This window comes from Erwinia sp. B116 (assembly GCF_002865965.1).
GTDB lineage: Bacteria > Pseudomonadota > Gammaproteobacteria > Enterobacterales > Enterobacteriaceae > Erwinia.
In genome coordinates, this window is the sequence record NZ_JRZZ01000025.1 from 1 (window position 1) to 56779 (window position 56779).

At 58.2% G+C, this 56779-nt stretch carries 57 protein-coding genes and 1 pseudogene (1 of these 58 cut by a window edge); 22 read left to right on the forward strand and 36 right to left on the reverse strand.

The features are described from left to right. From NV64_RS15895 to NV64_RS15935, 9 genes are all read right to left on the reverse strand, one after another. Positions 1 to 395: MFS transporter (locus NV64_RS15895; RefSeq protein WP_146005504.1), on the reverse strand; the 395-nt coding region annotated here is incomplete at its 3' end. Positions 396 to 704: 309 nt separating this feature from the next. Then, positions 705 to 1700, reverse strand: coding sequence for a glycine betaine/L-proline ABC transporter substrate-binding protein ProX (gene proX, locus NV64_RS15900; protein WP_056238544.1), 996 nt, complete (start codon positions 1698 to 1700; stop codon positions 705 to 707). 66 nt (positions 1701 to 1766) lie between these two features. Further along, on the reverse strand, positions 1767 to 3050 hold the full coding sequence (gene proW / locus NV64_RS15905) for a glycine betaine/L-proline ABC transporter permease ProW (protein ID WP_233209005.1): 1284 nt from the start codon (positions 3048 to 3050) through the stop codon (positions 1767 to 1769). Further along, positions 3047 to 4243: a glycine betaine/L-proline ABC transporter ATP-binding protein ProV gene (proV, locus tag NV64_RS15910; RefSeq protein WP_101506295.1), complete on the reverse strand. Its 1197-nt coding sequence runs from the start codon at positions 4241 to 4243 to the stop codon at positions 3047 to 3049. Before proV ends, proW begins: the two co-directional genes overlap by 4 nt. A 389-nt stretch (positions 4244 to 4632) precedes the next feature. Then, positions 4633 to 5613: a class 1b ribonucleoside-diphosphate reductase subunit beta gene (nrdF, locus tag NV64_RS15915; RefSeq protein ID WP_255354468.1), complete on the reverse strand. Its 981-nt coding sequence runs from the start codon at positions 5611 to 5613 to the stop codon at positions 4633 to 4635. A gap of 134 nt (positions 5614 to 5747) precedes the next feature. After that, complete coding sequence (nrdE, locus tag NV64_RS15920; RefSeq protein ID WP_369878896.1) at positions 5748 to 7874, reverse strand: class 1b ribonucleoside-diphosphate reductase subunit alpha; 2127 nt, start codon at positions 7872 to 7874, stop codon at positions 5748 to 5750. Then, positions 7871 to 8281, reverse strand: a complete 411-nt coding sequence (nrdI, locus tag NV64_RS15925; protein WP_056238564.1) for a class Ib ribonucleoside-diphosphate reductase assembly flavoprotein NrdI — start codon at positions 8279 to 8281, stop codon at positions 7871 to 7873. The genes nrdE and nrdI overlap by 4 nt, the downstream gene beginning before the upstream one ends. Before the next feature lie 4 nt (positions 8282 to 8285). Then, the gene (gene nrdH / locus NV64_RS15930) at positions 8286 to 8528 is read right to left on the reverse strand and encodes a glutaredoxin-like protein NrdH (protein ID WP_056238568.1); all 243 of its coding nucleotides are present in this window, start codon (positions 8526 to 8528) and stop codon (positions 8286 to 8288) included. A 298-nt stretch (positions 8529 to 8826) separates the two neighbouring features. Then, positions 8827 to 9156: a DUF883 family protein gene (locus NV64_RS15935; protein WP_056238571.1), complete on the reverse strand. Its 330-nt coding sequence runs from the start codon at positions 9154 to 9156 to the stop codon at positions 8827 to 8829. Positions 9157 to 9306: 150 nt separating this feature from the next. On the opposite strand from NV64_RS15935, the gene NV64_RS15940 reads away from it, so the two are divergent. After that, positions 9307 to 9642 carry a DUF2002 family protein gene (locus NV64_RS15940; protein WP_056238574.1) on the forward strand — a complete coding sequence of 112 codons (336 nt, stop codon included), beginning with the start codon at positions 9307 to 9309 and terminating at the stop codon, positions 9640 to 9642. A gap of 197 nt (positions 9643 to 9839) precedes the next feature. After that, positions 9840 to 10262, forward strand: coding sequence for a hypothetical protein (locus NV64_RS15945; RefSeq protein WP_056238579.1), 423 nt, complete (start codon positions 9840 to 9842; stop codon positions 10260 to 10262). A 142-nt stretch (positions 10263 to 10404) separates the two neighbouring features. On the opposite strand, the gene speG is transcribed toward NV64_RS15945, so the two are convergent. From speG to NV64_RS15975, 6 genes are all read right to left on the reverse strand, one after another. Continuing rightward, positions 10405 to 10971 (reverse strand): spermidine N1-acetyltransferase, encoded by a 567-nt coding sequence (gene speG, locus NV64_RS15950; RefSeq protein WP_056238584.1) that lies wholly within the window; start codon positions 10969 to 10971, stop codon positions 10405 to 10407. A gap of 108 nt (positions 10972 to 11079) precedes the next feature. Continuing rightward, on the reverse strand, positions 11080 to 11946 hold the full coding sequence (locus NV64_RS15955) for a nucleoside-specific channel-forming protein Tsx (protein ID WP_056238586.1): 867 nt from the start codon (positions 11944 to 11946) through the stop codon (positions 11080 to 11082). A 412-nt stretch (positions 11947 to 12358) separates the two neighbouring features. Further along, positions 12359 to 13501 (reverse strand): DUF4056 domain-containing protein, encoded by a 1143-nt coding sequence (locus NV64_RS15960; RefSeq protein WP_056238589.1) that lies wholly within the window; start codon positions 13499 to 13501, stop codon positions 12359 to 12361. Further along, on the reverse strand, positions 13501 to 14625 hold the full coding sequence (locus tag NV64_RS15965; protein WP_101506297.1) for a BamA/TamA family outer membrane protein: 1125 nt from the start codon (positions 14623 to 14625) through the stop codon (positions 13501 to 13503). Before NV64_RS15965 ends, NV64_RS15960 begins: the two co-directional genes overlap by 1 nt. A 2-nt stretch (positions 14626 to 14627) precedes the next feature. Further along, on the reverse strand, positions 14628 to 15656 hold the full coding sequence (locus NV64_RS15970; protein WP_101506298.1) for a hypothetical protein: 1029 nt from the start codon (positions 15654 to 15656) through the stop codon (positions 14628 to 14630). A gap of 328 nt (positions 15657 to 15984) precedes the next feature. Next, positions 15985 to 17037 (reverse strand): linear amide C-N hydrolase, encoded by a 1053-nt coding sequence (locus NV64_RS15975; RefSeq protein WP_101506299.1) that lies wholly within the window; start codon positions 17035 to 17037, stop codon positions 15985 to 15987. Between the two features lie 261 nt (positions 17038 to 17298). Between NV64_RS15975 and NV64_RS15980 the strand changes: the two genes are divergently transcribed. From NV64_RS15980 to NV64_RS16030, 11 genes are all read left to right on the forward strand, one after another. Continuing rightward, complete coding sequence (locus NV64_RS15980; protein ID WP_056238599.1) at positions 17299 to 18552, forward strand: NAD(P)/FAD-dependent oxidoreductase; 1254 nt, start codon at positions 17299 to 17301, stop codon at positions 18550 to 18552. A gap of 73 nt (positions 18553 to 18625) precedes the next feature. After that, positions 18626 to 19063 (forward strand): RidA family protein, encoded by a 438-nt coding sequence (locus tag NV64_RS15985; RefSeq protein ID WP_056238603.1) that lies wholly within the window; start codon positions 18626 to 18628, stop codon positions 19061 to 19063. Then, entirely contained in the window at positions 19063 to 19737 is a 675-nt protein-coding gene (locus NV64_RS15990; protein ID WP_101506300.1) for a DUF1028 domain-containing protein, read from the forward strand. Before NV64_RS15985 ends, NV64_RS15990 begins: the two co-directional genes overlap by 1 nt. Positions 19738 to 20298: 561 nt before the next feature. Beyond that, on the forward strand, positions 20299 to 20643 hold the full coding sequence (locus NV64_RS15995) for a hypothetical protein (protein ID WP_056238610.1): 345 nt from the start codon (positions 20299 to 20301) through the stop codon (positions 20641 to 20643). A gap of 13 nt (positions 20644 to 20656) precedes the next feature. Beyond that, positions 20657 to 23452, forward strand: a complete 2796-nt coding sequence (locus NV64_RS16000; protein ID WP_101506301.1) for an FtsK/SpoIIIE domain-containing protein — start codon at positions 20657 to 20659, stop codon at positions 23450 to 23452. Positions 23453 to 23465: 13 nt separating this feature from the next. Further along, positions 23466 to 23714, forward strand: a complete 249-nt coding sequence (locus tag NV64_RS16005) for a hypothetical protein (protein ID WP_101506302.1) — start codon at positions 23466 to 23468, stop codon at positions 23712 to 23714. Beyond that, a complete protein-coding gene (locus NV64_RS16010) occupies positions 23714 to 23983 on the forward strand; it encodes a hypothetical protein (protein WP_056238621.1) in 270 nt (89 codons plus the stop codon). The genes NV64_RS16005 and NV64_RS16010 overlap by 1 nt, the downstream gene beginning before the upstream one ends. Before the next feature lie 4 nt (positions 23984 to 23987). Then, positions 23988 to 24986: a hypothetical protein gene (locus tag NV64_RS16015; RefSeq protein ID WP_056238624.1), complete on the forward strand. Its 999-nt coding sequence runs from the start codon at positions 23988 to 23990 to the stop codon at positions 24984 to 24986. Next, positions 24986 to 25420 (forward strand): hypothetical protein, encoded by a 435-nt coding sequence (locus NV64_RS16020; protein WP_056238627.1) that lies wholly within the window; start codon positions 24986 to 24988, stop codon positions 25418 to 25420. Before NV64_RS16015 ends, NV64_RS16020 begins: the two co-directional genes overlap by 1 nt. A gap of 48 nt (positions 25421 to 25468) precedes the next feature. After that, positions 25469 to 26398, forward strand: coding sequence for a hypothetical protein (locus NV64_RS16025; protein WP_101506303.1), 930 nt, complete (start codon positions 25469 to 25471; stop codon positions 26396 to 26398). A gap of 45 nt (positions 26399 to 26443) precedes the next feature. Further along, a complete protein-coding gene (locus NV64_RS16030) occupies positions 26444 to 26764 on the forward strand; it encodes a putative quinol monooxygenase (RefSeq protein WP_056238636.1) in 321 nt (106 codons plus the stop codon). 60 nt (positions 26765 to 26824) lie between these two features. Here NV64_RS16030 and NV64_RS16035 read toward each other — a convergent pair whose 3' ends face one another. The 5 genes from NV64_RS16035 to NV64_RS16055 form a co-directional block, all read right to left on the reverse strand. Continuing rightward, positions 26825 to 27832: a substrate-binding domain-containing protein gene (locus NV64_RS16035; RefSeq protein ID WP_101506304.1), complete on the reverse strand. Its 1008-nt coding sequence runs from the start codon at positions 27830 to 27832 to the stop codon at positions 26825 to 26827. A gap of 32 nt (positions 27833 to 27864) precedes the next feature. Beyond that, a complete protein-coding gene (locus NV64_RS16040) occupies positions 27865 to 28842 on the reverse strand; it encodes an ABC transporter permease (RefSeq protein WP_369814397.1) in 978 nt (325 codons plus the stop codon). A gap of 75 nt (positions 28843 to 28917) precedes the next feature. Next, on the reverse strand, positions 28918 to 30423 hold the full coding sequence (locus NV64_RS16045) for a sugar ABC transporter ATP-binding protein (RefSeq protein WP_101506305.1): 1506 nt from the start codon (positions 30421 to 30423) through the stop codon (positions 28918 to 28920). Beyond that, positions 30420 to 31937, reverse strand: a complete 1518-nt coding sequence (gene xylB / locus NV64_RS16050; protein ID WP_056238647.1) for a xylulokinase — start codon at positions 31935 to 31937, stop codon at positions 30420 to 30422. Before xylB ends, NV64_RS16045 begins: the two co-directional genes overlap by 4 nt. 4 nt (positions 31938 to 31941) lie before the next feature. Next, the gene (locus tag NV64_RS16055; RefSeq protein WP_056238653.1) at positions 31942 to 32976 is read right to left on the reverse strand and encodes an NAD(P)-dependent alcohol dehydrogenase; all 1035 of its coding nucleotides are present in this window, start codon (positions 32974 to 32976) and stop codon (positions 31942 to 31944) included. A 218-nt stretch (positions 32977 to 33194) separates the two neighbouring features. Between NV64_RS16055 and NV64_RS16060 the strand changes: the two genes are divergently transcribed. Next, positions 33195 to 33773 carry a hypothetical protein gene (locus NV64_RS16060; protein WP_056238656.1) on the forward strand — a complete coding sequence of 193 codons (579 nt, stop codon included), beginning with the start codon at positions 33195 to 33197 and terminating at the stop codon, positions 33771 to 33773. A gap of 56 nt (positions 33774 to 33829) precedes the next feature. After that, positions 33830 to 34831: a LacI family DNA-binding transcriptional regulator gene (locus NV64_RS16065; RefSeq protein WP_056238661.1), complete on the forward strand. Its 1002-nt coding sequence runs from the start codon at positions 33830 to 33832 to the stop codon at positions 34829 to 34831. 90 nt (positions 34832 to 34921) lie between these two features. Here the strand turns inward: NV64_RS16065 and NV64_RS16070 are convergent, their stop codons facing one another. The 5 genes from NV64_RS16070 to NV64_RS24145 all read right to left on the reverse strand — a co-directional run bounded on the left by NV64_RS16070 (position 34922) and on the right by NV64_RS24145 (position 39204). Next, on the reverse strand, positions 34922 to 35836 hold the full coding sequence (locus NV64_RS16070) for a nucleotidyl transferase AbiEii/AbiGii toxin family protein (RefSeq protein ID WP_056238664.1): 915 nt from the start codon (positions 35834 to 35836) through the stop codon (positions 34922 to 34924). A 6-nt stretch (positions 35837 to 35842) separates the two neighbouring features. Then, positions 35843 to 36616 carry a type IV toxin-antitoxin system AbiEi family antitoxin domain-containing protein gene (locus NV64_RS16075; RefSeq protein WP_056238666.1) on the reverse strand — a complete coding sequence of 258 codons (774 nt, stop codon included), beginning with the start codon at positions 36614 to 36616 and terminating at the stop codon, positions 35843 to 35845. Between the two features lie 253 nt (positions 36617 to 36869). Further along, positions 36870 to 37949 (reverse strand): LPS export ABC transporter permease LptG, encoded by a 1080-nt coding sequence (lptG, locus tag NV64_RS16080; protein ID WP_101506306.1) that lies wholly within the window; start codon positions 37947 to 37949, stop codon positions 36870 to 36872. After that, positions 37946 to 39013 carry an LPS export ABC transporter permease LptF gene (gene lptF / locus NV64_RS16085; RefSeq protein WP_101506307.1) on the reverse strand — a complete coding sequence of 356 codons (1068 nt, stop codon included), beginning with the start codon at positions 39011 to 39013 and terminating at the stop codon, positions 37946 to 37948. The genes lptG and lptF overlap by 4 nt, the downstream gene beginning before the upstream one ends. Further along, positions 39010 to 39204, reverse strand: coding sequence for a hypothetical protein (locus NV64_RS24145; RefSeq protein ID WP_158239900.1), 195 nt, complete (start codon positions 39202 to 39204; stop codon positions 39010 to 39012). Before NV64_RS24145 ends, lptF begins: the two co-directional genes overlap by 4 nt. 224 nt (positions 39205 to 39428) lie before the next feature. On the opposite strand from NV64_RS24145, the gene NV64_RS16090 reads away from it, so the two are divergent. Genes NV64_RS16090 through NV64_RS16100 form a run of 3 tightly spaced genes read left to right on the forward strand, consistent with a single transcriptional unit; the run spans position 39429 to position 42165 of the window. After that, complete coding sequence (locus NV64_RS16090; protein WP_101506308.1) at positions 39429 to 40766, forward strand: lipopolysaccharide biosynthesis protein; 1338 nt, start codon at positions 39429 to 39431, stop codon at positions 40764 to 40766. Then, positions 40763 to 41614, forward strand: coding sequence for a hypothetical protein (locus NV64_RS16095; RefSeq protein WP_101506309.1), 852 nt, complete (start codon positions 40763 to 40765; stop codon positions 41612 to 41614). The genes NV64_RS16090 and NV64_RS16095 overlap by 4 nt, the downstream gene beginning before the upstream one ends. Next, positions 41611 to 42165 (forward strand): YtfJ family protein, encoded by a 555-nt coding sequence (locus tag NV64_RS16100; RefSeq protein WP_101506310.1) that lies wholly within the window; start codon positions 41611 to 41613, stop codon positions 42163 to 42165. Before NV64_RS16095 ends, NV64_RS16100 begins: the two co-directional genes overlap by 4 nt. Positions 42166 to 42340: 175 nt before the next feature. Here NV64_RS16100 and NV64_RS16105 read toward each other — a convergent pair whose 3' ends face one another. Genes NV64_RS16105 through NV64_RS16120 form a run of 4 tightly spaced genes read right to left on the reverse strand, consistent with a single transcriptional unit; the run spans position 42341 to position 46436 of the window. After that, positions 42341 to 43510 carry an aminotransferase class I/II-fold pyridoxal phosphate-dependent enzyme gene (locus NV64_RS16105; RefSeq protein WP_056238688.1) on the reverse strand — a complete coding sequence of 390 codons (1170 nt, stop codon included), beginning with the start codon at positions 43508 to 43510 and terminating at the stop codon, positions 42341 to 42343. Continuing rightward, positions 43497 to 43757, reverse strand: coding sequence for an acyl carrier protein (locus tag NV64_RS16110; protein ID WP_056239688.1), 261 nt, complete (start codon positions 43755 to 43757; stop codon positions 43497 to 43499). The genes NV64_RS16105 and NV64_RS16110 overlap by 14 nt, the downstream gene beginning before the upstream one ends. A 31-nt stretch (positions 43758 to 43788) precedes the next feature. Further along, entirely contained in the window at positions 43789 to 44703 is a 915-nt protein-coding gene (locus NV64_RS16115) for an NAD(P)-dependent oxidoreductase (protein ID WP_101506311.1), read from the reverse strand. Further along, complete coding sequence (locus NV64_RS16120) at positions 44700 to 46436, reverse strand: fatty acyl-AMP ligase (RefSeq protein WP_101506312.1); 1737 nt, start codon at positions 46434 to 46436, stop codon at positions 44700 to 44702. Before NV64_RS16120 ends, NV64_RS16115 begins: the two co-directional genes overlap by 4 nt. Positions 46437 to 46993: 557 nt before the next feature. On the opposite strand from NV64_RS16120, the gene NV64_RS16130 reads away from it, so the two are divergent. Further along, a complete protein-coding gene (locus tag NV64_RS16130) occupies positions 46994 to 48118 on the forward strand; it encodes an N-acetyltransferase (protein ID WP_056238706.1) in 1125 nt (374 codons plus the stop codon). Here NV64_RS16130 and NV64_RS16135 read toward each other — a convergent pair. Together NV64_RS16135 and NV64_RS16140 are read right to left on the reverse strand one after the other, a co-directional pair. Beyond that, entirely contained in the window at positions 48091 to 48864 is a 774-nt protein-coding gene (locus NV64_RS16135; RefSeq protein ID WP_056238709.1) for a hypothetical protein, read from the reverse strand. The two genes, NV64_RS16130 and NV64_RS16135, sit on opposite strands and share 28 nt — an antisense overlap. A 13-nt stretch (positions 48865 to 48877) precedes the next feature. Then, positions 48878 to 49609, reverse strand: coding sequence for a hypothetical protein (locus NV64_RS16140; protein ID WP_199177675.1), 732 nt, complete (start codon positions 49607 to 49609; stop codon positions 48878 to 48880). Positions 49610 to 50029: 420 nt separating this feature from the next. On the opposite strand from NV64_RS16140, the gene NV64_RS16145 reads away from it, so the two are divergent. Continuing rightward, the gene (locus NV64_RS16145) at positions 50030 to 50770 is read left to right on the forward strand and encodes a hypothetical protein (RefSeq protein ID WP_056238715.1); all 741 of its coding nucleotides are present in this window, start codon (positions 50030 to 50032) and stop codon (positions 50768 to 50770) included. Positions 50771 to 50816: 46 nt separating this feature from the next. Then, positions 50817 to 51569 carry an aspartyl/asparaginyl beta-hydroxylase domain-containing protein gene (locus NV64_RS16150; RefSeq protein WP_101506314.1) on the forward strand — a complete coding sequence of 251 codons (753 nt, stop codon included), beginning with the start codon at positions 50817 to 50819 and terminating at the stop codon, positions 51567 to 51569. A 195-nt stretch (positions 51570 to 51764) separates the two neighbouring features. Here NV64_RS16150 and NV64_RS16155 read toward each other — a convergent pair whose 3' ends face one another. The 5 genes and pseudogenes from NV64_RS16155 to NV64_RS16175 form a co-directional block, all read right to left on the reverse strand. Next, on the reverse strand, positions 51765 to 52619 hold the full coding sequence (locus NV64_RS16155; RefSeq protein ID WP_101506315.1) for a PA4780 family RIO1-like protein kinase: 855 nt from the start codon (positions 52617 to 52619) through the stop codon (positions 51765 to 51767). A gap of 683 nt (positions 52620 to 53302) precedes the next feature. Next, positions 53303 to 53788 carry a type VI secretion system tube protein TssD gene (locus NV64_RS16160; RefSeq protein WP_101506316.1) on the reverse strand — a complete coding sequence of 162 codons (486 nt, stop codon included), beginning with the start codon at positions 53786 to 53788 and terminating at the stop codon, positions 53303 to 53305. A gap of 20 nt (positions 53789 to 53808) precedes the next feature. After that, positions 53809 to 54135, reverse strand: coding sequence for a DUF1493 family protein (locus NV64_RS16165; protein ID WP_056238737.1), 327 nt, complete (start codon positions 54133 to 54135; stop codon positions 53809 to 53811). Then, positions 54129 to 54593: an STM2901 family protein gene (locus NV64_RS16170; RefSeq protein WP_101506317.1), complete on the reverse strand. Its 465-nt coding sequence runs from the start codon at positions 54591 to 54593 to the stop codon at positions 54129 to 54131. The genes NV64_RS16165 and NV64_RS16170 overlap by 7 nt, the downstream gene beginning before the upstream one ends. Before the next feature lie 451 nt (positions 54594 to 55044). Then, positions 55045 to 55917, reverse strand: a pseudogene (locus tag NV64_RS16175) (DUF5906 domain-containing protein); the annotation flags it as partial. A gap of 287 nt (positions 55918 to 56204) precedes the next feature. On the opposite strand from NV64_RS16175, the gene NV64_RS16180 reads away from it, so the two are divergent. Then, a protein-coding gene (locus NV64_RS16180) for an EcsC family protein (RefSeq protein ID WP_056238745.1) crosses the window boundary here: on the forward strand, positions 56205 to 56779 show its 5' portion. It continues 103 nt past the right edge of the window; 575 of the gene's 678 nt are visible here — the first part of the coding sequence; it begins with the start codon at positions 56205 to 56207; the stop codon falls past the right edge of the window.

The window sequence follows — 56779 nt, forward strand, 5'->3', positions numbered from 1 at the left end:
CGTTTTTCCGGCGCGGCAAGGGTGGCGGCCAGCGGCACCAGAATCTGGGCGACCACCGAGAACAGCCCGGTCAGCGCGGTACCCAGCAGCATCAGCGGCAGAGTGGGGGAGAGCGCGGTCAGCACCATGCCGCCGGCGGCCAGCAGGCTCATGCTGACGATCAGCGCGCGTCTCTCCAGCAGGTCGCCGAGCGGTACCAGCAGCAGCAGTCCGGCGGCATAGCCAAGCTGGGCGGTGGTCACGATAAAACCGGCCTGATGGAAAGAGAGATCGAAGGTTTGCGCGATGGTGGCCAGCAGCGGTTGCACATAATAGTTACAGGCAACGGCAAGGCCGGTCGCGAGCGACATCAGCGCGACCAGGGCGGGGCTCAGCCCGGGAGTGGAAGATTTCATAGCATATCGTGTTGGAGTAAGAAATATCTCATGTCCTAATAGTAACCCAAATAACTATTTCACTCACAGAATAATTAACAGGACAAACCAGTTTGTCGTGGGCGGGCAGGGCAGGGTCATGCGGCGGGCCTGAATACGGGGAGGGGACAGAAGGGACGCGTGCGGCAACTTAAGCAAAAAGAATATGAATGCGATCCGCCCGATTTTGCCGGTGTGCAGAGAAACCGGTTACAGACGGCGGGCGCGAAGGTCATCCTTCGCGCCCGGTAAATCAGGGCTTATCCGGGCCGGCAGGGCCCGGTCAGATGGTTACTTCGCCGCGGCCAGCGCGTCTTTCACCCAGCCGTCAAAGGTCGCCTGGTGGGCCTTGATCCAGCCATCCACGTGGGCGTTAACCTCGGCCTCAGACGCGTGGCCTTCATGCATGCGGGCGTTCTGGGCGTTGATGTCGGTAATCGGCAGCTTCATCTCTGCAAACAGTTTTGCCGCCGCCGGGTTCTGCTCTGCCCAGGCTTTATTAGCCACGATGTGCATGGTATTGACCGGGAAGCCGTAGTTGGCACCGTTAGGCAGTTTAGTATCAACGTCTTTCTGCTCGCCCGGCAGTGAGGAGAACGGCACCTGCAGCCATACCACGTCGCGGCCCGGCTTCAGCACGTCGCTCAGCCAGTACGGGGTCCAGGTGTAGTAGATCACCGGCTTGCCCTGCTTATAACGGGTCAGCATGTCGGCGATCATCGCCGAGTAGTTGCCCATATTGGCTTCAACGGTGTTTTCCAGGCCGAAGGCTTTGTTCTGGTGAACGATAACCGCTTCACAGCCCCAGCCCGGCGTACAGCCGGTCATATCTGCCTTGCCGTCGCCGTTGCTGTCAAACAGCGCGGCAATTTTCGGGTCCTTCAGCTGGGCGATATTGGTGATGTGATATTTCTCAGCGGTTTTCTTGTCGATCAGATAGCCCTGTGCAGCGCCGTTAACGTAGGTGCCCTGGCGGTAGAGCTTCGCATCGCCGCCGGCGGCCTTGTACATATCGTCGTGCAGCGGCTGCCAGTTGACCGCGGTAAAGGTGGCGTCACCGGAGGCGATCGAGGTGTAGCCGACGTTGTAGTCCACTTCGCTGGTCGGCGCAACGGTGTAGCCCAGCTTCTCCAGCGCGCGGCTGACCAGCAGGGTCTGGAAGGTCTCTTCGGTAATGGTGCTCTGTACCGGTTTCACGGTGATGCCTTTACCCGGCAGATCGGCGGCGGAAACCTGAGCGGCGGCCAGCGTGGTTAACGCGGCGGCCAGCAGTGCTGTCTTGCGCATAGCGATTCCTTATTGTCATCGGTGGTGCGGAGGAGGCAGGCGGCACCGGCGGGTGCCGCCTGAAATTTATTTGATAAACGGACGGGTCAGCAGACCCAGGGGACCGTTGGCGTACCAGCGGCGGTTGCCACGGCTGCGGCGGTCACGCCCCAGCGACTGGGTCAGGCGGTCGAGGATAATCGCCAGAATCACGATACCGACGCCGCCCACGGTGGCCAGCCCCATATCCAGCCGGCCGATGCCGCGCAGCACCATCTGGCCTAGCCCGCCGACGGCGATCATTGAGGCGATCACCACCATCGACAGCGCCAGCATCAGCGTCTGGTTAACGCCGGCCATAATGGTCGGCATCGCCAGCGGCAGCTGTACCTTAAACAGCATCTGACGCGGACTGGCACCGAAGGATTCGGAGGCCTCGATCAGATCGGCAGGCACCTGCTTAATCCCCAGAATGGTCAGACGCACGATCGGCGGCAGCGCGAAGATGATGGTCACCACCACCCCGGGCACGTTACCGATACCAAACAGCATTACGATCGGTACCAGATAGACGAACGCCGGCGTGGTCTGCATCGCATCCAGCAGCGGGCGAATAATCTTCGCCGCCCGCTGGCTGCGCGCCAGCCAGATCCCCAGCGGCAGGCCGATAACAATGCAGAACAGCAGGGCGGTCAGCACCAGCGCCAGCGTCACCATCGCCTGCGACCAGGCACCAATCGCGCCGATGGCGATCAGCGACACCAGCGTGGCGACGCCCATGCCGAGGCCGGACATCTGCCAGGCGATCAGCGCGAACAGCACGATCGCCACCGGTGCCGGCATGCCGGTCAGCAGCTGCTGGAAGGCGTTGAGGATATAGTCAACCGGCAGGCGGATACCCTGGAACAGCGGGCGGAAGTGCGAAACCACCCAGTCGATGCCTTCGGTCACCCAGCTGTCGAGCGGGATCAGCGTTTTATGGAACGGGTCGAGCAGGCTGAAGTGCTCCGGCGCGGGCGCCGGTGCGCTGCTCAGCCAGTCGCTGCCGCCACCGGCCGCCTGGCCGCCGGTCGGATCGCCCCAGGCATCAGCGCCGGCGGCGCTGCCGTCGGCAGCGGGCTGTGAGGCCGAAGCCGCGTCAGGGGAACCCCAGGGATCGGCCGCTGAACTGTCGCCAGCGGCGGGTTGCTGTGTTGCTGCCGCATCCGGCGAACCCCAGGGATCGCTGGCGGCTGAGCTGTCGTTAGCGGGCTGGGAAGCCGCGTCTGGTGCAGATCCGTTAGCGGCTGACGTTTCGCTGCCGGGCTGTGTGCCAGACACATCTGCCGCCTGCGTTTCGCTATCGTTCATCGCGGGTTGAGTTGGTTTCATGGCTGGCCTCCATCACGATCTAATGCCTGCAGTAACATACCTTTCGAAATTACGCCGATGTACTGGCCCTCGTCACCGGTCACCGGGACGGCACAGGGAGCCTGCGCCACCAGCGACAGCATATCGCCCAGTGAGGTGTCGGCGGGAACCGGCGGAGCGCTGTCCAGCAGCGCGCTCTCCAGTGGTTCACCGGCGGCCAGCGCCGCTTTTAGTGAGTCGGTAGAGACCACGCCGACAAACCTCTGCTTCTCCAGCACGTAGCCATACTCGCGGTCGTTATCCTGCAGAATTTTGATCGCCGAGCGCGGGCCAAAGCCGGGCGCTTTTCGCAGCAGTGCCGAAGCGTTGCGACGGGCGATATCTTTGGCGCTGAATACCTGGCTGATATCCACGCCGCGGAAAAAGGTGCGCACGTAGTCGTTAGCCGGGTTGTTGAGGATCTCATCCGGCGTGCCGACCTGCACCACTTCACCGCCCTGCATGATGGCGATGCGATCGCCGATGCGCATCGCTTCGTCGAGGTCGTGCGAGATAAACACGATGGTGCGCTGGTGGCGCGACTGCAGCTTGACCAGCTCATCCTGCATTTCGGTGCGAATTAACGGGTCGAGCGCCGAAAAGGCTTCGTCCATCAGCAATATATCGGGGTTGATCGCCAGGGCGCGGGCTAAACCTACGCGCTGACGCATGCCGCCGGAGAGTTCATCAGGATAAGCGTGAGCATAATTTTCCAGCCCCACCTGACGCAGCGCATCCAGCGCTTTTTCCTGCCGTTCGGCAAGGGCCACGCCGGCTAATTCCATGCCGAAGGCAGCATTATTCAGAATCGTCATATGCGGCATCAGCGCGAAGGACTGGAATACCATGCTGATTTTATTTCTGCGCACCTGACGTAATTCAGCGGCGGATATTTTGGCAATATCTTCACCGTCAATGATTACCTGACCACGGGTCGGTTCTATCAGACGATTGAGAAGGCGAACCATGGTGGATTTTCCTGAGCCGGACAACCCCATGATGACGAAAATCTCGCCTTCTTCAATGGCCAGACTGGCATTTTTCACGCCCAGCGACAGGCCGGTTTTCTCCAGCAGCGCCTCTTTGCCAACCCCTTTTTCAATGTATTTAAATGCGCGTTCGGGATTTTCCCCGAAAACCTTATACAGGTTCTTAACTTCGAGTTTAATTGCCATGTAATGTTAATTTCCTGGTTAATTAATTTTCTTATAGTGCTCTTCTTTCTGCTTGAATATTGTCGGTATATACCGTAGCACACTGAGACCTGCTGACAACCCTTAATCCGCCAGGCGGGTCGGCAGAATGAGATGAGTATTTCGGATAATTCCAGTGTGGATAAGGGATGAGAGCGAATTAGCGATGGTGAAAAAAAATTGCTATTTGGCAGGTGAAAGGCCCTGGCAGAGGCAAATTTGGCGATTCAAATCGGTTGTCAACCGCTAATAGCGGCTGATTTCAGGTCATGAAATTGTCATACATCCGGCGCTGACTCGCTGAAAAATAACGCCTGTAGCGAAGGGGAGAGGGAATTCAGGGGCGGCGCGGGGCCACCCCGTCGGGACGCTTAAAAGTCCCAGTCTTCGTCTTCGGTATCCACCGCTTTGCCCATCACGTAGGATGAGCCGGAACCGGAGAAGAAGTCGTGGTTTTCGTCGGCGTTGGGTGACAGCGCTGACAGGATTGCCGGATTCACGTCGGTCATCTCCGACGGGAACAGCGCTTCGTAGCCGAGGTTCATCAGCGCCTTGTTGGCGTTGTAGTGCAGGAACTTTTTCACGTCCTCCTGCCAGCCCACGCCCTCATACAGCGCGTCGGTATACTCCAGCTCATTCTCATACAGCGCCAGCAGCAGCTCCACGGCAAACTGCTGCAGCTCTTCCTGGCGCTCCGCGCTCTCACGCTCCAGCGCCTTCTGATATTTGTAGCCAATATAGTAGCCGTGCACCGCTTCATCCTTAATGATCAGGCGGATCAGATCGGCGGTGTTAGTCAGCTTACCGCGGCTTGACCAGTACATCGGCAGGTAGAAACCGGAGTAGAACAGGAAGGATTCAAGGAACACGCTGGCTATCTTCTTCTTCAGCGGGTCGTTTTCATAGTAGTGCTGCAGGATAATCTCTGCCTTGCGCTGCAGCGGGCCGTTCTCTTCGCTCCACGCGTAGGCGGCGTCCACGTCGCTGGTGTGGCACAGGGTCGAGAAGATCGAGCTGTAGGAGCGGGCATGCACCGCCTCCATAAAGCTGACGTTAGACAGTACCGCCTCTTCATGCGGGGTGAGCGCGTCGGCCATCAGCGCCGGCGCGCCGAGGGTATTCTGGATGGTGTCCAGCAGGGTCAGGCCGGTAAAAACGCGGATAGTCAGCTGCTGCTCTTGCGCGTTGAGGGAATTCCACGCCGGGATATCGTTAGAAAGCGGGACTTTCTCAGGCAGCCAGAAGTTGCTGGTCAGGCGGTTCCACACTTCCAGATCCTTCTCGTCTTCGATTTTGTTCCAGTTGATCGCGTGAATTCTTTTCATGTCTTCTCTGTGTCGGTAGTGGGCCAGCAAGGCTGGCCGCAAAAAAGGGGGCGGAGTCGATCGGGCATACCGCGCGGTGCCCGGTCAGCAACAAAGCCACCCGCTAACGGATGGCCTTCCGGTTCAGAGCTCGTCGCCGGGGCCGGTGGCGGCCCGCAGGCTTACAGCGAGCAGGAGACGCAGCCTTCCACTTCGGTGCCCTGCAGCGCCATCTGGCGCAGGCGGATGTAGTAGAGGGTTTTGATGCCCTTCTTCCAGGCATAGATCTGCGCCTTGTTGATATCGCGGGTGGTTGCGGTATCGCGGAAGAACAGCGTCAGCGACAAGCCCTGATCGACGTGGCGCGTGGCCTCGGCGTAGGTATCGATAATCGCTTCCGGCCCGATATCATAGGCATCACGGTAGTAGTCCTGATTATCGTTGTTCATAAACGGCGCAGGGTAGTAGACGCGGCCGGTTTTACCCTCTTTACGGATCTCAATGCGCGAGACGATCGGGTGAATACTCGACGTCGCGTGGTTGATATAGGAGATCGAACCGGTCGGCGGGATCGCCTGCAGGTTCTGGTTATACAGGCCGTACTGCATGACCGCCGCCTTCAGCTCCTGCCACTGTTGCTGCGTAGGAATAGCGATGCCGGCTCTGTCAAACAGCGCGGCGACCTCGGCGGTACGCGGCTGCCAGCTCTGCTCCACGTACTGATTAAAGTATTCACCGCTGGCGTAGCGTGAATCGGCAAAGCCGCTGAAGCTGCTGCCGCGTTCGCGTGCCAGCAGGTTAGAGGTGCGCAGCGCGTGGTAAGTAATGGTGTAGAAATAGATATTGGTGAAATCCAGACCCGCTGCTGAACCGTACTGAATACGCTCACGCGCCAGGTAGCCGTGCAGGTTCATCTGGCCGAGGCCGATGGCGTGCGACTGGGCGTTACCCAGCTCTATGGACGGCACTGAATTGATGTGGCTCTGGTCAGACACCGCCGTCAGGCCGCGTACCGCGATCTCCACCGTGCGGGCAAAGTCCGGCGAATCCATGGTGTGGGCGATATTCAGCGAGCCGAGGTTGCAGGAAATATCCTTGCCGATACGACGATAGCTCAGGTCGTCGTTATACTCGGTGGGCGTATTCACCTGCAGAATTTCCGAGCACAGGTTGCTCATATTAATCCGCCCGTGGATCGGGTTGGCGCGGTTAACCGTATCTTCAAACATAATGTACGGGTAGCCGGACTCAAACTGGATCTCGGCCAGGGTCTGGAAGAACTCACGTGGATTAATAAAGGTGCGACGGATGCGCTCGTCCGCCAGCATCTCCTCGTACTTCTCGCTGATGCTGATATCGGCAAACGGCAGGCCGTAGATCCGCTCAACGTCATACGGCGAGAACAGCGCCATCGGCTGATTGTCCTTCGCCAGCTGGAAGGTAACGTCCGGGATCACCACGCCCAGCGACAGCGTCTTGATGCGGATCTTCTCATCGGCGTTTTCGCGCTTGGTGTCGAGGAAGCGCAGAATATCCGGGTGGTGCGCGTTGAGATAGACCGCACCGGCCCCCTGACGTGCACCCAGCTGGTTGGCGTAAGAGAAGGCATCTTCCAGCATCTTCATCACCGGGATCACCCCGGAAGACTGGTTCTCAATGCGTTTAATCGGCGCGCCGGATTCACGCAGGTTAGAGAGCAGGAAAGCCACGCCGCCGCCGCGCTTGGAGAGCTGCAGCGCCGAGTTCACCGCGCGGCCAATCGACTCCATATTGTCTTCAATACGCAGCAGGAAGCAGGAGACCAGCTCGCCGCGCTGCTGTTTGCCGCAGTTAAGGAAGGTCGGGGTGGCCGGCTGGAAGCGCCCGGCCAGGATCTCTTCGGTCAGCGACAGCGCCAGCGCCTGGTCACCTTTAGCCAGCGTCAGTGCCACCATGCAGACACGCTCGGTAAAGCCTTCCAGGTAACGTTTGCCGTCAAAGGTTTTCAGCGTGTAGCTGGTGTAAAACTTCCAGGCACCGAGGAAGGTGTGGAAGCGAAAACGCCGCGCATAGGCCTGGTCGAACAGCGAGCAGACGAACTCAAACGGGTAGGCGTTCAGCACGTCGGCTTCGTAGTAACCTTCAGCAACCAGATAGCGCAGGCGTTCGGCCACCGAGGCAAACTGCACGCTGTTGGGGATCACGTGCTGGATAAAGTACTGGCGCGTTGCCTCGCGGTCTTTCTCAAACTGAATGTTGCCCTCGGCATCATACAGGTTGAGCATGGCGTTAAGCGCATGATAATCCGCGGATACCGCGGCGGCCTCTATGAGTGTGCTGTCTGTCGCTGCCAAAATTCGGTTACTCCCTTGTAGACGTTAGCGATATCGTCTGAGGTGCCCATCAGCTCGAAGCGATAGAGGTAAGGCACCTGACATTTTCGCGCAATAATGTCGCCGGCGAGGCAGAAGGCCTCGCCGAAGTTGCGATTGCCCGCGGCGATCACGCCGCGTATCAGCTGACGATTATTGGTATTGTTTAAAAACTGAATCACCTGTTTCGGCACCGCGCCTTTGCTGGTGCCGCCGCCGTAGCTGGGCACCACCAGAATGTAGGGCTGGTCTACCTGCAACGAACTGCCGCACTCCAGAGGAATGCGGCAGGCGGGCAGATCTAAACGGGTGATAAATCGGTGAGTGTTCTCTGACTGGCTGGAAAAGTACACCAGCGTGGTCATCGCTTTACACCCGCGCGGCGGCCAGGTGGCTCAGCGCAGAAATTTTGTCCGGGCGGAAGCCGCTCCAGTGGTCCTGTTCGGCCATCACCACCGGGACCTGGCGGTAGCCGAGTGATTTGAGGGTTTCTACGTGCGCCGGTTCACTGTCCAGATTGATCAACTGATAGTCGATACCTTTCTTGTCCATGGCATTTTTCGTGGCGTTGCACTGGACACAGTTATCTTTAGTGTAAATAATAATGCGCATGATTCGTATTTCTCTATGGGGCGGGTTGTTGTAGTCAATGACACGATTTTACTGCTGTAATCGTGTCGCCACTGACACACCATCCTGGGTGGTCTCAATGATGTAAATACTAGATATAGTGCCCAGGAAAATCAACCGTACCAGATGTAGTAAATTTGCATTTGCTTTATTGATTTTTGGGGAGGCCTTGCGGCGTAAGGCCTGGCGGGGAGATACCCGCCATAAAAAAAATCCCGCCTCTTGCGAAACGGGATCCTGCTCAAAAAAAAGACAGATTTCGTGGGGCGCTACGGCACCACTAACGGCGGGATGAGCTGGTGGCAGTAACAATCAGCGCACCGAGGAACACGCCCAGCGCGGCACCGATACCCACCCCATGCCAGGGTTTTTCCTGAACGTAGCTGTTAACCTGTTCGCCGGCGTCACGCGCCGCCCGGGTCACGGCGTTCGGACCCTGCAGCTTCGCGCGGGTCTCTTTCAGTAAGGATTCTGCGCGCGAACGGGCATCATCCACCCCCTCTTTAGCCTGGCTGCCGTAAGATTTCAGCAGTTCATCCAGCGTATCGGCCAGCGCCGTCACGTCGTGATTCAGGTCGGTCGTCTCACTTTTAGTTGTACGGTTGAACATTTTTTGCTCCATCAGGCTGAAAAAGGTCTATTAACTATAGAACAGCCCGCGACGATCGGGTGTGGCTGCGCGTGTTTGTGGATTATTCCGAAAGCCCTCGCCCGGCAGCCTGAGGTAAGGTGGCGGGCTGACAGACTTAGAGGAAACAGTATGTACTTACGGCCTGATGAGGTAGCCCGTGTTCTGGAGAAGGCCGGGTTTGAGATGGATGCGGTCACCGCAAAAACCTATGGCTATCGCCGCGGTGATGATTATGTCTACGTCAATCGTGAAGCGAGGCTGGGGCGCACCGCGCTGATCATCCACCCGACGCTCAAAGAGAAGAGCCTGACCATTGCGGTGCCCGCGTCAGAGATGAAAACCTGCGATCACTACGTGCAGTTCCCGATCTATCTGGTCGGCGACACCCCCGATCATTACGGCATTCCCCACGGTTTCAGCTCCCGTGCCGCGCTGGAACGCTATCTGGAGCGGATGTTCGGTTAACTGTCGCTTCTGACGCCCGGTGCCCGGCGTAATGCGATCCGCAGGGCGGCTCGTCCTGCAGAGGCCTGACGCGGTCAATGCGCGGATCAAGCGGCAGATCGCTGCTGTATTAGCGGCTTAAGATGCGTGGGTAAACAATGAAAACTTCCGCCCCCGCGCTTACACTGTCTGCACAGAAAATCACGGCAGGATAAGCGATGAAGCGTCTTGGATTAGCGCTGGCAGCAGCGTGGATGTTAAGTGGCTGTGCCACGATTGTCGGCAGCGAAACGCAGGACGTGACCCTGCAAACACAGCCGCCCGGGGTGAAATTTGTGGTGCAGGATGAAACGGGCCGTGCGGTAGCGGAGGGTTTCACGCCAAAAACCGTCACCCTCGCCAAATCCACCGGTAACTACTTCGGCAAGAAAAAGTACCTGGTGATGCTGGAGCGTCCTGGCTACGTGCCGCAAACCCTGCCGTTAAAAGAGAGTGCTAACCTGTGGTATCTGTTGGGCAACGTGCCGCTGCTCGGCTTCCCCGGCTGGCTGCTGGTGGATCCGTTCTACGGCGGCATGTATAAGATCGAACCGGAACGCCTGGATACTATTATGAACCCGGTGGGGGCACGCGGCGGTTAATCCGGACGCGCGGATGAACGCGGATGAACGTTGCCCGCCAGAGTAGCTAAGGGCAACGTCCTGAAGCTTCAGCCACCGCCCGGACGGGCCAGACCAGCGCGGCGCCTGTTGCCCGCCGGTAAGGCGAAACCGGGCTGTGGAGTCACTGCGCGGTAGGCTGGACCATCGCCGCGGGTGGTTTGTTATGCGCCAGATACTGATGCTGGAACAGGCACATACGTATGCAGTTGCGATACTCACCGTTAATAAAGAATTCGTGGATCAGTCGCCCTTCGGTTTCAAAGCCCAGCTTGCGGTAGATGTGCACCGCTTTTTCATTCTCTTCGTCCACGATCAGGTAGAGCTTATACAGGTTGAGGACGGAAAACCCGTAGTCCATCGCCAGTTTTGCCGCGCGGCTGGCCAGCCCTTTGCCCTGGTGGCTGGGGGCGATGATAATCTGAAACTCCGCCCGGCGGTGAACGTGGTCAATCTCTACCAGCTCGACCAGCCCGGCGTTCACGCCTTCATACACCACCACAAACCGCCGTTCGCTCTGATCGTGAATATGTTTGTCGTACAGGTCGGAGAGTTCGACAAAGGCCTCATACGGCTCTTCGAACCAGTAACGCATCACGCTGGCGTTGTTGTCCAACTGGTGAACAAAGCGCAGATCTTCGCGTTCCAGCGGCCGTAGTTTAACGGGATTATCGGTGAGCCTGGCAGACATGGAACCTCCATTAACAGATGCAATATTGCTCCGACAGTATAAAGGTTCAGGGCAGACAAAAAAAACGCGCCCATGGGCGCGTTCAACGGAGGTTTAACCGGGCGGGGATCAGAAGTTGTAACCCACAACCACGTAGTAACCAAAGCCGTTCGATTTCACGGTGAAAGGACCTTTACCAAAGTCCAGTTCGTTGCCGTCGTTCCACTGGCCGCCGTTATGGAAGTAACGCGCCACGAACGAGTAGTGCCAGTGATCGTAGCCCAGTGACAGAATGTGGCTGGAGGCGATGGAGTTGCTGGTACGCAGCGGTGCCGCATCGTCGCCCAGATCGGAGCCCCAGTCGAAGTTGGTGAAACCAATGTAGCTGAGGTTACCGCCCCACAGGGAGGTCAGCGGCACAAAATATTTCACCTTGAAGCGGTAGCCGTCCCAGCTGTTTTCGTTAGCGGCACCGTAGTTGGCCCACTGACGCTTGGCGTAAACGTTCAGCGACAGGCCGACATCAGAATGGGTGTCGATATCGGTGCCCAGACCCATATACCAGGTGTTCTGACGGTTAGCGCGGTTATCGCCCATATCATAGATATAGTTGTTGGCGAAGTACCACTCTTTAAACGGACCGAAGCTCAGATCGGTGCCGGTCAGCTTGTCGATCGAGAAGCGCGGTTCAATCTCCATAAAGAATGGTGAACCATCGTCCCACGCGCCTTTATCGTTGCCGTTACCCACGCCGAAGAACTTCGGCACGTCAACGTAACCGTAGAAATCAAACCAGTCCTTGTGCGCGAAGGCTTCATATTCCAGGTAAACATCATTATTCAGCTGCGGCCCGAAGCGGGTGTGGTAGCTGCCCACCACGTTCACGCTCTGATGCCACCAGTCGGAAACGTACTCTGCTTTGCCGGCATCGGCGACGGAGACATTGGTGTAAGAGAGCGCAGCCAGTGCGCCAGCCATCATAATTTTATATTTCATTATTATTACCACATGCTCAGGGACCCGGCTCAGCGGCCAGCGCGCAGGTCGGGTGAAGTTATTTACCGGCGTTAAACGCACGTTTTACGACACGCCGTAAGTGCGGCGGGTGATGCCGCGGCAGTGTGCCGTGATACGTGTCTAAGGAAATAGAGATTGCTCACAGTTGTCAAATTCTGTTTCATTTAAATTCAGTTAAAGTGTGATCTTTGTCACGATTTAAAGGTGCTTACAGGGAACTTTTCCGCCAGTGGGCTTTTCGTGCATTTGTTGCCCAGGTAAACGGTTGCCTGTGGAGAAAAATCAGCGTAACGGTAAGGCCGGCCGGAAGGTGCCCCATAGTTACGCGTTCGAAGAAGGATTATGGATAAGTTTTTCTGATGGTTGCAGCGCTGATTTGCGGGTTTTTTGCTCAGTTACAGTGCCGCCCTGGCAGCGCCAGCCGCAGGCCGTCAGCGCGCTGCGCCCGTTCTGCCAGGGCGGCAAAATCGCGATAATGATAAGCGATGAGCGGGGCAGGCAGCCGTGCCATATGGCGACCGGGCAGAATGCTCAGGCGGCCAGCCTGGCCGAGCGGCACGCCGTTAAACTGCTGCGGCAGGGACAACCGCAGCGGCGGTAGGTTTTCCCACGGGCGTGAGGGCAGGCGACGGTCGCTAACGCTGTAGCTGCGATAGCGCAGTAGAAATTTTTGCGGCAGTCGGCAGCGGCTGTTCCACCAGCTGCCATCGATCATATCGAAGTGAAAGCGGGTAACCGACGGCGGCTGCGCCTGCAGCTGTGCCAGCGCCTGCGGTATTGCCCGCGACATCGCCTGCTCATAGCCACGCAACGATCCTGCCTCTCCCGCGTTAAGCAGGTCGATTGCCAGCCGGGCACCCAGCAGATTGGAGTAGAGATCTTCCGGTGAAAAGGCCGAGACGCCTTCTGAAAAACCGGGCACCGACTGATAGCCGTACCACTGCGCCACCTCATGCCAGGCCGCCAGTTCAAACGCCAGGTGCGCCGCCAGACGCAACGCCAGGTTATAGCGATCCACCGCGCTGGCGGGCGGCGGGAATGGCCGCAGTTCAATAACCCGCTCGCCCAGCTCGTCGCTTAACGCAACCCTGCGCGGCTGGCCGAGGTCCGGCCAGATCTGGCTGAACAGCCACAGCGTGTTGTCTGCCGTATCGCGCAGATGCGCCAGATCGATAAAACCGCCGCGCCGGGTATACACCATGCCGTTGTGTTCACCGTTGATCCCGACCAGCGTGGCCAGCGTATACAGTAGCTGGTTGTTGTAATGGTGCACGCCGGTGTGAGCGGCGTCCAACACATTGCTCACCTGATACCACGGCACCGGGATGCCCAGCAGTGAGGCGCGCAGGTTATAGCCAAACGCGCAGCACGGGCGCAAACCCTCGGGCGGAGAGAGCGGGGCGATCACCGGCCAGGCCTGTGCCGCGTTGCCCGCCGGCTGGGCCAGGGGCGGAAGCTGCACCGGCGCATAGCCGGAGGTCTGCGCCTGGCAGGCTGCGAGGAGGAGCATCAGTACCGGCAGGAGTTTCCGCATTAAAACGCCTCCCCGACCTGAAAGTAGAACCCCGAGCTGTGCTGGCCCAGACCATAGTCGAGCCGCACGTTCATGCGCTTCTTAAACTCAAAGCGGTAGCCAACGCCCACCGACGGCAGCCAGTGACCGTTTAGCAGCTGGTTTTCCCGACTGGACAGGGTACCGGCTCCCAGCCAGGCCACTACGCCGTGCCGCCAGCTGAGCTTTTTGCGTAGCTCAAGCTGACTGGTCAGCATATCGCGATCGCGATAGCGGCCCTGAAAATAGCCACGCAGGTGGTGGCTGTCCCCCAGCTGCGACAGCATGGTCCAGGGCACATTGCCATCGGTGATGCGGCCATACAGTTCCCACGCCAGCAGGGTGGAGTCATTCAGGCCGTGATAAGTGCCGTACTGCGCGTCCCATGCGTTAAAGCGGTTATCGCCACCCAGCGCCGTGCTGTAGCGGGTATAGCTGAGGTTAAGCACCTGTCCCCGGGAAGGATTCGCCAGGAAGTCGCGGGTGTCATAGCTGAACAGCAGGCTGCCACCGGAGCTGAACACCGCCAGTGACGGCTGGGCAAACAGGCTGCCGGAGGGTTTATTTTGCAGCTCAGAGGCCCGTTCATACGCCAGTGACCAGCCCACCCCGGCGTAAGTGTGCGCCGCCAGCTGATAGAGCAGCTGTGGCTGCGCGCTGAAGCGGCTGGCGTCATACGACTGTTTACCGCGCTGGCTGTGGCCGGCCTGATAACCCACGCCCCAGAACCTGAGCGGGCGGTGGCTCAGATCGCCCTCCAGGTAGAAGCGCCAGCGATCGTTCTGCAGGAAAGCGCTGTTCTCATAGCCGAGCCCAAACGCGCCGGTGGAGCTGGCGAAACCGCTTAACGACAGGGTGGAGAGCGGGGTATGCTGCTGCCGGGTATCCGGGCGATACAGCCCGACGGCGGCCACCCCCACCCCCACGCCCAGCTCCGGGGTATAGAATGGCCCGGGGATAATCCCCCAGTCCACGCCGTGGCTGACGTCAGCCTGCTGGTCAGAACCGAGTTTACTCAGGAAATCATCAACGTTATGTCGGTCAAAAAGCACGGCCTGTGCCAGAGGAGGCAGCAGCAGCAGGCCGCATAAAAGAAGTCTTGGCATAGTCAGAAACGAAATTCGCCACCCACCATCAGACTGTTACGCTTTGCAAAACCGAATTCGGTGGTGATATTGAAGTTACGGGTCAGCTCATACTGTGCACCAACCAGCATATTCCACGGGGATTTCAGGTGCTGTTTGACGTGGAAGCGGCCGTTATTATCGGCATTTGCTAAATGCACCAGCTGGACCAGGCTGGCAGGCATTTGCAGATCGCTAATATTGCCGTGGAAATCCTGGGTGACATCCTGGTACATGGTGCCTACCCATACGCTGGCATGTGAAGGGGGTAAAGCGTATTTTTCAAATCCGGGTACGGTAAAACGGTAGCCCACTCTCGGCGTAAAGGTAAAGGCGTTAATTTTTCCGTCAAGAATATCGAAGGTAGTACGGGTGTAATTAAAGTCTGCTGTACCAAACCAGTTATGATAGCCATAAGCGATTGTCGTGCCGCCACCATATGTGGTGCCTTTGAATTTGAGTTTAAAATCGAGATTGTTAAATTTAACCAGATCGAATGCATCAACATTTATTTTCGATACAGAAGATCCTTTGGTATGACCGACAACGCCATAGATATTCATGAATGGAAACAGCCAGGTATCCAGTCTTGCCATTTGGCTTTTACTTTTCTGTCGGGTTTTAACCGCATCAATCCTGATGTATTGAGGGTCAAGCGCTTCACCCTCAATACTTAGCCCGGTAAAGCCAATGCTGTTGACATTAATATTCTGATGCATATCCATATAATTGTAGCCAATCCCGTAAGGATCGGGTAATTCATACCCCCGCTCGCGAATCTGCTTACCGAAGAAGGGCAGCGGGCCGGTGGTTTCCCCGAACAGGTCCGGGGCTTTCTCTACCGGTTTACCGGCCGGTAACTGAGCAGTAACGGTGGGCGTTGGATGATAATCAAAGTTTTCAGGAATACTTCTGGCATTAGGGATATCTGCCATGACCCCAGTCGAAACGGTACTTAAGAATAATGATAACAATAGTCTGTTATTATTTAAGGGGGTTTTAGTTTTTTTCATTGCCACTATCCATGATTATATGTTGAATTTAAATCCAGGCGGAGGATAGCGAGTGTTTTTAAGTGTTGCGCATCACAAAATGCGAAGTATCAAAGAAGTTGCTTAAATTGCGATAAAAAGGCTTTTTTTGCTTTAGGGTGGTTAAAATATGAATTAATTAATAAGGGTTTTCTCAAGAAGCCTTTTTTTTGCTAAATTAAGGATGCCGCTATCTGAATGCCGGTATGTTGCGCATGGCGGGTTCAGCTGAATGGGGGGATCATGGATCATGTCCGTCGCCAGTAAGGGTGGGGGAACAGTACAGAAGCACGCTCATGGCGACGTCAGGCTATTGAGGTATCAGGGATAATGCGTCGTTGCCGGCACCCGGCGTCACGCTGATAATGTGACCACCCTGGCCGTACAGGCTGAATTTCACATCCTTTTCGAAACCGACTTTTTTCAGATCGACCATCCGCAGATTGTAATTATCATGCGTGCGGTAATAATAGCGCAGCCGCTTAAGGTCGATCAGGCTAACCCAGCTGGTCTCCTCTCTGAGTACCTTGTCACCATAGGTATCCGAAGGCACACCACGAGGGTAATCAACGTTATTCAACAGATTAATCGACTGATTAATAACCGCAATGCTGTTCTCAGCCGGTGGCAACAACCCCTTAAGCACCGATATTTTGAGAAACCTTTCCATCGAACCATAACCGCCCGGCAACGAGTCCAGCGTACCGGGCGCTCCACCGCCTCTCTTCTGTTCGGGATGCACCTTAAGCCAGTCTGACAGTTTCTGCCATTGCGTCTCAAGACGGGGTTCATTCGTTAACAGTCGGTTGGCGCTGTTATCGAGCACGTTCATTTTTCCGTGGTTAAACTCAACAACGTAATTCGCGCCTGAAGTATCGGTTATCGCGTAGTGCGTCGGCGAGACACCGCCATAATCCGCATATTCCGCACCATAGACGTTCATTTTGTCCAGCTGTGCAATAACGTCTTTGGCGCTGGAGAACTGCCCCAGCGCCCACCCTGCTACCGCCGTATTACTCAGGCTGTTTTGCTGATGTAAATTCGCAGGGTAGCGGCTGTCTTCGAACCACAACAGCGCTACGCTCAGCCCCTTCTCATTGATACCCTCCGTTAAAATCCCGTAAGCACTTTGAATGCCGGCGAAGGCCAGTGTGGATCGCCCGGCACAAGCGGGCAGAGGCGTGCCTTTTTTGACAATAACAAAATCAGCAGGGAGCGATTGCCCCGTTTTGCTGCCCAGAGCGAACTCCATTGAACGGGCATTAATCAGGGTCTTGTCCTGCGCAGTAATCTGAAAATGGATACAGGCACAGGCGCTGGTTGTTACGCTGAGGGTAAAGGCGACAACGGCTAATCTCTTCATTATTCATCCTTGTTTACTTTCTGAAGAAATTGAGTGTACTGATTAACGTTTTGATTATTTTGTTAAAAGCGGCTTCTTTGGTTTGCACCACCGTTTACCCGCCGGAAAGTAAGGCGAAATAAGCCATGAAACTGTCGCGAAGCACCCTATATTTTTTATGTTCAGAGGCCAGCTTTATAATAATTTACCCGCTGCTCCCCCTCTAATAACCTGAAGTCCGACGAAAGGGTTCCCTGACCGATATTTTCGAAGGACAACCGTATGACCAGGCAAAAAACAGTCGTTGATACCCTTGTGGTGGGGGGAGGCCAGGCCGGTATCGCCATGAGCGAGCACCTGACCCGGCACGATATTTCCCACCTCGTACTGGAAAAGAACCGAATTGCAGAAGCCTGGCGTTCCGGGCGCTGGGACTCTCTGGTCGCCAACGGCCCTGCCTGGCACGATCGCTTCCCCGGTCTGACGTTTCCCGGACAGGCACCGGGCGACTTTGTGCCCAAAGATCAGATTGCCGATTATCTGGAAGCCTACGCACGAAAATTCAAGGTACCGCTGCGTACCGGGGTGGAAGTGAAAAGCGTTGTGCGCAATACCGGCCGGGCGGGTTTCACTGTGAAAACGTCTGACGGGATGATTGAAGCACTGCGCATCGTTGCCGCCACCGGTCCCTTCCAGGTGCCGGTGATCCCGCGCATTGCGCCGGTGCACGCTGAGCTTTATCAAATCCACTCGGCACACTATTTCAATCCGCAGCAGCTGCCGGAAGGGGCTGTACTGGTGGTCGGTGCCGGTTCATCGGGTGTGCAAATCGCCGATGAGCTGCAGCGCGCAGGAAAAACCGTTTATCTCTCCGTCGGGCCGCACGACCGTCCGCCGCGCGCCTACCGCAACCGCGATTTTTGCTGGTGGCTGGGGGTGCTCGGCCTGTGGGATGCCACAACCAGTGAACCGGGTAAAGAGCACGTCACCATTGCGGTGAGCGGCGCCCGCGGCGGGCACACCGTCGATTTTCGCGTGCTGGCGAAGCAGGGCGTGACGCTGGTGGGTATGACCCACGCGTTTGAACAGGGCGTGGTGACCTTCCGGCCCGACCTGGCAGAGAATATTCGTCGGGGGGATGAAAACTATCTTTCACTGCTGGATGCCGCGGATGCCTTTATCGCCCGCAACGGGCTCGATCTGCCGGAAGAATCTGCCGCGCGGGAGTTCCTGCCGCTGCCCGCGTGCGTCAGCGCACCGCTCTCCTCGCTGAACCTGGCCGAAGCCGGCGTCAGCAGCATTATCTGGGCCACCGGGTATGCCACCGACTACAGCTGGCTGAATGTAAACGCGTTTGATCGGCAGGGCAGGCCGCTGCATCAGCGCGGTGTCTCCAGCGAGCCGGGTGTCTACTTCCTCGGGCTGCCGTGGCTCTCCCGCCGCGGGTCGTCGTTTATCTGGGGCGTGTGGCATGACGCAGGGCATATTGCCGATCATATTGCCACGCAACGCAGGTACAGCGAGTTTCAGCCCTGATTCTGACGGGCGGCAGGGGCACACAGCGGGCAGCAACAGCTGTCCGAACCAACGGACTAAAGAGGAAAAAGAGATGCCAACGCATACGCGCATTCGCATGTTTAACACCAAAGAAACCTACCCGAATCAGACGCTGGATAACGACCTGTGCCAGGCGGTACGCGCCGGCAACACGGTCTATGTTCGCGGCCAGGTTGGCACCGACTTTGACGGGAAGCTGGTTGGCCTCGGCGATCCGCAGGCGCAGGCCGGGCAGGCCATGAAGAATGTCAGACAGCTGCTGGAGGAGGCGGGAAGCGATCTCTCCCATATCGTCAAGACCACCACCTACATCATCGACCCGCGCTACCGTGAGCCGGTCTATCGTGAGGTGGGCAAGTGGCTGAAGGGGGTGTTTCCAGTCTCCACCGGGCTGGTGGTCTCTGCGCTGGCGCAGCCGCAGTGGCTGATGGAAATTGACGTGATTGCGGTGATCCCGGACGACCGGGATGCCGCAACTAAGGGGGCATAATGACTCTTTCCGTTGCGGCCCGCTGCCCGGACAGCGGGCAGCTGGGCATTGCCATCAGTTCATCCAGCATCGCCGTGGGTGCCCGCTGCCCGTGGCTGCTGGCGGGGGTGGGCGCGGTATCCAGCCAGAATATCACCCTGCCGGTGCTCGGCCAGAGGGTGCTGGGCCACCTGGAAGACGGCCTGGCACCGGAGCAGGCGCTGCGCAAGGCGCTGGCAGAAGATGCGTTCAGCCAGTACCGGCAGGTGACGGTGATTGACATTGCCGGGCGAACGGCCCATTTCAGCGGCGATCGCACGCTCGGCACCTTCAGCGTGGCCGAGGGTCAGGACTGTATTGCGGGCGGAAATATGCTGGCCAGCCCGGCAGTAACCGCGGCAATGACCACGGCGTTCACTGAGGTCAAAGGAGCGTTTACCACGCGGCTGATTGCTGCCCTGCGTGCCGGGTTGACTGCCGGTGGCGAGGCCGGGCCGGTACACTCAGCCGCGGTCAACGTGGTGGATAACTACGCCTGGCCGGTGGTCGATCTGCGGGTGGACTGGTGCGACACCGATCCGGTGGCCGCACTGGAGTCGCTTTGGCAGGCTTATGAACCGCAGATGGCGGCCTATATCACCCGCGCGCTGGATCCGCGCCGGGCACCGGGTTACGGCGTTCCGGGCAGTGAGTAACAGTAACGCCGAAACGGTTCTGGCTTAGCGCAGCGTTCTGCGCGGTGAGATGCATACCCGGAACAGCGGATAACGCGATCACATTGATAAACTAAACGCCACTGGATTGCTGTATTCGCTGTAATTTTGGCGGGGTGTACCGACGGTGAGTCCCGCCAGACTGTACAGCGGGTAAGCCCGGGCTGATAATCGGCTGGGTTATGGTAATGCTGTGAAAGATGATAAAACCTCCCCGCTTCACCTGCACAACGGGATCTGGCTGGCGACGGGTTACCCTGTCTGTCCCCTTATGTTGATCGCACTTCCTGGATTGTATGTCTGCTCCAGCCTGTTCGGATAATAAGAATTATCTCTTGACGATAGTTGCTCCAGTTAGCAATATTTAACGGTTTTTAACGCTACAGGCCGATAACCCGCCGTATAGCAGGGAATAACCCTGCGCGCTTACCGCGCCTGTAGCTGCCTCACCCCGCCCGGATCACCGGCTAAAAATTCAGTTTTAATACGCTGATTAAACAGATAAACGGGATGCCGTTTCATTGCAGAACAGGGATTTTGACAATGCAACAATCACAACTGGTCACCGAGTTTAGCGAGTCTTTTAAAGACGTGCTGGCGACGCAGCAGCAGTACCAACGCACCAGCGCCGCTGCTGAAAAGCTTGCAAAAGATTTTAATAAGTTCAGCAGCAGTAAACCGCCAGAAGTTCAGGAACTCGACTTTGCTCAGGTGCAGCAAACGGTCGCCAGCCTCGGTCAGCTCGGCGAGCAACTGGGCCAGCAGCAAAACCACTACCATCAGCTGACGCAAAAACTGGAGCAGGCCGAGAAAGCCGAACGCCAGAAAAAAACCAAGCTGATTATCTTTGGCGTCATTGTGCTGTGGGGACTCTATCTTGTCTTCTGATTGGGAAAAGTCGATGAACTCAACATCCAGCTCCGCGGCGCTGCGCGCGGAACTTGCTAAAACTCGCCAGTCAATTGATGCACTGGAAGGGAAAATCCGTCAACAGGTGGGTTATCTGCAGAGCGCGGTTCCACTGCTGGCGCCTGCGCTGGAACAGCAATTCGCCGCCGAAGAGGCGCGGGTCAGAGCGCTTTATGACCAGATCCCGCTGCCGCTGTGCGCGCCATGGGGAAGCGAATTCTGGGACCTGTTTAAGGCGGATAACGATCCGACGCCGCTGGAGTATTACCTCTACGGCCAGGTGGCAGTCCGCAAGCCTGACGGTAAACACGCCTTCCGGGTGATTTACCAGCCGCTGCTGCGGGCGGAAGGCGCGGTGATCCTGCTGACCGACAACAACAGCCTTGAGCGTTCGCGCGCGGTGCAGCGTGATATCGTACTGCGCACCGCCGCGCTGCTGCCAGGCAGCTCGACCTTTACCCTGTTTGACCCGAAAGGGCTCGGTGCCACCTTCCCGTTTGAGGCCAGCCTGCCGCGCACGCGCAAGGCCGGTAACACCCTCGGCGAGACGCTGACCACCATCACCCAGGATATCCAGCGCATTAACCAGCGGGTGGTTGGCGGTGCAGGCCGTTTCCTTGACCTGCCAAAAGAGAGCCGCTCCGGTGAATCCTTTGAGATCGTCGCGGTGGTCGACTTCCCGTCGGCCTACGAGCGTGAGCCGCGCGCGCTGGAACTGCTGACCCGTATCGGCGTCTCCGGCCCCCGCGCCGGCCGTCATCTGGTGCTGGAGTACAACACCTCCTCGCCGCTGCCGCGTGATTTCGATATGAAAGCGTTTGAAAATGCGGTGGTGATTGACTGTCGTGAAGAGAGCGGGCTGCTGATCCCGGAATTCGCCAGCCACCAGCAGATTGAGAAGCTGCTCGACCAGGCCGGCGCCAGCAACCGCCAGCAGAGCAGTAACAGTTTTAACGCGCTGGCCAGTGCAGACGAGATGATGACGGCCAGCTCGGCCGAACGTATTGAAACGCCGGTCGGCGAGCGGCTGAATATTCTGTTTGGTAAGCATCACGCATCCGGTGAAGTGGCGCACGGCGTGATCGCCGGCCAGGTCGGCTCCGGTAAATCGCATCTGCTGCACGTGATTATCTCCGGCCTGACCAGCCGTTACTCGCCGGATGAGCTTAAGCTCTACCTGCTGGACGCCAAGCACGGCGTGGAGTTTAAACTCTACAACCAACTGCCGCACGCGGAAGTGGTGTCGCTACGCACCCGTCCGGCGATCGCGCGCAAAATCCTCGCCGACTTCCACGCCGAGATGAAGCGCCGCTATGAGCTGTTCAAGGATGAGAACGTCAACAACCTCGCCGCGTACCGCAGCAAAACCGGCAAGGTGCTGCCGCGTATGCTGATGATTATCGACGAATATCAGCTGGTGTTTGAGGGCGACCCGCAGGCGGGCATGGACGAACTTGGCCCGATCCTGCGCATGGGGCGCGCTGCGGGTACCCACCTGCTGCTCTGCGCCCAGCGCTTTGACGTGGAGGGGATGCGCAGCAGTAACTTTAACGAAATCCACCTGCGCGCCTCGCTGTCGCTGGCACAGGACTATATTCAGACCATCTCCGCTTTTGGCGCCGAGGGTAAACGCCTGATCCGCGACCTGGCCGCCTCCGGTGAGCTGGTCATTAACGCCCAGTCCGGTCGCGATGGCGATAACCACCGTGGTGCGGTCGCTCGCCTGGCACGTCGTGATGACTATCAGGGCGCAGACGAGACCCAGCCGACGCTGGAAGCGGTGATCGATAGCATTGTTGCCCACGCCGGCCCGCAGGCGTCACGGCCAATTATGCTGGATGGCACCATGGCCAGCACGCTGGCCGATAACGCCTTTGTGATGAAGCATCAGAGCGCGCCGCCGTCCATCGACGAGTTGCAGCGTATTGCCGCCACGCCGCTGCGCGACGGCGGTTTTGAGGAGCGGATGTGGACGCCTTCCGGCAGGCCGATCGGCCTGTGGCTGGGGCGCAACTTCGACGTGCGTTCCCACGCGCTCTGCACCCTGCGCCGCGGCCGCGGCCAGAACCTGCTGATGGTCGGTGCGCGCACCGAGCTGCGTGCGGCGATGCTGGCCAATATGATTATCGGCCTGCCTGCCACCGTAAACCCGCAGGAGATTGACCTGACGGTGATTGACGCGCTGGATCCGTATCTGCCGGGCGGCGGCATCGTGCGCACGGCTGCTGAGTATCTGCAGGGGCTGGGTGCAAACGTCACTATCGCCGATGCCGACGGTGCCGAAGCGGCATTGACCGGTTTCGCCGACGCCGCGCACACCCGCCAGGGGCTGCTGGTGGTCTGCGAGCCGGACCGCATCAACGCGCTGGTTGACGGTTACGACCCGTACGGTGCACCGGAAAGCGGCCTGTGGGCCACCTGGCGCGACCTGGTCCGCCGTGGCAGCGACCGCTCACGCCACGTGATCGTCTCCGCTGAGTCGGTACCGGCGCTGCAGAGCTTTATGAATCCGTCCCGCGACGGCCGCGACTTTATCCATCGCGTGGTGCAGCAGCTCAGCGCCGACGACTCAATGACGCTGTTCGCCTCGCTGGCGGCCACGCAGATCGAAGAGATGACCGAGCATCCGCTGGCGGCGATGTACGTTGACCTGGTCAAGGGCGAGCGCGCCCGTAACCTGTTCAGCAGCTACGCCTTCGACCACGATATCGGTCGCGAGCAGACCCGAGAGCTGCTGCAGCAGATGCTGGACAAATCCTTTGCCGGGGTGCCCGTTGTCGCTGAATGAGAGCTATCCACTTATGAGAAACCTCCAGCGCGAGCTGGAGGCGTTCCACCAGGCGCTGGCCGGCCAGCAGAAAAGCCTGCAGGAGGGCTATGCGCTGCTGGGTGAGCTGTGGCGCGATGAACAGCATCACGCCACCGCCGTGTTACTTGAGGAGTGCATCGCCGAGAACGATGCGTACCTGAAAACTGACGCGCCGGCGCTGGACGATCACTTAGCCGTGAAGCTGCGGCAGATCGCCAGCTATCTGCGGGGGAACGTCTGATGAGCGCGCAGCAGACCGAACGGCTGCGCGACTATCGTGACGATATCGCCCGCCGCCTGCAGGAGGTGGAGCACCGCCGCGAGAACCTGATCGCCGCGTGGCACCGCCTGCGCCAGGCGTATCAGGGCGAGGGTGCAGAGGCGTTCAACCAGCAGTTTCAGCGCGCTACCCGGCGCTTTGAGCAGCAGGCGCAGCGCCTGCATCTTATTCTGCCGCGGCTGGACGCCATGCTCGAACAGCTGACCGCACAATCCCAATCAGAAGGTTAACGGAATGACACAGACCCCGCGTGAAGCCCAGTTTCTGATCGACCAGATCGAACAGGAGCTGCTGGACTGGAGCCGCAACTTCAACGTGGTGCAGCAGGAGAACAAGGGCCACTTCCGCCGCGCTGATAACGTGGTGGCCGATTTCAAAGAGGGGGTATCGCTGGTCAGCAGTCAGATCGACGATGCCACGCAGCACCTGCACGAGGTGCAGGAGAAAAGCCATGCGGTGCGGGAGCTGGCCAACAGCACCGACGAACGCGCGGCGCAGACCCATCGCCACGCGGCCAGCGTGTTTCAGCGCTGCCAGCGTGCCAGCGCGGAGTGGCGGGCGGCACTGGAACGGGCCGTCCAGCTGGTGAGCCAGTGCCGGGCGGCGAAAATCCATGCCGAAAGCCAGGTGGCCAGCGCACAGCATCAGTACAGCAGCGCCGAAGATGAGCTGAACTTTGCCCGCAGTTCGTATAACCGCTGCACCAGCTCGTATACCACCAACTCGAAGGGCGAACGCATCCAGCCGAACTGCAGCTCGGAAGCCTCGCGGATGAACAGCGCAATGCGCAACGTCGACAGCGCACTGCAGCGGCTGAACCACTGTAAGGCGCTGCTGCAGGATGCCATCGCGCGGCTGAACGATGCCCTCAACAGGCACCGTGGTTGCGAAGAGGGCGTCAGTAAAACCGAACAGGCGCTGCATCACGCCGATCAGGCGCGGGATCGCGCCAGCCAGGCCAGCCACAGCGCGCGGGAAGCGCTGCAGTGGGCTGATGAAGCCTGGCAGCAGGCGCAGCACGGCAGCCGGCTGGCGGAACAGATGAGCGCCCAGCACCAGACCGCCAGCCAGCACACCACGCAGGCAGAAGATGAGGTGGCCGATGCGCTGCAGGGGCACTACGCCTTTGAGGGTTCGCTTGAGGAGTACCAGAGCCGCCAGTGGCGCGCGCGCGAAGAGCTGAGCGATGCCTTTGAAGCGCTGCGAAAGATCAACAGTAAAGAGGGCCTGTAATGGACGCATCCCTGCAGATCCAGTCGATCTACAACCTGGTGGAGGAGCACACGATGCTGTTCTCGCACCAGGTGAACCAGTACCACGATGAATCCCGCGAGCTGCTGCGCCGCTGGAGCGACAGCCGCTCGCTGGATTTTCAGAAAGCGCATCAGCCGGGGCTGAATGAGATCTCCTACGAGGCGGTGGAGATCCTCAAACGTGCACGTCTAAACCTGCACGCCGCGCAGCAGGCGATCGGTCTGGGTGAGGATCATCTGCGCCAGGCGCGATCGACGATGAGCTCGCTGGAGGAGGTGACCGGGGAATCGCTGATGCTGCAGCAGCGCGCCAGCGACTACGCCGACCGCGCCGCGATGGCGATGCACAACGCGGAGTACAGCGCCGCTGACGCCGAACAGCTGATCGCCTCACTGGGTACGCCGCCGGTTTAAGCCGGCGTCATTTCTCTGGCCTGTTTTAACCCACTAACGGACTGCCCCATGACGCTCTCTCCGCTCGACGAGCAACTGACCCAACCCGCCGCCCGCCGCAGCTGGACGGCTTTCTCGCTGAACCTGGTGCTGCTGCTGGTCACCCTGCTGTGGCTGGCTTTTGCGCTCAGCGCGCTGTACGCCGCCCGTGAGATCGGCTTCTTCCGCGCCACCGCGCTGATCTTCTGGCTGATGGCCGCCAGCGGCACGCTGCTGCTGCTGGCCACGCTGGTGGCCGAGCCGCTGCTGAAGCGGATCAAGGCCAGCGGGCTGGCGATAATCCTGCTGGCACTGACGCTGATTGCCGGCACCACCTGGGCCTCCAAAGCCTGGGTACTGCATTTTATTTCCGACAGCGTGGCGGCGATGCCCGCCGAACAGAAAACGAACGTGTTTGGCGTCAATAAGCTGCTGGTTAACAAAACCACGCCACAGCTGGCCATAGCCTTCGGCGTTAGCGATCGGCCGGTGCCGGAAGGTGAACTGCTGGCGCTGCGCAGCCTGCAGCTGGCCAGCGGCGTCACCGCGCCGCTGAAGGCGCGGCCGGTAAAGCTGGATCGTGAAACGACACGCCAGGTCATGGGGGTAATCTACAGCGCCGGTCTGACGGTGGCCCTCGGCAGCGTGCTGATCCTGCTTAACGCGCTGAGCCTGATCCTGCTGGCCGGACGGCTGCTTGCCGCGCTGCTGCCGCAGCAGGAGCGCCGCGTGCGGCTGGCATTCCTTGCCATCACGCTGGTGGCGGGCGCAGGGCTGTTCAGCAGCCTGATGGCGCAGCAGAGTGCGCTGACCGCCAGCACCCACTATCAGGCCTTTGCGGCCGCGCTGGCCTTGCAGCAGGGAGAGGGTGCGGTGCGGCTGGCAACCTTTGCCATTCATGCGCAGGGGCATCTGCTGCCGCTGGCGGAGCGGGCGGCAGAGCAGCTGAATCTGCGCTGATATAACCGGGCCGGGATCGCAGACGACCGGATAAAAGGAGTAACTATGCTGAAAGTGATTGCCGAAGATTTTATCAGCACCCGGCATATTGCAGCGGTAATGCCGCTCTACCGCGAGCTGGTGGAGAAAACCCGTCAGGAGCCAGGCTGTATCAGCTACGAGCTGTTTACGGACCACCGCGATCCGGGGCATTTTATCTTTATTGAGAGCTGGCCGGACAGGGCCGCGCTGGATGCACACTGTCAGAGTGAGCACTTTACCCGGCTGGTGCCGCTGATCGACAGCTACCAGCGCAAGGCCGGGGTATTTACCTTTATGCAGGAGTTTGACGGGGAGAGTGAAAAAGCGGCTGCGGCCGGAGTGTAACGGCCGCAGCCGCATGCGCAGATCCTCCTCCGGCGATGTTGCCGGAGGAGAAGCGCCGGCTTACTTACGCGCGTCCAGCAGCTGCTGGGCGTTATCGGCGGTCACGGTGGTCCAGGGAATGTAATAATGTTTCTGCGTGCCGCCGTCCCACTTCAGATCCTTCGCGTACTGTTGCCAGATATCGGACTGCGGCTGGTAGCTGTCGCCCTTCACGGCGCGCAGCGCCACGTCGATGGAGCCCTGAATCTGGCCTTTGGCATCCTGCAGAATCGACACCATCTCACCGGCCTGCACCGCGTGGATCGCATCAGAAACGCCGTCGACGCCGGCAATGGCGAAGTCCTTCACGTTCAGCCCGGCCCCTTTAATCGCTTCAATGGCGCCCAGCGCCATCTCGTCGTTCTGGCCGATCACGCCGTTGATCTTGCCACGGTGCTTCTGCAGCCAGTTCTCCATCAGCGGCTGCGCCTCGGCGCGTGACCAGTTGGCGGTTTTACGCTCCAGCACCGTCACCTGACCGGCACCACACTCGGCGATCGCCTTATCGTTACCCTTACCGCGCTGGATCTCACCGCTGCCGCCTTTCGGCCCTTCGATAATCACCACGTTAACCTTGTTCTTCCTGCAGTCGAGCTTATCCAGTACCGCTTTAGCTTCCAGATAGCCGCCCAGCTCATCGTTGGAGACCACTTCGGCGGTCATCGCTTCGGTATTCAGGCGGGCGTTGGTCACCACCACCGGAATTTTGGCCTCGTTAGCGTTAGTGACGATGTCGATATTGGCTTCAAAATCCATCGGGTTAACGATAATCGCATCGGCGCGGGTCTGGATGGCGGTGGCCGCCTGGTCGTTCTGCACCGAGGCATCATAGCGCCCGTCATAGAAGGTCAGCACCGCTTCACCGCTCTTCACCGCCGGATGCTGTTTGCCGTACTTCTCCATCAGCTGGACAAATTCAGCCTTGTTACCGTACATCAGCACCGCGATTTTTACCGGGGCGGCCTGCGCAGCCGCCATGCTGCCGAGGGTCAGTGCACAGGTCAGCAACGCAATTTTGGTCTTATTCATGGTTCTCTCCAGTAGGGTGTTGTTGTTATAAGTCAGTCGCGCTGCTGCTTACGCGACGGGTCAAGCAATACGGCGACAACGATCAGCGCGCCTTTAATAATCTGCTGGTAGTAGGACTGCACCCCGAGCAGGTCGAGGCCGTTATTCATCACGCCGATAATCAGCACGCCGAAGAAGGTGCCGACCAGCGTTCCGACGCCGCCCGCCATGCTGGTGCCGCCGATCACCACCGCGGCGATGGCGTCCAGCTCGTAGCCGGCTCCGGCGTTGGTCTGCGCCGAGCCGGTGCGTGCGGTGAGGATCAGCCCGGCGATACCGGCCAGCCCGGCGCACAGGGTGTAAACCAGTACCTTGATACGCACCACGTTAATCCCGGAGGTGCGGGCGCTTTTCGGGTTACCGCCCACCGCGTAGACGTAGCGGCCAAACAGGGTTTTATTCAGCAGCAGCCAGGCAAGGCCAAACAGCAGAATAAAGATAATCACCGGCACCGGAATGCCGGCGGTATAGCCGTTGCCCAGCCAGCGGAAGTCGCTGTTAAGCTGCGACACCGGATTGCCGTCGGTGGTCAGCATCGACAGGCCGCGCGCGGCGGAGAGCATGCCCATGGTGACGATAAACGGCTGCAGGCGATAACGGGCCAGCACCGTGCCGTTAATCAGCCCGCAGACGATGCCAATGCCCAGCGCCACGATCATCGGCATCATCACCGCGTGGGCGGTATCGCCAATCGCCAGCCCGGCGTTGTTGGTGGCAAAGCGCGCGGCGACGATGCCGCTCAGCGCCAGCACCGAGCCGACCGACAGATCGACCCCGGCAGTGATGATCACAAAGGTCATGCCGATGGCGAGGATGCCGTTGATCGACACCTGACGCAGCACGATCAGCATATTCTCGTTGCTGAGGAAGTAGTTGCTGCTCCAGGCCCCCTGCGAGACCTGGTACTCGCCGACGGCGGCGACGATCAGGCACAGAGCAAAAAAGGCGAGGATGATGCCGTACTTGTGCATACGGCGCTTGTTGCGGGTGAAAAAGGACAGCCCGGGCGTTAAGGAATGGGTGGTCGTCATTTTATTATCTCTCTGTTAAACCGCGAGTTTCATCAGTTCTGTCTGGGTGGCTTCCGCTGCCGACAGCTCGCCTGCCAGCTCACCGTCGCGGAACACCAGGATGCGATCGCTCATGCCGATGATCTCCGCCAGCTCGGACGACACCATAATGATCCCCTTATTTTTCAGGGCAAAGTCCGACATAAAGCGGTAGATCTCCTTCTTGGCACCGACGTCAATGCCGCGCGTCGGCTCGTCCAGCAGCAGTACTTCCGGGTCGAGCAGCGCCCAGCGACCCAGCACCACCTTCTGCTGATTGCCGCCGCTGAGGTTACCGACCGGCTGCTCGCCGTCGTGGGTTTTGACGTTAAAGCGCTGGATCATGTCAGCGGTGCGCGCCTGCTCCTGTTTGTGGTCGATAAACCCGGCGCGGCTCACCGCAGAGAGCGAGGCGATATTGATGTTCTCGCTGACCGAGCGGCACAGCACCAGCCCGCTCTCCTTACGATCTTCGGTAACGTAGGCGATGCCGCTGGCGATCGACTGCTTCGGCGAGTGGCGGGCGAGGGTTTTCTCCCCGAGGCGGATGGTGCCGCTGTCGGCGTGTTCGATGCCGAAGATCAGATCGAGAAACTCGCTGCGCCCGGAACCCACCAGGCCGTAGATGCCGAGGATCTCGCCGCGGCGCAGCTGCAGGCTGATATCCTTGATCCGGTGGCGCCAGCGCAGGTTATTGACCTCCATCATCACCTCGCTGCCGGGGCGGTTAAACTTGGCGAACTCGCTGTCATACTCGCCGCCGATGATGTGTTCAATCAGCTGCTCGCGGGTGATATCGGCGATAAAGCCTTCGTGCACCCAGGCACCGTCGCGGAAGATGGTGTAGCTGTCGGCGATCTGGAAGATCTCCGACAGACGATGCGAGACGTAGATAATGCCTTTGCCTTTCGCCGCCAGCCGCCTGAGGGTCTGGAAGATCTTCTGCGCATCCTCCTCGCCGATCGCCGAGGTCGGCTCATCCATAATGATGATGTCGGCGTTGGCGTGGGAGAGCGCCTTGGCGATTTCAACCAGCTGCTGCTCGGCAACGCTTAAATTGCGCATCTTCTCGGTGGCGCTGATATGAAAATCCAGCTCAGCCAGCAGGGCAGTGGTACGCCTGTTCAGAGTGGCGAAATCCACAAAGCCAAAGCGCTGCGGTTCGCGGCCCAGCCAGATATTCTCCGCCACCGTCAGGTCGGGAATGGCGCTCAGCTCCTGCTGGACGATGGCCACCCCGGCGCGCAGCGCGTCTTTCGGGTGGTGAAACTCGCAGCGCTCGCCGTTGATAAAGATGTCGCCGCCGTCCGGCTGGATAAAGCCCATCAGAATGCTGAGAAAGGTCGACTTGCCGGCGCCGTTGCCGCCGCACAGCGCGTGGATCGAGCCTCTGCGCAGGTTGAACTCGGCGTTTTTCAGCGCCACCACCGGCCCGAAGGCCTTCCTGACCCCGCTGACCTCCAGCAGGTAAGCGGATTGTTGCGTTTGCGGATCGCGGGTCACGGCTGAACCTCCGGGTAAGACTGCTGCAGGCGCTGCAGATAGCGCTGATAAAGGGTGTCGTATTCGGCCTGGCGCGCGGCGTCCGGCTCGGTGCGGGTGGCCGGATCCAGGGCGACAAAGCGCTGACAGAGTCTGGCCAGCAGCGGGCTGAACGGTGGCGTGTGTTCATCCGCCAGCGCTGTCATCCACATCGCCTGAATCGCCCCGCCCAGCGCGGCCGCTTCGCCGACCTGCAGGCAGATCACCGGGCAGCCCATCACGTCGGCGACGATCTGCCGCCACGCCGCGCTGCGCGAGCCGCCGCCGGTCAGGCGGATTTCACTCACCGTTATTCCCTGCTGGCGGAACAGCTCAATGCCGTAGCGCAGGCCGTAGGTGGCGCTCTCCACCACCGCCCGCACCAGGTTGGCGCGGGTAAAGTTGTCGCTGCCGAGGTTGTGCAGGCTGGCGCGGGCGTGCGGCAGCGGCGGTACGCGTTCGCCGTTAAAGAACGGCAGCATCTCCACGCCGCCGGCGCCCGGCGCGGCCTGCTCCAGCAGCCGGTTAAAGCCGGCGATATCTTCCTGCAGCAGGGTCTGCACCGTGCTGGTCGCTGAGGTGACGTTCATAGTGCAGATCAGCGGCAGCCAGCCATTATCGCTGGAACAGAAACCGGCCACCTCCGCAGAGGGCGAGGCCAGCGGTTCCGGCGACCAGGCGAACAGCGTGCCGGAGGTGCCGAGGCTGAGCGTGACCACCCCGGGGGCGATGGTGCCGGAGCCGATGGCGCTCATCATATTGTCGCCGCCGCCGGTGGCAACGCGGGTGGCCGGGGAGAGCCCCAGCGCCGCCGCCGCTTCCGGCCGCAGGGTACCGATGCACTGTCCGGCGCTGAGCAGCGGCGGCAGGGCGTTCCACAGGCGGCCGCTGTCGTCGATCAGCTCCACCGTGCGGCGGTCCCACTGACGGCTGCGCACGTCGAGCAGTCCGGTGCCGGAGGCATCACCATACTCGGCGACCCGTTCGCCGGTCAGCCAGAAGTTGAGATAGTCGTGTGGCAGCAGCACGCTGTGCAGCTGCGCCCACTTTTCGGGATGATGCTGTCTGAACCAGAGAATTTTCGAGGCGGTATAACCGGTGGCCGGCAGCAGCCCGAGCTGCGCCAGCGCAGCCGGGACGCCGCCCAGTGCGGCGATCAGCTGCTGATTTTCAGCGTCGGTTTCGGTATCGCACCACAGCTTCACGTTGTGCAGCACCTTGCCCTGCTCATCCAGCGGCACGAAACCGTGCTGCTGGCCGGAAACGCCCAGCGCCACGATATCCGCCGCCGCCACGCCGGCCGCGGCCACCGCCTGATGAAAGGCGCTAATCAGCGCCTCAATCCACCAGTCGGCCTGCTGCTCGCGGCGACCGCTGGCGTCGGCAATCAGCTGATGTGCCGCGCTGCCCTCACCGAGCAGGGTGCCTGTATCGCCATCGACGATGACCACCTTGGTGCCCTGGGTGCCGCAGTCGATGCCTGCATAAAGCGCCATCTGCTTACTCCATCTCCAGCATGATTTTGATATCAGAGGCGTTACCGGCTGCGGCGCGATCGAAGGCGGCAACGCTGTCGGCAAACTTGTAGGTCTGACTGATCAGCGGGGTAACCCGCAGCCTGCCGCTGCTCAGCAGGCGCAGGGTGCGCGGGTACATGTTGGCGTAGCGGAAAATGGTTTTGAAGGTGATCTCTTTGGCCTGCGCGGCGACGATATCCATCGGCGCGGCGTCAACCGGCATGCCCACCAGCACCGCCGTAGCTCCCGGTGCGGCGTGTTCGGCCACCCCGGCAATCGCCGGTTTGGCACCGCTGCACTCGAAGACGATATCCACGCCGTTACCGCTGGTCAGCGCCGCTACCTTGCCCGCCAGCTCGCCGGATTTGATGTTCACCGCGTGCAGACCGTCGTAGTTGGCGGCAACCGCCAGCTTTTCATCAAACAGATCGCAGATGATCACGTCAGAGCAGCCGCCTGCCAGCGCCGCCAGCGCGGTGACCACGCCGATCGGACCGGCACCGATCACCAGTGCGATATCGCCCGGCTTAATGCCCGCTTTGGTGGCGGCATGCATGCCGATCGCCAGCGGCTCGACCATCGCCCCCTCGGCAAAGCTGACGTTGTCCGGCAGCTTAAAGGTAAAAGCGGCGGGGTGGATGACGCTTTCGCGCAGGCAGCCGTGTACCGGCGGGGTGGCCCAGAAGCGCACAGCCGGGTCAAGGTTATAGATGCCGGAGCGGGTCTGCGCCGAGTTCATATCCGGAATGCCCGGCTCCATGCATACCCGGTCGCCGGGCTGCAGGTGAGTGACGTTGCTGCCTACCGCCAGCACCACGCCGGAAGCCTCGTGGCCGAGCACCATCGGTGCCCTGACCACAAACGGCCCGATGCGCCCGTGCTGGTAATAGTGCACATCGCTGCCGCAGATCCCCACCGAGTGGATTTTGATCTGCACATCATCCTGACCCAGCACCTCGTCAAACTCGCGATCTTCAATGGCGATCTTACCGGCTTCTGCCAACACTAACGCTTTCATAATGGCCTCTCTGAATGCATTTATATGGTATCGATATCATTTTAATGCGCTCATCCTGGCGTAATATTCCGCTGAAAACTGTGATCGACTTAGAGTTTTCTGAGCAAACATTCGCAGCGGCGGTGGGCGTATTCAGAGGATAGAGAGCAGGATCACAGAATCGCAGGGGTAATGACGGGTCTAATGATACCGATACCGTTAATCACTCAGAGGTAACCATGACTTCAGCTTCCGATGCCGTCTCACAGACGCTGCATTACCTGCAGCGGGCCAGCATTGTGCTCACCGAACAGGAGCGCCAGCGCATTGAAATCGCGGGCTTTGGCCTGAACGATCCGGCCTCCGGCCTGCAGCTGCTGACCTACGCCAACTCGCCGCGCTACTGCGCCAAAGAGCTGGTGCTGTTCCCGCGCCAGACCTGTCCGGAGCATCTGCATCCGCCGTTTGACGGCACGCCGGGCAAGCAGGAGACCTTCCGCTGCCGCTGGGGGGAGGTGTATCTGTTTGTGGATGACGACAGCCTGACGCCTAACGACGCCGGCGGTGAACCGGTGTGCCGGGTGCCCCCCGGATCGGAAGCCTGGTACGGCTGCACCCGCTATATCCTGCTGCGCCCCGGCGAGCAGTACACCATTGCCCCCAATACCCGCCACTGGTTCCAGGCCGGGGAGCAGGGCGCGGTGGTGTCGGAGTTCTCTTCCGAAAGCCGCGATGAGCTGGATATTTTCACCGACCCGCGGATTAACCGCCTGGCGGGCATAATCTCTGATAGCACCGCTTTAGCGGATCTGTCATGATGTCAGCAATGATACAAAATGATGCTTAATCGTGTGGGTTAACTAAGGAGTTGCATTTGGCTGTGGCGCGGGGAAAAAAGGCAACGCTGGCCAGCGTTGCCGCGCAGGCAAACGTCAGTAAAATTACCGCTTCAAGGGCGTTTTCGCAGCCGGACAAGGTGCACCCGGAGACCCTGCAGCGCATTCTGGCAACGGCAGAGCAGCTGGGCTACGTAGTGAATACCGCCGCCCGCAGCCTGCGGGCAAAAAGCAGTAAGACCATCGGCATCGTTAATCCGGATATGGCTAACCCGTTCTTCGGCGGCCTGACCCGGCTAATGACCCTGGAAGCGCAGAAGCTGGGCTACGACACGCTGGTGTTTGACTCTTATGAATCGCAGGAGACGGAGAACAGCATCATCGACCGGCTGATGGGCTATAACGTTGATGCGATCATCCTGTCGGTGATCTCCAACGATCTCCACTATCGCCCGGCCTATCTGCAGCGTCTGGAGACGCTGAACATCCCGGTGGTGCTGGTGGATCGTGAGCTGGACGCCGGCTGGTGCAGCGGCGTCTATATCGATAACCTCGACTGTGGCCTGCAGGCTGGCCGCTGGCTGCTGGAGCAGCAGGTGCAGCGGGTGGTGGTGGTTTCTGGCCCGGAAAATTCCAACGTGGCGCGCGAAAGGGTGATCGGCCTGCAGGCGGCGCTGCAGGGCAGGATAGCCTCCTTTGAAGTGCTGCACGCGGACTTCTTTATGGATGCCGCCTGGCAGGAGACCCGCCGCTGGCTGACGGACAACCCGGCACCGGACTATTTTGTCGGCTGCAATAACCAGATCTCGCTGGGGATTATCAAAGCCTGCATCGAGCACAAGCTGGCGCTGACGCAGCAGGTGTCACTGTTCAGCATCGACGAGGTGGCCAATGCCGGTATCTACGGCTTCCACTTCCCCTGCATCACCCATGATTTACAGGAGATCGCCTGGCAGGCGCTGAACCTGGCGATCCGTCGGGTCGGCGAGCAGGAGAGTAAGGCCGGCAAGGTAGTGGTACGGGGCAGGGTGGTGCCGTAAGCGGTTAGCCAGTGCAATGACGTCTGGGTGAATAACGGTTAATACGGTGTCTCGCGCAGAAGCTGATTTAGCCGATATTCCCACATTGATCTAAACGCCCAGGACATCACGCAGTTTTGCCAGTGCATCAGCATGTTTTTCCACTGGCATTTTTGCAAGGTTTTGCAGTTTCCAGCGTACTGCTGGCAACTGCTCAACCCCTTGCAGCCCCAGTAGTGTCCACACGGGTTGTCGGTTTTTAAAGGAGAGTAAAAACGACCGCTCTTCGCTGGTCATTGACTGATTAATCAGTTCAACTATTTTTTGCCGTGCCGTAGACAGTTCTGCCAGAGGAACATCAACCTCTGCCATGTGACGAAACTCACCCTCATAAAGTGCAGATATGTCGATGAAACGAGGCCTCAGGAGCTCGGCGACAGGGCGCGGATGACTGATTATATAAACCAGCAGCGCTTTCCTAAGTTCATCGGAGAATCCCTCATTGTCCAACAGCAGTTTTACGTCGAAGAGATCTCGGGGGTGCTGGCGATCGAGTGCGGCGCAGATTTTTCCTGCATAAAGGTCGGAAAATGACACTACCGGCATCTCTGCAAAACCAAACTCATCCTCCACCGCGTGGCTCACCGCAAGCATTTCCGGATCATAGACAGTTCCGCGTAACACGGGTGAGAGTTCGATTTTTACCTGAACCCCTCCGTGGGCAATATTCAGCCGCAACGCATCTCTTTTGTCGTCGTAAGATTTGCTGACCTGGCTGCACCGAATTTCTGTCAGAATCGCCGTGGCTATTTCATCAAGTGCCGTTTTGATTCTGCCCAGTGAGGTATCGCGATTCATCACCGGCAGAAATACCAGATCGATGTCCACCGACAGACGCGGCAATTCCCGAACAAAAAGATTGATGGCCGTACCGCCTTTAAGTGCAAAGCAGTCATGTGCTGCAATAAACGGGATGAGCTTTAATAAAAGCTGTACCTGACGGTAGTAGAGGCTGCTTCTGTCCATTGATGATTACAACTCCTTTGGTACGGTGATGCTCCACGTCCTGTCCAGACGGCCTGATTTGGCAATTTCCCGCTTACCGGAACCAAAATCATAGCTGTCAGGCGTGAGGTATTTAAGCCAGGCATGATTATGGCGCTGAGCCAGCCACATAAACAATCGCTTGATCTTAATACTGCGGCACGCCTTCAGTAAAACATTGAGCCGCCGTGGTGAGAGAGTCGACATTCCCTGCATGAGTTGATCCGCATGCTCAAAACTGACGCTGTCCGGAACGTTAGCTAGCAGTTCCAGCATCGCCATTTCTGGCGTTGAGTAGAACATCGGGGGAAGTGAAGGCTGCCACTGGTTTTCTTGCATAAAGGGGCTGTTTTCCATAACCGATGCAGGCCACAGGCGTTTTGTACTGTACCAGCTAAACCGTGCGTTGAGCTCAATCCTGTGCAGCCAGGTCGGAAGCGGCTCAGAAGAATAGAGCGCCACCAGTGCGACTTTTGCTCTCGATTGATAGTGGGACAGTCCTGCAATATCAAGCGCCGTAAGTCCACCAACATGTAGCGGTATATCGCTCATACGTTGCAGTGAGGCGATGACCCCTTGCCAGCTGACTTGAATGGTATCACGAACATAAACCCCAACAGCCAGTGGCACCAATGTTCGGTTTTTAACTGCATTATCAATAAAATGCAGGCTAAGACCCTGTGTGATGAGCCATGACTTGGTTGCTACCAGTCCCGATGGCAGCAGCGTTTTAAGTAAGGTCCTTGATTTCGTATTGAGCACGTTTGCCTCTGGTTTATAGCCTAATATTTATACGGCGATTATTGCCGTATATTTTAATTTTGGCAAACCTTTGAGCGACTTTGGTTTGTTGAAGTTTATTTTTACGGCGATAGTCGCCGTGATATTTGAATTTTATAAACTAAGGATCACAGATCATCTGCCGACTGTCGCATTTGAAGGCGGGCAGTCGGGCAGGCACGGTTAACGTTAAAAGTAGGATCCAGCAGTTATCCGCTGAGCTGCATTGAGCCCGCTAAGGTTTCCTGTTAACCCGAGCGACCAGCAACAGCGCGACGATCAGCATCAACAGTGACGGCCCGAGTGCGGTAAGAGCCGGGTTAAACGCCAGCAGCAGCCCTAAATTAATCACAATCTGCACGAAGATCCAGGTCAGCAGGCCGACAATCACCCCCAGCGACAGACGACTGCCCATCCCCGGCGTTCGCGGATGGCCAAAGGTGAAGGGAAGGGCCAGTAAGATCATCGCCAGCAGCAGCAGCGGCCGTGCGGGTTTCTGCCACAGGGCAATCTGGTACTGCGCGGCGGGCTGTGCCGTATGCTGCAGCCAGGCGATATATTGCCTGAGCTGAGAGACGGTGAAGCTGTCGGTGGGCAGAGAGAGCGTCTGCAGATTGTTGCCGGGAAACAGCGATTGCCAGGGTAAAACCGGTTGAGTGACCATCGACTCTTTCCCCCCTGACCACTCTTTCCGCCGGGCATGATGCAGTATCCAGGTGGCACCCTCTGCAAGGGTGGCCGTCCCGGCATACACATAGCTGCGCAGTGAAAAGTCGGCGTTGTAGTAAAATATCTCAATGCCCTCCGGCTGGCCCTGCGTATCGACGCTCTTCACCCTGACAAATTCATTATCCCGCCGCGCCCACAGCGCACCCTGTGACGCTTCACCGTTGAGGCCGTTTGCCAGCGCCCGGTTCTTCAGCGTTTGCGCGCGCTGCTGCAGCGGTGACGCCACCCACTCATCAACGGCGGCCAGCGAAGCGGTAAAAATCGCGCCGGCCGACAGGGCGGCCAGCGCAATGCGGGTCACTGAATAACCGGCCATGCGGATGGCGGTCATCTCCTGGCTGGCAGAGAGCTGCCCCAGCCCGACAATGCCGCCCAGCAGCGCAATAAACGGGCTCAGGTTAACGATAACCCGGGGTACGCGCATCAGCACCACGGCCAGCGCCTGCGTCCAGTGATAGCCCCGGGCACTGACGTCTTCCAGTTCAGAAATAAAATCAAAGAGGGTAAAAAGCGGGACCAGTAGCGCGGCCGCGGCTAAAAATCCGATAAAAATGTGGCGCACCAGATAACGACTGACGAGTTTCATCGGGAGAAGATCGGCAACAGGCCGAAGTCACGCGCTGACAGGGCCGACACGCCCAACAGCATCAGCAGTGAAAACAGCCATACGCCGGGCATGACGGGCAGGGTGCCCGTGGCGACCAGCGTACGGCAGACGTTACCGCCAAAAAAAATCAGGGTAAACACCAGCGCCAGCGGTAACAGAGTGGTGAACCGCCCCTGGCGTGGCTTCAGGCGGCTGAGCGAAACCGCCATCAGCGCCATTAACAGGGTGGTGATGCCGCGGCTCTCCCGCCACTGCAGCTCAGCTGCATCGGTCGGGGAAGAAGAGGCTACCAGCTGCCGCACGGAGAGGGATTTACTGCGCGCATCGTCATCCGGCTTCGCCGGCGTAGGGTACAGCTGCAGACGTTGATAGATATGCTGGTTATCTGCCATGCCGTGGTGGTCAAGGGTGTAAGCCGATCCGGCCAGCAGCGTCACTACCGGCACGCCGTCGGGCCAGGCGACGCTGGCCGAGCGGGCCCGCAGTACCGTAGTCACATTCGCCGTGCTGCGGTAGATCAGCGTGTCAGACAGATGATTCAGGTTTCGGTCAACCTGCTGCGCCAGGATCATGCTGCCGTTATCATCCAGATTAAATTTTTGTGCCTGCAGATGGCCGACGTCCAGCGTCGACTGTGCGTCCTGCCGCAGCAGGTCGATCTGCGCATAGGCCCACGGACGGCCAACCATCGACAGGGCGGTGACCAGCATCGCCAGCGGTACTGCCAGCATGAGTACCGCTTTATAGATGCGCAGCGGGCTGATGCCGGCGGCAAAAAGCGCGGTGATCTCACTGTTACTGTAGAGCTGGCCCAGCGCCACGGCGGCCGCCACGTACAGGCCGACCGGCAGCAGCATCTCCAGCGCAATAACCACCTTATAAAAAACGATCGCCGCGACCGCTTTCAGTGCCAGGGTGCCATTTGCCGCCTCGGTCAGATAACGTTGCGCAGAATAGATGGCAAAAATAAAGATCAGGAAACCGACGATAACCATCACCAGGCGGCGGATCTCACGCATAATATAGTGCTCAATAAGATTCATATTTCCCGCTGGTTTAGTCCCGATGCTGGCGGCAGAAGCCGCGGCTGTTTTTGAGGCAACAGAATGAAGCGGTTAACGGAGGCAATATGTTCATAAGGTGCTAATTTTTCATTCATCTGGTGACAATCTGTAAATAACCAGCGCCTCTGCTTGCCTGCGCGGCGCCTGCGGATTAAAAGCACGATACGCATCTCCTGCCGCACCGACATTATTTATCATTTGCAGCGGATCTTTGACGGTCAGTCAACCTGTTATGAATTAATCAGGTACAACAGTGATGCTTCAGGTAATACGTTTCCGATGAGTACATGACCTGCGGAAATATACTGCGCCATCATGTTATCTAAAAAAAACTCCCCGTTGAGTTTCCTTAATCCGCCCTGGCTAACGCAGCCCGCATAGCAGGTCATTAATGATGAGACGTTGGTTTGCCGATGGTGCATTTCGCACTATTTTACTGAACAGTGCTTTTTTGCTCTCCGGCAATGCGGTGAGCGCACTGTTAGGCCTGCTGGCGCTCTCCTGCGCCGGCAGGGGGATGTCGCCAGAGATGTTTGGCGTGCTGGTGGTGATTCAGGCCTATACCAAAGCCGTCAGCGATCTCGTTAAATTCCAGACCTGGCAGTTTGTGGTGCAGTTCGGCGTGCCGGCGCTGACCCGTCAGGATACGCAGCGCGTGCGGGAGGTCATCACCTTCTCGGTCGGCCTGGATATGTTGAGCAGCGCCGTCGCCGTCGCCGGCGGCATGCTGTTACTGCCGTTTCTCTCCGCCTCGCTGGGGCTGGATGCCAGCAGTTTCCGGCTGGCGCTGCTCTCCTGCACGCTGATCCCCGCCATGGCTTCCTCGACGCCGACCGGTGTTTTACGCGCCTGCGATCGCTTCGACCTGATTGCCATCCAGCAGGCGACTAAACCGCTGCTGCTGGCGCTGGGCAGCGTAGCCTCCCTGCTGACCGGGGCCGGTTTTCCCGGTTTTGTTGCCTCCTGGTATCTTGCTAACGTGGCTGGTGGGTTGCTGTTCTGGTGGCTAGCGGCGCGGGAGCTGCGCCGCAGACGGATCGATAACGCGCTGCGGCCGGCGCTGTTCAGCGTCGGGCGGAAGATTGCCGGTGCCTGGAACTTTGTCTGGACCACCAACCTGTCGCACTCGATCTGGGCGGCGCGCAACTCCTGCAGCACCGTGCTGGTCGGCGTGGTGATCGGGCCGGTTGAGGCCGGGCTGTTTAAAATCGCCATGACCTTTATTGATGCCGCCGGCACCCCGGCCAGACTGCTGGAGAAGAGTTTTTATCCTGAAGTAATGCGTCTGGATCCGGCCAGCCAGCGCCCCTGGCTGCTGGGGCTGCGTGCTGCCCTGCTGGCGGGGGGGATTGGTCTGCTGTTTTCTCTGCTGATGTTAACGCTGGGTGAGTCACTGATCTCACTGATCTTTGGTGATAAGTATCTGGAAACTTACGGCTTAATCCAGATTATGCTAGGGGCGGTGGTGGTATCGATGATCGGCTTTCCGCAGGAATCACTGCTGCTGATGGCGGGTCGCCAACGCCCCTGGTTAGCCGTGCAGGCCCTCGCTTCTGCCGGCTATATTGCGCTGCTGGTAGTGCTGTCACACGTTTACCGGGTGCAGGGCTCGGCCTGCGCTTACCTGGGCGGACAGTGCCTCGAGGTCCTGATGATGCTGATTCTGACCCTGTGGGCCTGGCAACATCGCCGCACGATCCACACCGATACGCCGCTTGAGATAACAAAATGATATTCAAAACCCGACTTAAAACGTTTTCTGCTCAGGCGGTCGAGCTGCTGCTTACAGCGCTGGATGAAGATGACCGCATCGGTGACGCCAGCGGCTTACCGGCAACCCTGGCGGCACCCTGCACCCAGGCGACGATCGAGGATAACTACGCCCTCTGTCTGCAGCTGTGGGAGCAGGGCTTTAGCCGGCGTGAACTGCGCGCGCTGGTCAGAAAAGTGCTCAGAGGGGCAACGCTCACCGAGGCCGAGGGGATGCGCTACAAGAGCATCCGCGCACGCTTCAAGCATCTGCGCTTCGCACAGCGGCTGTATCGCCGGCAGCATGATTCAACGTGGCTGTTGAGGCTGATTACGGTGTTTCTCGGACATTTTCAGGACGCCTTTCGCTACGGCAATAACCAAACGCTGCGCCTGTACGGCACCCTGCTGACCGTTCTCCTCAGCCGCCCGCTGTGGGCGCTGATGCGCTGTACGTTGCGCCATACGCGCCTCGATAACCTGCCGGGGTTTATGCGCCACTGCCAGCAACAGATGCACGAGCTGCGGACGTTGAGCATGAAGCCGCAGCTCACCGGCAGCGAGTTTCACGACGTGCGTAAAATCATCAGCCAGCAGGTCTCCTATTACGACACCCTCAGATCGCTGTACCCGGCGGATCGACAGGCTTACCAGACCTCGCGTTTCCTGGCGAATATCAACGGGCTGATGGGGCAGCGTCATGATGGGATGGTGGCCGACAAGCTCGCCGGCCGCCGCCATTATGACACTCCCGATGCGTTAGATGCGGCGATTAGCCAGCAGCTCCGGCTGCTCACCGGGCACGTCAGCCAGGGATTAGTGCCGGTATGAAGCTGCAAACCGTGCTGCTGTGGGCGCTGCTGATATTGCCGCCGCTGGCACCCGCACAGGATCTGCCGATCGGGCAGCCGCTACCGCCGGTGGCCATCGACGAGTGCGGGGAAATGGTGCTGGAGAACGATGCAATTCACTTGCGACCGTGGAGCAGCGCGCGGTTCGCCGGCAAGGTACGGGTGGTGCAGTATATGGCCGGGCGCAGGTCGGCGAAAAAGAAAAATGCCATCCTGATCAAGGCGATTAAAGCCGCTCGTTTTCCTGCCGATCGCTTTCAGCCCACCACCATCGTGAATACCGCTGACGAACTGTTCGGCAGCGGATTTATCGTGCGCGCGAAGATCGCGAAGAACCAGCGGCGCTATCCCTGGGCGCAGTTTGTCATTGACTGCCAGGGCACGGGCGCGAAAACCTGGCGGCTGGAGGAGCAGAGCTCCACGATTATCGTGCTGGATAAGCAGGGGCGTGTGCGCTGGGTCAAAGACGGTGCCCTGACGCCGCAGGAGGTGAGGCAGGTGATGGGCTTAATCCATCAGCTGATCCGGTAACGGTTATTCTGTAACCTGCGGCCAGTTACCCGCTATCTGTAACCGGTAACCACTTACCCGCTACACGTCATATCCTGTCGGCTATTGGCTATTGGCTAACGGCTATCGGCTATCCGGAGCTGTCCGTACCTCAGTAAACGCTGCTCCCCATTCAGGAAGCAGCGGGGCACGCGCCTTATCTTCTCAGTTCAGCAAACGCCCGGATGATGGCGTCAATCTCGTCATCGCTGTGTGCGGCGTTGACGCTGCAGCGCAGCAGTGTCATTCCTGAGGGCGCTGCCGGTGGCAATACCAGGTTCACATACACGCCTTTGTCGATCAGCCGGCGCCATAACGCCAGTCCAGCCTGCTTAGAGTCGATTATCACCGGCACGATCGGGCTGACGCGTGGCCCCAGCCGGTAGCCGAGTTCTGCCAGCCCGTGACAGAGCCGGCGGGCGTTATGCCACAGCTTTTCACGCAGATGAGGCCTGGCGATGCTGCGCAGCGCGGAGCGTGCCGTGGCAATCCCCGACGGCGAGGGCGAAGCGGTAAAAATGTACGGGCGGCTGCTGTAGCGCAGCACCTCCATCGCCTTATCCCCCACGGCAAAACCGCCAATTGAGGCGAGGCTTTTGCTGAAGGTGCCGAGGATAATATCGACCTCATCCTCTACACCCTGTTCTTCCGCCAGCCCGCGCCCGGTGGCACCCATCACGCCAAAAGAGTGGGCTTCATCGACCAGAATATAGCCGCCGTAGCGGCGTTTGATCCTGACGATTTCCGCCAGCGGGGCCACGTCGCCGAGCATGCTGTAGATGCCTTCAACGATAATCAGCGCCTCGCGCGCGCGCTCACCCAGCCGCACCATCCGCCGTTCAAGATCCTGGGCGTCGTTGTGGCGAAAGCGGATAATCTGCGCCTGGCCGAGCGTACAGGCGTCGTAAATGCTGGCGTGGGAGTCCTCATCAATCAGCACCACCGAATCCGGCGTTGCCAGGGTGCCGATCACCCCCAGGTTGGCGGTATAGCCGGTAGAGAAGACGATCGCCGTGGGTTTATTGAAGAACGCCGCGATCTCCTGCTCCAGCGCCAGATGCGCGCCAAAACTGCCGTTGGCCATCCGCGAGCCGGTGGTACCTGTGCCCTCGGCGGCCAGCGCCGCCTGGCCATCGGCAATGGCCTGCGGGCTGAACGTCAGGCCGAGATAGTTATTGGTGCCGGCCAGAATAATATGGCGATCGCCAATTCGCCCCTGCGTTGCGGAGAAGATCTCATCAATACAGGTGCCAAAGGGATTTAAACCGGAGGCCTGCAGCTGCTTTCTTTCGTCAGCCAGGCGTTCAAAACGGTCAAACAGACCCATTGCATTCCTCCTGGTGTTTCGTAATAGCTTCCAGTAACTGCTCAGGCGTTCTGACATTCAGCAGAATATTAATCGGGATTGAGATATCCAGCCTGTCCTCCAGCAGCATCAGCAGGTTCATTACCTTAATCGATTCGAGCCCGAGTTCATTGACCATGTCACTGTCCGGTCGGATCGGGTGTGTGCCGGCAACCAGCTCCTGCAGGCACTCAAGAATATCGTTCATTACTATTTCGCGTTTTTGCATCATCGTCTCTGTAACCCTGTCGTCAGTATTATCAAAACAGTTCGTCACGCAGCGCCTGCTCCAGGCGGATCGTCGGTGCCCAGTCAATGCGCTCAGACAGCAGCTGGTTGCTCGCTGACCAGTCGGGATGGGTCAACTCGCCGATTTTGCTCTGCGTCAACATTGGCTCTTTGCGGGAGATCCTTTGTACGGCCTGGCTCAGGTGGGCCAGCAGCCTGAGAACGGGCAGCGGAATGCCTACCAGTCTTACCGGGCCATGGCGCACCGCCGCGCCGATCTCCCGCAGGCGTGGCCAGCTGTAGCCGCCGGGTAGCCCGTCACAGAGTTCATAAGGGCCGGCGGCAGCGTCGTGATGCTGCAACCAGCGGATGACGGCATGGGCTAAATCACAGACGTGCAGAAACGACAGCTGTGTTTGCGGCTGGCCCAGCCGCAGCAGCAGGCCGCGCAGCAGCCAGCGGAACAGCGGCTGCAGCTCCTTATCGCCGGGCCCGTACACCGCCGTCGGGCGAAATATCCCCAGCGCGAGCGGCCCTTTTTCGGCCGTCAGCCTTTGCTCGGCGACATATTTGGAGTGCGCATACCACGAGAGATGCGGATGGCGGGCGGCCAGCGACGAGATAAACAGGAAGCGTTTACAGCAGCTGTTTTCCTTCGCCATCTCTAGCAACCGCATACTGCCGGTAACGTTCGAGGTGATAAAGGCGGCCTGAGACTGCCCGCGCACCCGCCCTGCGCAGTGAACAACCGAGCCCGCCCCTCTGACCAGCTCCCGCAGCGAGTCGGAGCTCTCCAGCGACCCGTGGACCCAGGCCAGCCTGCGGTCGGCAGATTTCTCCGGCGAGCGGGTCAGGGCGCGCACGGTAAAACCTGCGGCAAGCAGGTGTTCGGCAATATGTTTGCCGATAAATCCGGTCGCGCCGGTTAACGCGACGGTGGCGTTCATTGCGCATGGCCCGTCAGCCGCGGCGGCGGCGCGCCCGACCCGGTCAGATAGCGTTTTTTGGCCTCGGCGCGGGAGGGTTTGCCGGACGAGGTTTTGGGAATGCTGTGGGGCGGCACCAGCATGATATCCACCGCCACGCCGAACTCGCTCTGGATACGTGATGAGAGTGAATGAACGATCTGGCTGCGCCGCTCGGCGGAGCTGATCCGGCACTGGATCTGCAAAATAATGCGCGCGGCATCCTCACCGCCCGGCGTGGTAACAAAGGCAATCGCATCGCCGCTGCGGAACTCCGGCTCTGATTCGGCCACCCCTTCAATGTCCTGTGGCCAGATATTGCGGCCGCGGATAATGATCAGGTCTTTTTTACGGCCGGTAATATACAGGTTGCCCTGCAGCAGATAGCCCATATCGCCGGTGTCCATCCAGCCGTTCGCGCGGATCTGCTGTTGTGAGTCCGCATCGCCATAATAGCCGCTCATCAGGCTGGGGCCGGCGATGCAGATATGGCCGACCTGACGCTCTGGCAGCCGTTGCTGCCGATCGTTACGAATTTCGATACGATGGCCGGGCAGCGCTTTGCCGCAGTTTACAAAGGTTGACCACGCGCGCGCCGGGTCAACCGGCTCAACCGCGCGGCCTTCATGCTCCAGAATATGACGGTCAACAATGTGGCTTTGCGGGCCGGTTGCGCGATCGAAGAAGCTCACCGCCAGGGTGTTTTCAGCCAGCCCGTAGCAGGGCATAAAGGCGTCGCGGGCAAACCCCACCTGACTGAAGCGATGGTAAAAGCGCGTCAGCAGATCGGAGGGAACCGGTTCAGCGCCGACACCTGCTACGCGCCACCTGGAGAGATCCAGCTCGGCCAGCTCTTTCTCACTGCTACGGCGCAGGCAAATTTCATAACCAAACGGCGGCGCAACCGAAATCGTTGCGGCGTTGCGGGTAATCAGCTTCAGCCACAGCAGCGGGCGCATGGCAAAGTCCTGCGTACGCAGGTAATCAACCGACAGCTGTGTCGCCATCGGGGTTAACATAAAGCCCACCAGACCCATATCGTGATAGAACGGCAGCCATGAGACGCAGCGATCCCCGGCGTGCGCCTTAATACCGTCCTGGCCGATTGCCCGCAGGTTGGCCATCACCGCACGCTGGGTGACGATCACCCCACGCGGAAAGCGGGTGCTGCCGGAGGTATATTGCAGATAGGCAATATCGTCAGGAGCCGGAGCCCACAGCGTCACCTCGTATTCAGGCAGGGCGTTGAGGTCATCATGGCTGAGAATGCGCAGATCGGGGGGGATTTGTGCGGCATGGATCAGCGGTAGCCACTCGCTGCCGGCAATAATGACGGCGGGCTGGCAGCTGCTGAGCAGCCGTTCGAGTTTGCTGATACAGGACGCACTCTGGCCAACCCCCAGCGGAATGGCCAGCGGGACCGCCACCAGGCCGGCATACTGGCAGGCAAAAAAAATGTCGACAAATTCCGCACGGGTCTCCGCGAACAGCGCAACGCGCGTGCCCCGGGGCAAACTCATGGAAAGCAGTCGACGGGCGGCCTGGCGCGCACGCTGGCGTAACTCCCGATATTCCAACGCAATTACCAGTTGATTACGGCGGTCGTAAAAGTTCATGCCGGTGCTGCCTTGTGCCGCGTAATCCAACGCCGCTGCCAGCGAAGGAAAATCAGCATAGCGGATGGGGAGGGTATGGATCGAGCTGGTTTCGGACATTGACAACGTATCCTTAGAAGACAAAAAAACGGTTGATTGTTGTGATCACGGCCGGCCTTTCTTAATCGGTACCTGGTGTCGTGACAGCAGGCGAATATTAATTAACCGGGTATTTATAACGTAAGGCCGCTGGCATCCCGTATAGCTGATGCGCAGCGAATAATGCGGTGCGCAGGCTAAAGAAACAGAGCAAGGACGGGGCTGAATGCATGATTAACAGCAAATCACAGCCCCGCAGCGTTATCAGTTTGCACAACATCAGACCACGTTTTATGCCTGACTCTGAAATGGAGTTGATTATCCTATTTATTTTCTGCGCAATGTCATGTCTGATCCGTGCTTTTTTACCCGGAATGAGGTGAGTGTGGCTATAAAGCATTAATTGCCCGTTTGTTATCAGGTTATTCCTGGTGTTTGGCTAAGGGCGTACATCAGTGGTTAATTATATTATGTCGATATCTTTAGCATGATTTGTTAATGCGTGACCTGGTAAAGAAATTAATCTGTCCGGCCGCGCTGGCTCTGTGTTGTTATAAAAAATCGACATGATGGTATTTATGATTACAATAAAAAAAGTTGTCTCAAAACGCGATCTCAACGCATTTATCGGCTTTCCCACCACGCTTTTTCAGGATGACCCAAACTGGATAACCCCCCTCAGTCTTGAACGGCGGGAGCATCTGTCAGCCCGCAACCCCGCAGCGCAGCATGTGGAGTGGCAGGCATGGCTGGCAGAGCGGGAGGGAAGAGTGGTTGGCCGCATCATCGCGCAGATTGACTCCCTCCACCGCCAGCGCTACGGCGACGATAGCGGCCACTTCGGCATGATCGATGCCATCGACGACCCGCAGGTTTTCAGCGCGTTATTTAACGCCGCCGAAGAGTGGTTACGGTCAAAAGGCGCGCGCAACATCACCGGGCCCTTCAGCCTCAACGTTAACCAGGAGAGCGGCCTGCTGATGGAGGGGTTTAACACGCCGCCATCGGCGCTGATGCTGCACGGCAAACCCTGGTATGCCGACCGGGTAATGCAGCAGGGATACCGCAAAGGCATCGACCTGCTGGCCTATTCGATGCGCCTCAGCACGCTGCACTTCAACACCTCTTTGCGCAAACTGATGGACCACGCGCGCGATAAGGTGACCATCCGCCCGCTAAACCGCAAAAAATTCGCCGAAGAGATGCAGCTGCTGCGTGAAATCTTTAACTCAGGCTGGCAGAACAACTGGGGATTTGTGCCCTTTACCGAACACGAATTTGCCGCGATGGGCGATCAGCTCAAATTACTGGTGCCTGACGATCTGATCTGTATTGCCGAAATGGCGGGTAAACCGATCGCCTTTATCGTCGGCCTGCCGAATATCAATGAGGCCATCGCTGACTTAAACGGCAGCCTGCTGCCGTTTGGCTGGGCGAAGCTGCTGTGGCGGTTAAAGGTGCGCGGGGTGCGCAGCGCGCGGGTGCCGCTGATGGGGGTGATCAAGGCGCATCAGTTCAGCCGCCTGGGGCCGGTGGTGGCGCTGCTGATGATTGAAGCCCTGCGCGACGCGTTGATGCGCCGCAATATCGAGTCCGTGGAGATGTCGTGGATCTTAGAGTCCAACGCCGGCATGCGCGGCATACTGGAACGCATCGGCGCCGACCCTTACAAACGTTACCGGTTATTTGAAAAAAGGCTGTGATCGCAGTTGGCAGACTCTTCGCCTGCCACGGCCACGCCGGACAGCGCCGCCAGCGCCGCGCTGAATACCTGCTGATACGGCGCGCGGGAATCCAGATCGACGATGCGTGCGCCGTTATAGTTTAAGCGCGTCATCACCGCGATTTTGTCACCCAGTTCGCTATAGCTGTGATCGGGCTTACGGGAAAACGCGGTATCGACGTCAATCGCCAGGCGGATAATCAGCTGCGGGCGCAGTAACGCCATTTGCCGATAGAGTTGCTGCTCTTTACGCGCCAGCCGGGTGATCAGCCAGCCGTTAGCCCGTTCAGGGCCAATCCCCGGCCCGTCATAGTGAAAACCTGCCACCTCAGCCTGCGGATAGCGATCGCCGATCACCAGCACGCCGCTGGCCGCCAGACGCTGCGCCTTGCGTAAATTTCTCGCCCGCCAGCACGAGAGGCCGTACATCACCAGCGCCGCCCACAGCGGCGGCGACCGGTTGCGCATGCTCTGTGTTTTCTCTGATTTGGCGGCCAGGCGGCGCTCAAGCCAGGGCCCGATCAGCGGCAGGCGCTTAATTTTATCGCCCTGTTCCCCCGAAATCAGCCCCAGATAGCAGCGCGTGGTGGCGCGCTGAAGGTTCATCCTGCTGACCAGATCGGCGGTCAGAGTGGATTTTCCGCAGCCGTCACAGCCGACGATGGCGATCATGCCGGTAACAGAGCGGGCGGCAGGAACGGGAGGGGGAAGGTCGTTTTTTCTCATAGTGATAAAGCGATTAATCCACAGAAGGGGGAAGCGACAGTGAAAGGCGAACGGCCTGCAGCGATGCATCCAGCACCCTGCTGGCCGGTTCCTGTCCGTTAAGGTCGATAATGGTGGCGCCGTTAAAATTGAGCCGTGGAATAACGCTGATTTTTTCACGCAGCGCCGCGATATCGTGATCGGGTTTGCGCTGGTGGGCGGTCTGCTCATCAATATCCAGGCGCAGCAACAGCAGCGGCGGATATGAGGCCATCCACCGATAGAGCGCCTGTTCTCGCCGGCGCAGGGCCTTAATCCAGCGGTTGCCGCCCTGCGCCCTGGCCAGCTGCGGGCCATCCACCCGAAAGCCGGGCGCTTCCGCCTGCGGATAACGATCGGTAATTAACAGCACCCCGCGGTGGGCTTTGTGCAGCATGCGTCTGAACTTAACCGTCCGCCAGCAGGAGAGCAGGAAGATTGCCAGCGCGGCGATATTCCCCGGCGGGCTGGCGGGGCGCTGATGAACCCGCCCGGCGCTGTTTAACAGATAGCGGCCAAACGGCGCGCCAATCAGCGGCAGGCGGCTAATCCACTCGCCGAGGCGGCCTGATGACTGTCCGAGATAACAGAGCTCGGCGGCCAGGCCAGGGGAGAGACGATTTACCAGGCCGGAGGCTAAGGTTGATTTACCCGCGCCATCACAGCCGGTGATGGCAATAACCCGCACAGGCGGATGTCGGGTCATATTTTTCATGTTCTGACTCATGGTTACCACTGTGTGAAGAGTAAAAGAGGACGAAATCGCGATATTATTTCCGCCAAAGTTATTTGTCTTGTTGAACGCGTGCTGTAAGCGCTGAGTACAGGCTGAATAAGAGTGTTGCGCATTAAAAGATAAAAATACTGCCTTTCATTGCCAGAGGTAATGTAAAGGCGATGTGCGAGAACGGTCGTGATTATTTAAGCATGATATGGTTAAGGCATGTAAAGGCAGTCAGATACAATGCGCAATTGTTTTTTTGTTGAATTTTAATCTGGCTTAAGCGTATTTTTCTTCGGGGTGAGGATATCGTATCTGGTCAGGGTTTGTGGTGCGTAAAATTATTGGTGGGAATGAATTTTATCCGGAAAGAAAAGCGCATCAGGGATTAAATAAATGCGCTATGTAAAGACAAGGGAGTGATTAATGCAATCAAACACGCCTCCACTTATTGCGATCGTCGGTTGCGATGGCTCAGGAAAATCTACCGTCAGCGAACGTCTGCTGGTATTTCTGCAAAGCTGTGGCCCGGCGACGCGGGTCCACCTGGGCAAACAGGCGGGCAACGTTGAACGCGCGCTGGTCAGGTTGCCGTTAATGGGCCGGTTTCTTAAAAAGAAGATTAACCATAACCGCATCAGCGTCAGCCGGTCGCACTACAGCCCGCTAACGGCGCTGGTGCTGATGGCGTTTGTGCTCCGCCGGCTGCTGCGCTTTCGCCGCATGCTTAAGCTGCGCCGCCGGGGAAATATTATTCTGGCGGACCGGTTCCCGCAAATGGAGATTCAGGGTGGCTACGATGGCCTGCTGTTGCCGGCAGACGCCACCGCCGGCCGGCTGGTCAACCGCTTAGCCGGGCTGGAAAAGAGCGCCTTCCGCTGGATGACAGGCACTCGCCCCGACCTGGTGATCAAACTCAACGTATCGCTCGACGTCGCCTGTAACCGCAAGCCCGACCACCGGCGCACGTCGCTGGCGAAAAAAATCGCCATCACGCCACGGCTGACCTTCAGCGGCAGCCAGGTAGCGAACATTGATGCCGACCTGCCGCTGGACGAGGTGCTGAGTGAAGTCTTAAGCGTGGTGACCGACTTTATGCAGCGCAGCGGGTATCAGACCAGTGTATCCGGGCAGCCGATAAACCACGAGCACACCGCGGGTGGATAGCAAATGGTCGGTGCTGTGAACCCGCAACTTCTGAGGAACCTTAAATATGTCTGCTGACCCCCGGCCAGGACGGCCCCTGTATCAACGCCTGCTGATCAAGGCGGGCAAGCACGTGCTGCGCTGGAGCGGCCGCTTTCAGTCACGCCACTCGCTGATCCCGGACACGCCGCAGATAGATACCCGCGTTTTCGACTGGGTGCCGGCGCTGGAAGCCGCCTGGCCGGAGATCCGCGCCGAACTTGAGCACCTGCTGGAGAACCCGCAGCAGATCCCGGCCTTCCATCAGATCTCCCCCGATCAACAGCGCATCTCTAAGGGCGATAACTGGAAAACCTTCGGCATGGTGATCTACGGCAAACGCATCGATGACAACTGCGCGCTGTGCCCGTGCACCGCGGCGGCGATCGCCGCGATCCCGCATATGCGCACCGCGATGTTCTCGATCCTCAAGCCGAACTACCATATCGTGCCGCACAAGGGGCCGACGCGGGCGGTGGTGCGCGCCCACCTCGGGCTGATCGTACCGAAACAGGCCGACAAGGTCTGGCTGCGCGTAGACGACCGGATCCTGCACTGGCAGGAGGGTAAAGTGCTGCTGTTTGATGACTCTTACGAGCATGAGGTGCGTAACGACACCGACGAACTGCGCGCGGTGCTGTTTCTGGATATCGACCGGCCGATGGACCGGCTGGGCACGCTGGTCAACAGGCCGCTGTTCGCGCTGATCAACGCCAGCCCCTACGTAAAGCAGCCGCTGAAGAATCTGGCGAAGTGGAACCGTGAAGCGAACGACCGCTAACCGGCGTTTGCGCCCGCCAACGGGAGGACGAAAAAAAACCTGGTCACGGTAACGTGCCAGGTTTTTTGCTTCCCTGCCCGGTTGGAAGCCGTTCAGGAAGGAGTGCTACATGTATCGACTCGTCAGGTAACAGTAGCATGCCTGACGGCACGATCGCTATAACGCCTCTTTGCTGTTAATGACCTGCTACGCCACTCAATCCTCGTCACGTTCTCTCATCGCCCGCTGGCGCTCGTAATACTCATCTTCCGCGGTGATAATCTCATCCAGCAGCGAGTCCATATCCACCACGTGCTCCTCTTCGACGAACAGGCCGGTGAGCGGCACTTCCGGAGTCAGCTTGCCGTCTTCATACAGCTGCCAGATCTCTTTCGCATAACGCGTTTTCAGCAGCTGCGGCGCAAACTGGCCGTAGTAAGAGGTGATGTTGTTCACGTCGCGCTGGAACATCGATTTGGCATGGTTGTTGGCGGCGGCGTCCACGGCCTGCGGCAGGTCGATAATCACCGGACCCTGCGCATCCTGCAGCACGTTAAACTCCGACAGATCGCCGTGAACGATACCGGCACAGAGCATGCGCACGATATTGCGGATCATGGTGGCGAAATCCGCCATCGCTTCCTCTGGCGACAGGCTGATATCGCCAAGGCGTGGGGCCACGTTACCTTCACCGTCGGTGACCAGCTCCATCAGCAACACGCCGTCCACGCAGAGATAAGGCTGCGGCACGCGCACGCCGGCATCCGCCAGGCGGAACAGCGCGTTGACCTCGGCCATCTGCCAGGACTCTTCCTGCTGCTTACGGCCGAACTTTGACCCTTTCTGCATCGCACGGGTATTTCGCGAGCTGCGGTTCTTACGCCCCTCCTGGTACTGCACGGCCTGCTTAAAGCTGCGCTGCGTGGCTTCCTTGTACACCTTGGCACACTGCATGTTGCCATTGCAGAGCACGGTGTACACGTCGGCTTCTTTACCGCTCTTCAGCCGCTGCAGCACTTCGTCTATCAGGCCGTCATCAACCAGGGGCTGGATTCTGTTTGGGATTTTCATTGCGGCTTTATACCCTATTTCAGCCGCTTTTCGTATCCATACCACCGCTGGCGATACTGAAAAAGTTGGCAGAGTTTGCTCATGGCCTGATTTTATCGAAGATCGGCAGAGAAATGCCAGAGTTAACAGAGACAAAAAAGCGTGGTGGGGGGAGGGTTTCGAAGGGTTGTGGCGTGTGGGGAAGGGGGAAGCCGTAAAGAGTGAAAAATGTCACAGTTGTTGAGATGGCCGCCAGGCCGAACAGGATAGTACCTTCGTTTAGCGTCGCCCGCGTAATGGGGGCATGGAACGTATCATCCTGAGGTAGCGCTGAGTTTGCAATATTCGATAAGCTGGCCGGATTGAAAAGAGAAAACATAATGACGGTTTAAAACATCTTCATTATCCGTAGAAAAGCAAACGCTCTGTGCATCGATCGGCATTGGCCGCCGGAGCGCAGCACGATCGCCTACATCTCATTCTGTTAACAGGGCAGAGATAAACAGGAGCATGATGCAGCGCACCACGTGCAGTATCCACCTGACCGAAGCCAGATAATGGCTGTACACCGACGCCGCACCGGCGATGGAGCAACTTACGTGCCCGGCGCCGGAGCAGTTTGACCATCTGATCGGTTTATCTTGCCAGGCTTCTGCCGTTGACTGATGGCAGTTAGGGCAGCTTAAGAGAGTTTAAATACTCTCTTAAGCTGAAGGTCGCTCATTCCATGAATCATGAGCCAGTAAATTACCATCTCGGTACAGATGTGTGATCTTCTCATAACACAAGGCAACTTCTTCCATATGCCCCGTACCCGGACAATTCCGGGTATCGTGCATTACCGGACTGACAGAGATCACTTTAACGTTCTCCAGTGTAATTCGGTAATATTCGACCTCCTGCCCGGCATCATTAATATGATAAAATCTGAATTCAGCCGATCTTAAAGTCTGCCCGGTGGCTACTGCTTTGAAAAGATAGGGTGATGCACTATCCAGCTCTTTAGTAAAGTGGAAAGGGGAGTGCTGACGCGTGCCCGTGACTCTCCCTGTTGCAGGATCGGTTGGAATCGTCAGGCAGTGGTATAAGCTCCTTAACTCAATGCTTCCTTCGCGTTCTATTACATCGCACGAACCCCGGATCACGGCTCCGCCATCGTCTGTCAAAAATAAATGTACAGGGACTGCCATATAACTCTCCTTAATTATATTTAATCAAACAACCACTTTCCTGCTTTAGCTGACTCTATAAGCATATTGATAGTAAATGCAGGTACCGGCACCGGTTCCGTCTTTCTGAATGGATTAAGAGAAAAGGGGATGTCCGGAAAGTAGGTTTGTATGTTGAATTTCCCTTTTTCGACATTGAATTTATTGAAGAAATCGTTCATTAAATCCTCAGCTTCAAGCTCATCGATACTAAGATCGGAATTGAGGTCGGTATCGCGATTTAACTCAACCTTTCTGATATTGAAAATGTAGGTGCCTGCATAGGGGCGTATCAGTTCGTAAATCTGATGTTCGACATTATCTACCATATTTTATCTCCTCCCCTTGCGATGATGTTGTAGTCTCGAACTGTACGATAGATGATAGCTGAAACATCGGCAGCCAGGATAATTATGCCAATCAGGGGAATAGAGCGCCCGACAAATGTTCCGATGTTACGCACCATGACTCGCTTTGCCGTCCATGGAGTGTAACCACCAAGCCATGTTGGCATTGAAATTCCGAAAGGAAACTTTGTTTTTTTAAACATTTTCCTGGCTGCTTTCGATGCATAGGATGTTCCCAGGGTAGCACCTACTGGTTTGGGACGAGTACCAAGATTGTTTCGGCCGGATATTAGCGCAACGACAGCGCCAAAATCTGCCGCACCTATGCCGAACTGACTGGCAGTGTTTTCACAAAAAATCATAAACAGAAGTTCCGCCGCGTTGAGATTAGGTTTTCCAGCGTAGAAATAGGTTCCATTTAGCTCTTCTGTCGTGTCCAATTCTCAATCCTTTGGTTGGTATATTAGATGGAGGATATGGGCTGTTTTGAGGGGCGTCTATAAGTGATTTGTTGATTTTTAAGGGTGGGGATATGTTTATAGTTGGTAAGGATGGTGCAGAAGTTTATGCGTATAGAAATCTGTATGACCAAGGATTGAGACGATGAACACGCTCGCCGAACTATGCAATTACCTTTTTAAATAATAACTGTACTGAGTGATTTCTACTCCCGTTAGTCAATTGCGGCAAACAGTAGGATAGAATTGAAGAGATCACACAGGGAGTAAAGGGCAACCGCATGACTGCGGTCTGCTTCAACCGACTTCAGGACATTGATAATCCGGTGCTCTATTAACCGTGCTTTACGTATAACGACCACCTCAGGTCAACGTTATCAGTAAGCTGGAGGATATCTGAAAGTGAACGGTACGTTTAGCAGGGATACTTACAGTAACGCTTGGGGTTCAGCGGGCGAATGTTCGCATTACCCATATACAGCCCGTTCGGCTGGCTCAGCGGCATCAGGTAGCCACAGAAGTCGACCAGCGGATCTGCGTGACGCTTGATTTCCAGCGCCTCACCGGACGTCTGCTGCGCCTGCAGCAGCGCACGTGCCTCCTCCGGCGCGTTGAAGCGCTGCATCAGGTGGCGCACGAAAACCGCCAGTTCACCGGCAATCTTCGCCAGCAGCTGCGGGTCGCGCTCGCTGGCCGGTATGGCGTCCGGGAACGGCAGGATAACCCGTCGGCGCGACACGCCGCCGCTGCGGTCACTGAAGCGCATCGGGTTGTTGTTCACCGCCAGTATCACCGCCGGAATGTAGGCCGAGTAGGCGTCGCGGTACTTCGGGTCAATAAGCACGACATCACCGCCGGTAATCGCCTTGATGCCCGCGCCGTCGCCGCTCCAATTCTCCTGATCAGGCAGGATAATAAATGAGTAGCCGACCACGCTGGCATGCTCGCGAGAGGACTCCAGCGTCTCGATGGTGGCCGAGGTGGTGTTGTCCTTTCCGGCGAGCAGCGTGGCTATTTCGGCCATCACGCTCTTGCCGCTGCCGCCCGGTCCCGTTACCTCAAGGAACATCTGCCAGTCGTAGCGGTTGGCCAGCACCATAAACAGCGCCGCTAAGATGCGCTCCTGCTTTGAATGGACGCGCCCGGCACTTCCAGAACGCGGGCGCGTGCTATGCCAGACTTTCGCCCGAAACGGCGGGGGTATAGCTGACGCTGCTCACCTGCGCAGCCAGTTCTCGCGGCGGTGCGGGCTGAAGGTGCCGGTGGTGGTGTCAAACACACCGTTGCGAAAGCTAATCAGGCTGCGTAAACGACCTCCGTCATCCAAATTACCTCACCGTCTAGGGGGCCGCAGAGGTAAGCTTGAGAGCAACTGGCGGGGGTAGGCGCTTACGCAGTTCGTTGTGCGCATTATCGGTGAAAAGCTTCTGGTGCTGGCCAGCGATTTACCAACACGCAATTGTGGCAAGACCCTGAGCTGGCCCAGGTAGGCTTGTACCGCGCGGCGCTGAGGCCAAGTCTAAGAGTGCACCCTAATGTTCCGATACAGCTTGCCGATACTCGTCGGGAACAATTTCATTTTAAGGAAGAGCAATGAAGAATCCGATAACTCAAGAAATGATTATGAGTAGTCTCGATTGGGCATATGAAAAGGCACTTACATCCTTGCCTGGCGTTGATAGTGCTTTTGAGATGGCAGAAGATTACAAAAATCAAGAAGGTACTCTTGAAGATAGGGTCAATTCTCTTATCAGGTGGCAAAATACTAAAGCAGGTACTACGGGATTTCTTACTGGTTTAGGTGGAGCACTGACCTTACCTGTTACGATCCCAGCCAACATTGCTACGGTCTTCTATGTTCAGATCCGTATGATTGCGGCTATAGCTATCATGGGTGGCTATGACGTCAAGAACGATCAAGTTAAATCCCTCGTCTATGCTGCCCTCACGGGTAATGCTGCCAATGAAGTACTTAAGAATACCGGTATACAGTTGGGTACAAAACTTACTACCTCACTGATCAAAAGCATCTCTGGTGAGACGATTAAAGCTATTAATCGTGCAGTAGGTTTTAGACTTATTACTAAGTTTGGACAAACCGGCTTAGTGAACCTTGGGAAAATGCTTCCTATCCTCGGTGGTGTGATTGGCGGTACTTTTGATGCTGT

Coding starts and splice junctions, on each gene's coding strand:
- NV64_RS16095 (WP_101506309.1), top strand. CDS start 40,763: ATGATATTCAAAACCCGACTTAAAACGTTTTCTGCTCAGGCGGTCGAG.
- NV64_RS16030 (WP_056238636.1), top strand. CDS start 26,444: ATGCTGAAAGTGATTGCCGAAGATTTTATCAGCACCCGGCATATTGCA.
- NV64_RS15945 (WP_056238579.1), top strand. CDS start 9,840: ATGAAGCGTCTTGGATTAGCGCTGGCAGCAGCGTGGATGTTAAGTGGC.
- NV64_RS15965 (WP_101506297.1), bottom strand. CDS start 14,625: ATGCCAAGACTTCTTTTATGCGGCCTGCTGCTGCTGCCTCCTCTGGCA.
- NV64_RS16035 (WP_101506304.1), bottom strand. CDS start 27,832: ATGAATAAGACCAAAATTGCGTTGCTGACCTGTGCACTGACCCTCGGC.
- NV64_RS16040 (WP_369814397.1), bottom strand. CDS start 28,842: ATGCACAAGTACGGCATCATCCTCGCCTTTTTTGCTCTGTGCCTGATC.
- NV64_RS16070 (WP_056238664.1), bottom strand. CDS start 35,836: ATGGACAGAAGCAGCCTCTACTACCGTCAGGTACAGCTTTTATTAAAG.
- proW (WP_233209005.1), bottom strand. CDS start 3,050: ATGAAACCAACTCAACCCGCGATGAACGATAGCGAAACGCAGGCGGCA.
- NV64_RS15970 (WP_101506298.1), bottom strand. CDS start 15,656: ATGAAAAAAACTAAAACCCCCTTAAATAATAACAGACTATTGTTATCA.
- xylB (WP_056238647.1), bottom strand. CDS start 31,937: ATGGCGCTTTATGCAGGCATCGACTGCGGCACCCAGGGCACCAAGGTG.
- NV64_RS15980 (WP_056238599.1), top strand. CDS start 17,299: ATGACCAGGCAAAAAACAGTCGTTGATACCCTTGTGGTGGGGGGAGGC.
- NV64_RS16145 (WP_056238715.1), top strand. CDS start 50,030: ATGCAATCAAACACGCCTCCACTTATTGCGATCGTCGGTTGCGATGGC.
- NV64_RS16060 (WP_056238656.1), top strand. CDS start 33,195: ATGACTTCAGCTTCCGATGCCGTCTCACAGACGCTGCATTACCTGCAG.
- proX (WP_056238544.1), bottom strand. CDS start 1,700: ATGCGCAAGACAGCACTGCTGGCCGCCGCGTTAACCACGCTGGCCGCC.
- NV64_RS15960 (WP_056238589.1), bottom strand. CDS start 13,501: ATGCGGAAACTCCTGCCGGTACTGATGCTCCTCCTCGCAGCCTGCCAG.
- NV64_RS16160 (WP_101506316.1), bottom strand. CDS start 53,788: ATGGCAGTCCCTGTACATTTATTTTTGACAGACGATGGCGGAGCCGTG.
- NV64_RS16005 (WP_101506302.1), top strand. CDS start 23,466: ATGAGAAACCTCCAGCGCGAGCTGGAGGCGTTCCACCAGGCGCTGGCC.
- NV64_RS16020 (WP_056238627.1), top strand. CDS start 24,986: ATGGACGCATCCCTGCAGATCCAGTCGATCTACAACCTGGTGGAGGAG.
- NV64_RS16155 (WP_101506315.1), bottom strand. CDS start 52,619: ATGAAAATCCCAAACAGAATCCAGCCCCTGGTTGATGACGGCCTGATA.
- NV64_RS16165 (WP_056238737.1), bottom strand. CDS start 54,135: ATGGTAGATAATGTCGAACATCAGATTTACGAACTGATACGCCCCTAT.
- lptF (WP_101506307.1), bottom strand. CDS start 39,013: ATGAATCTTATTGAGCACTATATTATGCGTGAGATCCGCCGCCTGGTG.
- NV64_RS15990 (WP_101506300.1), top strand. CDS start 19,063: ATGACTCTTTCCGTTGCGGCCCGCTGCCCGGACAGCGGGCAGCTGGGC.
- NV64_RS16100 (WP_101506310.1), top strand. CDS start 41,611: ATGAAGCTGCAAACCGTGCTGCTGTGGGCGCTGCTGATATTGCCGCCG.
- proV (WP_101506295.1), bottom strand. CDS start 4,243: ATGGCAATTAAACTCGAAGTTAAGAACCTGTATAAGGTTTTCGGGGAA.
- speG (WP_056238584.1), bottom strand. CDS start 10,971: ATGTCTGCCAGGCTCACCGATAATCCCGTTAAACTACGGCCGCTGGAA.
- NV64_RS15935 (WP_056238571.1), bottom strand. CDS start 9,156: ATGTTCAACCGTACAACTAAAAGTGAGACGACCGACCTGAATCACGAC.
- NV64_RS16130 (WP_056238706.1), top strand. CDS start 46,994: ATGATTACAATAAAAAAAGTTGTCTCAAAACGCGATCTCAACGCATTT.
- NV64_RS15955 (WP_056238586.1), bottom strand. CDS start 11,946: ATGAAATATAAAATTATGATGGCTGGCGCACTGGCTGCGCTCTCTTAC.
- NV64_RS16000 (WP_101506301.1), top strand. CDS start 20,657: ATGAACTCAACATCCAGCTCCGCGGCGCTGCGCGCGGAACTTGCTAAA.
- NV64_RS16120 (WP_101506312.1), bottom strand. CDS start 46,436: ATGTCCGAAACCAGCTCGATCCATACCCTCCCCATCCGCTATGCTGAT.
- NV64_RS15975 (WP_101506299.1), bottom strand. CDS start 17,037: ATGAAGAGATTAGCCGTTGTCGCCTTTACCCTCAGCGTAACAACCAGC.
- NV64_RS16110 (WP_056239688.1), bottom strand. CDS start 43,757: ATGCAAAAACGCGAAATAGTAATGAACGATATTCTTGAGTGCCTGCAG.
- nrdH (WP_056238568.1), bottom strand. CDS start 8,528: ATGCGCATTATTATTTACACTAAAGATAACTGTGTCCAGTGCAACGCC.
- NV64_RS16010 (WP_056238621.1), top strand. CDS start 23,714: ATGAGCGCGCAGCAGACCGAACGGCTGCGCGACTATCGTGACGATATC.
- NV64_RS16135 (WP_056238709.1), bottom strand. CDS start 48,864: ATGAGAAAAAACGACCTTCCCCCTCCCGTTCCTGCCGCCCGCTCTGTT.
- nrdI (WP_056238564.1), bottom strand. CDS start 8,281: ATGACCACGCTGGTGTACTTTTCCAGCCAGTCAGAGAACACTCACCGA.
- NV64_RS16105 (WP_056238688.1), bottom strand. CDS start 43,510: ATGGGTCTGTTTGACCGTTTTGAACGCCTGGCTGACGAAAGAAAGCAG.
- NV64_RS16140 (WP_199177675.1), bottom strand. CDS start 49,609: ATGAGTCAGAACATGAAAAATATGACCCGACATCCGCCTGTGCGGGTT.
- NV64_RS15985 (WP_056238603.1), top strand. CDS start 18,626: ATGCCAACGCATACGCGCATTCGCATGTTTAACACCAAAGAAACCTAC.
- NV64_RS16025 (WP_101506303.1), top strand. CDS start 25,469: ATGACGCTCTCTCCGCTCGACGAGCAACTGACCCAACCCGCCGCCCGC.
- NV64_RS16015 (WP_056238624.1), top strand. CDS start 23,988: ATGACACAGACCCCGCGTGAAGCCCAGTTTCTGATCGACCAGATCGAA.
- lptG (WP_101506306.1), bottom strand. CDS start 37,949: ATGAAACTCGTCAGTCGTTATCTGGTGCGCCACATTTTTATCGGATTT.
- NV64_RS16055 (WP_056238653.1), bottom strand. CDS start 32,976: ATGAAAGCGTTAGTGTTGGCAGAAGCCGGTAAGATCGCCATTGAAGAT.
- NV64_RS15995 (WP_056238610.1), top strand. CDS start 20,299: ATGCAACAATCACAACTGGTCACCGAGTTTAGCGAGTCTTTTAAAGAC.
- NV64_RS15940 (WP_056238574.1), top strand. CDS start 9,307: ATGTACTTACGGCCTGATGAGGTAGCCCGTGTTCTGGAGAAGGCCGGG.
- NV64_RS16115 (WP_101506311.1), bottom strand. CDS start 44,703: ATGAACGCCACCGTCGCGTTAACCGGCGCGACCGGATTTATCGGCAAA.
- NV64_RS16090 (WP_101506308.1), top strand. CDS start 39,429: ATGAGACGTTGGTTTGCCGATGGTGCATTTCGCACTATTTTACTGAAC.
- NV64_RS16150 (WP_101506314.1), top strand. CDS start 50,817: ATGTCTGCTGACCCCCGGCCAGGACGGCCCCTGTATCAACGCCTGCTG.
- NV64_RS24145 (WP_158239900.1), bottom strand. CDS start 39,204: ATGCGTATCGTGCTTTTAATCCGCAGGCGCCGCGCAGGCAAGCAGAGG.